The 57671-nt window shown below is 74.1% G+C and carries 4 protein-coding genes (1 of these 4 running past the window's edge); all 4 read right to left on the reverse strand.

What is annotated here, in order from left to right; translation table 11 throughout:
- Positions 1-107: 107 nt before the first annotated feature.
- Positions 108-11609, reverse strand: coding sequence for a type I polyketide synthase (locus ABD269_RS27370; protein WP_344122118.1), 11502 nt, complete (start codon positions 11607-11609; stop codon positions 108-110).
- Between the two features lie 81 nt (positions 11610-11690).
- Entirely contained in the window at positions 11691-28784 is a 17094-nt protein-coding gene (locus ABD269_RS27375; RefSeq protein ID WP_425572995.1) for an SDR family NAD(P)-dependent oxidoreductase, read from the reverse strand.
- A 55-nt stretch (positions 28785-28839) separates the two neighbouring features.
- Positions 28840-38439, reverse strand: a complete 9600-nt coding sequence (locus ABD269_RS27380) for a type I polyketide synthase (RefSeq protein ID WP_425572996.1) — start codon at positions 38437-38439, stop codon at positions 28840-28842.
- Between the two features lie 88 nt (positions 38440-38527).
- Positions 38528-57671: the 3' portion of a type I polyketide synthase gene (locus tag ABD269_RS27385; protein ID WP_344122124.1), read on the reverse strand. It continues 2258 nt past the right edge of the window; only the last 19144 of its 21402 coding nucleotides appear in the window; its start codon lies beyond the right edge, outside the window — the gene reads right to left on this strand; it ends in the stop codon at positions 38528-38530.

Below are 57671 nucleotides of genomic sequence, written 5' to 3' on the forward strand. Positions count from 1 at the left end.
TGCGGGGACCGGCCCTTCGGCGTTGCACCGCACCACGGACGAGGCCGCCGGCCCCGTACCGATTCCGGTACGGGGCCGGCGGCCCGCGCGCGGAGGCGTCCCTGCTGTCAGGCCGACAGCCAGCCCGCCACCGCCTGCGCCGTCGTCCCGGCGTGCTGCTCCATCATCGTGAAGTGGTTGCCGGGCACATCGAGCGCGGTGTGCTCGAGATCCCAGTAGGAGCGCCAGTCGCCGCCCTCGCCACGGGTCCAGTCGAACAGCCGCTCCCCGGCCCGTACCAGCAGCGTCGGGGTCTTGATCTCGCGCGGGCGCCACTCGCCGAAGAGGCGGAAGTAGGCGCCCATGGCAAGCAGCCGCGCGTCGTCGAGCGGCACATGGCTCTCGCTCCGCTCGCCCACGCTCGCGCTCAGGCCGGGCTGGATGCCGGTGGCCGCGTCCGTGTCGTGGGAGTAGATGTCGAGGAGGACGACCGCCTGCGGGAAGACGCCCGTGGCCTCCAGCCGCGCCGCGACCTCGTGCGCGAGCATGCCGCCCGAGGAGTGGCCCAGCAGGACGAAGGGTGAACCGTCCGTCCGCCGCAGCACCGCCTCGGCCTGCGCCTCGATCACCGCCTCCGGGGTCGCCGGGAGCTGCTCCCCCGCCACGAAGCCGGGGTTGGCCATCGCCCATACGTCCCGGTGGCCACGGAAGCCGGCGGCGAACCGGGCGTACTGGTGCGGGCCCGAGATCGGCAGGATGGAGGAGAAGCAGACCAGCGCCGGAGGCACCGGCTCCGCCCCGGCACCCGAGAGCCTCACCAGGGCGGGTGCCTTGGCCAGGTCCGCCGTGCCGTTGAAGGACGGGCGGAACCGGGAGACGTCCATCAGCATGCGCGTGAACTCCTCCTGCCTGCCCGTCTCCCCGGCCTCCCGCATCATCGCGCCGAAGACGCCCGTCTGCTGTTCGCCACCGGCCGGCTCGTCCCGTACGGCAGAACCGGCCACCGCGTCCACCAGCTGCGTCAGCATGTGCCCGGCGACGAGCGCGGGCGTGCCGTGGTCGAAGAGCAGCGTCGGGGACAGCCGCAGGCCGCTGGCCGCGTTGAGCCGGTTGCGCAGCTCGACGGCGGTGAGCGAGTCGAAGCCCATCTCCAGGAAGCCGCGGCCGACCCCGATGGCGTCGGCGTCCGCGAAGCCGAGGACTACCGCGGCCTGGGTGCGGACCAGTTCCAGGAGTACGGCCTCCCGCTCGGCCCCGGTCGCGAGCCCGGCGAGACGCTGCGCCAGCGAGGGGCCGGCGAGGTCCACCGGGGCGGCCTCGACGGTGCGCCGCCGGGAGCCGCGCACCAGGCCGCGGAAGACGGCCGGCAGCGCGCCCGCGTCGGCCTGGGCCCGCAGCGGGGCGGTGTCCAGGTGCAGGGGAATCAGGAGCGACTCGCCGGGGACCGTCCAGGCCACGTCGAAGAGCTCCAGGCCGTCCTCGGAGGTCAGCGGGGCCATGCCGGAGCGTGCCATCCGCTGCACGTCCGCGTCGGCCATGCCGCCGGTCATCGCCGAGCGCTGCTCCCACAGGCCCCAGGCCAGCGAGAGCGCGGGCAGGCCCGTGGCCCGCCGGTGCTGCGCGAGCGCGTCCAGGAAGACGTTGGCGGCCGCGTAGTTGCCCTGGCCCGGCGCGCCGAGCGTGCCGGCCGCGGACGAGAACAGCACGAACGCGGTCAGGTCGAGGCCGCGCGTCAGCTCGTGCAGGTTCCGCGCCGCGTCCACCTTCGGGCGGAAGACGGTGTCGACGCGGGCGGGGGTGAGGGCCGGGACCGGTCCGTCGTCCAGCACACCGGCGGTGTGGATAACCGCCCGCAGCGGGCGCTCCTCCGGCACCTCGGCGAGCAGCCGCGCCAGCGCCTCGCGGTCGGCGGCGTCGCAGGCCGCGACGGTCACCTCGGCGCCCAGCGCGGTGAGTTCGGCGACCAGCTCGGGCACGCCCTCCGCCCGGCCGCCGCGACGGCTGGTGAGCAGCAGGTGCCGCACCCCCCGCTCGGCGACCAGGTGGCGGGCCAGCAGCCCGCCGAGCACCCCGGTGGCACCCGTGATCAGGACCGTGCCCTCCGGGTCGAACCCGGGCACCTGCTCCGGCGCCGTGTCCTCCACCCCGGCGAGCCGGGGGGCCAGCAGGCCTCCCGTGCGGACGGCCAGTTGCGGCTCGGCCGAGGCCACCGCCGCAGGGAGCGCCCGTACGGACGCCTCGTCGCCGTCCACGTCCAGCAGCAGGAACCGGTCCGGGTTCTCCGTCTGGGCGGAGCGCACCAGACCCCATACCGGGGCGTGGGCGAGGCCGGGCACGTCCGCGTCCGGTCCGGTGGCCACCGAGCCGCGGGTGACGAAGGCCAGCCGCGCCCCGGCGAAGGCCTCTTCCGCGAGCCACGACTGGATGTCCGCCAGCGCGGCATGCGTGGCCCGCCTGGCGTCCTCGGCCACGTCTCCGGTGGTGCCGGAGCCGTACGGGAGGAGGACGAGCTCCGGCGCGGGCCTGCCGGAGGCCACCACGGCGGCGAGCTCCACCAGGTCCGCGTAGGACTCGCAGCCGATCCCCGCCGCCTCCAGCGCCGCGCCCAGGCCGAGGGCGTCGGCGCCGACCAGCGCCCAGGGTCCGGCCGGGGTCGCCGCCGGAACGGGAAGCGCGGTCCAGCGCAGCCGGAACAGCGAGTCGTGGTGGGCGACACGGGCCGCGCGCAGTTGCTCGGGCGCAACGCGCCGCAGGACCAGGGAGTCCACGGTCGCGACCGGGCCGCCGGCCTCGTCGGCCACCGTCAGGGCGATCGCGTCCGGCCCGGCCGGGGCGATGCGCACCCGCAGCGCCGCGGCGCCCGCGGCGTGCAGGGTGACGCCGCTCCAGGAGAACGGGAGCCGGATGCCGTCTTCCGTACCGAGGAAGTCGCCGAGCGCCACGCCGTGCAGGGCGGCGTCCAGCAGCGCCGGGTGCAGCCCGAACAGGGCGGCGTCCGAGCGCTGCTTCTCGGGCAGCCGCAGCTCGGCGAAGACCTCGCCGCCGCGCCGCCAGGCGGCCCGCAGCCCCTGGAACGCCGGTCCGTAGCCGAACCCGCCGGCCGTGAACCGCTCGTACAGATCCGAGACGTCGACCGGCACGGCGTCCGCCGGGGGCCAGACCGACAGTTCCTCGGCCGCCGCCCGGCCCGCCGCGAGCACGCCGGAGGCGTTGCGGCTCCACGGCTGGTCCGGCCGGTCCTCGCCCGCCGGCCGCTCCGGCCGCGAGTGGATCTCCAGCGTCCGGCGGCCGTCGGTGCCGGCCTCGCCGACGCTCAGCCGCAGCTGGACCCCGCCCCGCTCGGGCAGGATCAGCGGCTCCTCCAGGGTCAGCTCCTCCAGCAGGTCGCAGCCGACCTGGTCGCCGGAGCGCACCGCCAGCTCGACGAAGGCCGTGCCCGGCACCAGCACGGTGCCCGCGACGGCGTGGTCGGCCAGCCAGGGGTGGGTCTGGAGGGAAAGCCGCCCGGTGAGCAGGACGCCGTCCGAGTCCGGCAGTTCGACAGCCGCGCCCAGCAGCGGGTGCCCGGCGGCGCCGAGACCCGCGGAGGCGACGTCGCCCACCGAGGCCGGGACCTCGATCCAGAAGCGCTCGTGCTGGAAGGCGTAGGTCGGCAGCTCGACGCGCCTAGCGCCCGTCCCGGCGTACACCGCGTCCCAGTCGACGCTCACGCCACGCGTCCAGGCCTCGCCCAGCGAGGTGAAGAAGCGCTCCAGGCCGCCCTCGTCGCGGCGCAGCGAGCCGATGGCGGTGGCCTCGCGGCCGCTGCTCTCGGCGGTCTCCTGCACGCCCATGGCGAGCACTGGGTGCGCGCTGGACTCGATGAAGGTCGCGAAGCCCTCGTCGAGGAGGCGGCGGACAGCACCTTCGAGCTCGACCGTCTGCCGGAGGTTGGTGAACCAGTACTCCGCGTCCAGCTCGGGCCCCTTGACCCATTCACCGGTCACGGTGGACAGGAAGGGCACCTCGGCGGCCTTCGGCCGCACCGGGGCCAGGAGTTCGCACAGCTCGTCGCGGAGCAGCTCGACCTGGGCGGAGTGCGAGGCGTAGTCAACCGGGACCTTACGCGCCCGCACCTCATCCGCCTCACAGGAGGCGATCAGCTCGTCGAGCGCCTCGGGCTCACCGGAGACGACCACGGACGACGGCCCGTTGACCGCTGCCACCGAGATGCGGGATTCACCCCATGCGGCGATCCGCTCCCGTACCTCGGCCACGGGCAGCGCCACGGACACCATGCCGCCCTTGCCCGCCAGCACCCGGCCAATGGCCTGGCTGCGCAGCGCGACCACACGGGCAGCGTCCTGGAGCGAGAGAATCCCCGCCACACACGCGGCCGCGATCTCACCCTGCGAGTGACCGACAACGGCCGACGGCTGAACACCCAGCGAACGCCACAGCTCGGCGAGCGAGACCATCACGGCGAACAGCACCGGCTGGACCACGTCCACCCGCTCAAGCGAGGGGGCGCCTTCCACGCCGCGCAGGACGTCCACCAGCGACCAGTCGCAGAACTCCGCCAGTGCGGCGGCGCATTCGGCGATGCGGGCGGCGAACACCGGGGAGGCGTCGAGCAGTCCGACCGCCATGCCGGCCCACTGCGAGCCCTGGCCGGGGAAGACGAAGGCGGTCCTGCCCGCCGTGCCGGTCCCCTGGACGAGCTGCGGCAGCGCCTGCCCGGCGGCCAGGGCGGACAGGGCGCGTACGAAGGCGTCCCGGTCCTCCCCCACCAACAGCGCGCGCTCGTCGTGCACCGCGCGCGTGGTGGCCAGGGAGTAGCCGATGTCCGCCGGGCTCGGCTCCGGGTGGGTCTCCAGCGCCGTGAGCAGCTTCTGTGCCGCCGCCCGCAGCGCGGCCTCGGTCCTGCCCGAGAGCACCCAGGGCAGCACGCCCGGCTTCGCCGTCCGGTCCTCGGCGACGGCCGGCTTCTCGGCCGGGGCCTGCTCCAGGATGGTGTGGGCGTTGGTGCCGCTGATGCCGAAGGAGGACACCGCGGCGCGGCGCGGGCGGCCGCTCTCCGGCCAGGCCGTCTCCTCGGTCAGCAGCGAGACCGCGCCGGCCGACCAGTCGACGTGCGGCGAGGGCTCGTCGACGTGGAGGGTCCTGGGCAGCACGCCGTGCTCGAGGGCCTTGACCATCTTGATGATGCCCGCGACACCGGCGGCGGCCTGGGTGTGGCCGAAGTTGGACTTCACCGAGCCCAGCCACAGCGGGGTGTCCTCGGCGCGGTCCTGGCCGTAGGTGGCCAGCAGCGCCTGCGCCTCGATCGGGTCGCCCAGCGTCGTGCCGGTGCCGTGCGCCTCGACGACGTCGACATCGGCCGTGGTCAGCCGGGCGTTGGCCAGGGCCTGCCGGATGACGCGCTGCTGGGACGGGCCGTTGGGGGCCGTCAGGCCGTTGCTCGCGCCGTCCTGGTTGATGGCCGAACCACGGACGATCGCAAGGACCGGGTGGCCGTTCTTCCGTGCGTCGGAGAGCCGCTCGACGAGCAGCATGCCGACGCCCTCGCCCCAGGCGGTGCCGTCGGCGGCGGCCGCGAAGGGCTTGCAGCGGCCGTCGGTGGCCAGGCCGCGCTGCTTGCTGAAGGCCACGAAGGTGCCGGGGGTGGCCATCACGGTCACGCCGCCCGCGAGGGCGAGGGAGCACTCTCCGGAGCGCAGGGCCTGCACGGCCATGTGCAGGGTCACCAGCGAGGACGAGCAGGCCGTGTCGACGGTGACCGCCGGGCCCTCAAGGCCGAAGGTGTACGAGACGCGGCCGGAGGCGACGCTGCCGGAGCTGGCGGTGCCCATGTAACCCTCGAGGCCGTCGGGTGCGCGGTGCAGCAGCGTGCCGTAGTCGTTGTACATGACGCCGGTGTAGACGCCGGTCCGGCTGCCGCGCACCGTGGCCGGGTCGATCCCGGCCCGCTCGAACGCCTCCCAGGACGTCTCCAGCAGCAGTCGCTGCTGGGGGTCCATGGCGAGGGCCTCGCGCGGCGCGATCCCGAAGAACGCCGGGTCGAAGTGGTGGGCGTCGTGCAGGAAGCCGCCGTTGCGGGCGTAGCTCGCGCCCGGCTGGTCGGGGTCGTCGGCGTACAGCCCCTCGATGTCCCAGCCGCGGTCGGTGGGCATGTCGGAGATGGCGTCGCGCCCCTCGGTGACCAGCGTCCACAGGTCCTCGGGGGTCCGTACACCGCCGGGGTAGCGGCAGCTCATCGCGACGATGGCGATGGGCTCGTCGTCTCCCGCCGTGGCGGCGGCGGGCGCGGCGGACGCGGCTGCCTGGCCGCCCTGGGCCTCGCCGCGCAGGAAGTGCGCGAGCGCGACGGGCGTCGGGTAGTCGAAGATCAGCGTCGCGGGGAGGCGTACGCCGGTGGCCGCACCGAGCTGGTTGCGGAGCTCGACCGCGGTGAGCGAGTCGAAGCCGACCTCGCTGAACGAGCGCGCCGGGTCGACCGCTTCGGGCCCGGAGTGGCCGAGCACGGCCGCTATGTGGGTGCGGACCAGCTCCAGCACGACGCGTTCCGCCTCGGCCTCGGGGAGGCCGGCCAGCCGCTGTCCCAGCGTGCCGGAGGCGTTGGCCGCGGCGGCCTGGGCCGCGCGTCGCGGGGGCACCCGGACCAGGCCGCGGAAGAGCGGCGGCAGCATGCCGACGCTCGCCTGGGCGCGCAGCGCGGCCAGGTCCAGCGGCATGGGCACCAGCAGCGCCTCGTCCGTGCGGGCGGACGCGTCGAAGAGCTCAAGGCCCCGCTCGGCGGTGATGGCGACGATGCCACCGCGCCGCAGTCGGCCGGCCTCCGCCTCGTCCAGTCCCCCGGCCATGCCGCCGGACTCGGCCCACAGCCCCCACGCGAGGGAGGAGGCGGCCAGGCCGAGCGCCTTGCGGTGCTGGGCGAGGGCGTCCAGGAAGGCGTTGGCGGCGGCGTAGTTGCCCTGTCCGGCGCCGCCGAAGACACCGGCGGCGGAGGAGAACAGCACGAAGTCCGACAGGTCGAGGTCGCGCGTCAGCTCGTGCAGGTTCCACGCCGCGTCCACCTTCGGGCGCAGCACCTTCGCGAGGCGCTCCGGGGTGAGCGAGTCGAGCACGCCGTCGTCGAGCACACCGGCGGTGTGCACGACGCCGGTCAGCGGGTGTTCCGCCGGTATCGCGGCGATCACGGCGGCCAGTGCGTCCCGGTCGGCCACGTCGCACGCCGCCCATGTCACACCGGCGCCCGACTCGCCGAGTTCGGCGGCCAGTTCCGCGGCGCCGGGGGCGTTCCCGCCCCTGCGGCTCACCAGCAGCAGGTGACGTACGCCGTGCTCGGTCACCAGGTGCCGGGCCACGAGCCCGCCCAGTGAGCCGCTGGCACCGGTGACCAGGACCGTGCCGGCCGGGTCCCGGACGGCGTCCGCCGCACCGACGGCGGCCCGGCCGAGGCGCGGCGCCTTCAGGACGCCTTCGCGCACGGCGATCTCCTGCTCGTCGCAGTGCAGGGCGGCGGGCAGGGCGTGCAGCGAGTCGGGGTGGCCGTCGACGTCCACGAGCACGAGGCGCCCCGGGTTCTCCGACTGCGCGGAGCGGGCCAGACCGCGGACCGCGGCGCCGACCAGGTCGGACACCGGCTCGCCCGGGGCGACCGCCACCGCGCCCGAGGTCAGCACCACCAGCCGGGAGTCGGCGAACCGCTCGTCGGCCAGCCATTCCTGGAGCAGTGCCAGGAACGCGGCCGTGGCCCGGTGCGCCGTCCCGGCGACGTCCTCGACGCCGGTGGCGACCGACGGGACGAGGACGAACTCCGGGGTCCCGCCGGACTCCAGCGACTTCGCCAGCGCCGCCAGGTTCTCGTAGGCGGCGGTCCCGGCGACGGATCCCAGGCCGAGGACGTCCGTCCCCAGCAGCGCCCACCGGTCCGCCTCGGCCGCACCGGCCGGGACGTCCGTCCAGTCCACCCGGAACAGCGCGTCCTTGAGCCCGCCGCCCGCGCCACCGGCGGTCAGCTGCTCGGGGGCGACCGAGCGGAGCGCCAGGCGCGCCACGGAGGCGACCGGGGCGCCGGTGACATCGGCGAGCTCCAGTGCCACCGTGCCGTTCCCGGCGGCGGAGAGCCGGACGCGCACCGCGTCCGCGCCGACCGAGTGGACGGACACGCCGTTCCAGGAGAAGGGCAGTTGGCCCTGGCCGGTGCTCTCGACCAGGTCGCCGAGCCCGATGCCGTGCAGCACGGCGTCCAGCAGTGCCGGGTGCACGCCGAAGAGTCCGGCGCCGGGCTCGACGCCCTCCGGCAGTGCCACCTCGGCGAAGATCTCGCCGGCCCGCCGCCAGGCGGCCCGCAGCCCCTGGAAGGCGGGGCCGTAGCCGAAGCCGGCCCCGGCCAGGCCCTCGTACAGACCCGCGACCTCGACCGGTTCGGCGCCCGCGGGCGGCCACGCGCTCAGGTCGAACGCCGGCGGGTGGCCGTCGCCCGCCGCCAGGGCGCCGGTGGCGTGCCGCAGCCACGGCTCCTCGTCGGGAGCACCGTCGGCGCGGGAGTGGAAGGCCACCGGGCGGCGGCCGGTGGCGTCCTCCGCGCCCACGGCGATCTGCAGGGCCACCCCGCCCCGCTCGGGCAGGATCAGCGGGGCCTCGAGGGTGAGTTCCTCGACCAGGCCGCAGCCGGCCCGCTCACCGGCCCGGACGGCCAGCTCCACGAAGGCGGTGCCGGGCAGCAGGACCGAGCCCATGACGGCGTGGTCGGCAAGCCACGGGTGGGTCTCCAGCGACAGCCGCCCGGTGAACAGGAAGCCGTCGGAGTCGGCCAGTTCCACGGCCGCGCCCAGCAGCGGGTGGTCGGCGCCGCCGAGCCCGGCCGAGCTGATGTCCGCGTAGGCCGCACCGGCGTCCAGCCAGTAGTGCTCGCGCTGGAAGGCATAGGTGGGCAGCTCCACGAGCTCCGCGCCCGTGCCCGCGTAGTACGCCTCCCAGTCGACCGTCACGCCACCGACGTGCAGGGTGGCGAGGGCGGTGGTCACGGCCTCGGCCTCGGGGCGGTCGGCGCGCAGGGCGGAGACGAAGGACAGTCCGTCGCCGGTGACGCAGTCCTGCGCCATCGCGGTGAGGACACCGTCCGGGCCCAGCTCCACGAAGGTGGTGACGCCCTGCGCCTCCAACGTCCGCACGGCGTCGAGGAAGCGGACCGACTCCCGGACGTGGCGGACCCAGAAGTCCGGGCTCGTGATCTCGGCCGAGGGCACGACGGCGCCGGTGAGGCCGGAGACGACGGGGATCTTCGGGGTCTCGTACGTCAGCCGCTCCGCGACCTTGCGGAAGGCCTCCAGCATCGCGTCCATACGGGGCGAGTGGAAGGCGTGGCTGACGGTGAGGCGCTTGGTCTTGCGGCCCTGCGCCTCGAAAGCGGCGGCGATCGTGAGCGCCGCGTCCTCGTCGCCCGCGACGACGACCGACTGCGGACCGTTGAGGGCGGCGATGCTCACGCCCTCGGTCAGCAGCGGCAGCACCTCGTCCTCGGACGCCTGTACGGCGATCATGGCGCCGCCGGCCGGGAGCCGCTGCATCAGCCGGCCGCGCGCGGCCACGAGCAGGGCCGCGTCGTCGAGCGAGAGCACGCCCGCGGCGTGCGCGGCGGCCAGTTCGCCGATGGAGTGACCGGAGAGGAAGTCGGCCTTCAGGCCCCAGGACTCCACGAGGCGGAAGAGCGCCACCTCGACCGCGAAGAGGGCGGGCTGGGTGAAACCGGTCCGGTCGAGCTCGTCCTTGTCCGCGCCGAACAGCACGTCCTTCAGCGGGCGTTCCAGGCGCGGGTCCAGCGCGGCGCAGACCTCGTCCAGCGCCGCCGCGAAGACCGGGTACGTCCCGTACAGCTCACGGCCCATGCCCAGCCGCTGGCTGCCCTGGCCGGTGAACAGGAACGCCGTCTTGCCCCGGCCCCCGGTGCCCTGGACGAGCCCGGCTGCGGGCTCGCCCGCGGCCAGTGCGGCGAGCCGGTCCAGGAACTCCCGGCGGTCTGCGGCGATCACCGCCGCCCGGTTCTCCAGCGCGCTGCGGGTGGTGGCCAGGGAGCGGCCGACGGAGGGCGCGTCCAGCTCGGGGCGGTCGGTGAGATGGGCGTGCAGGCGGGCGGCCTGGGCGCGCAGCGCGTCCTCGCCCTTGCCCGACAGCACCCAGGGCAGCAGCGGCAGGACCGTGTGCGCCACGGCCGCCGCGGTCTCCGGGGCGTCGCCGTCGCCCTCGTCCACCGGCGCTTCCGCCGCCGGGGCCTGCTCGATGATCAGGTGGGCGTTGGTGCCGCTGATGCCGAAGGAGGACACGGCGGCGCGGCGCGGCCGGCCGGTCTCCGGCCACGGCCGGGACTCGGTCAGCAGCGAGACGGCGCCCGCGGCCCAGTCGATGTGCGGGCTGGGCTCGTCGATGTGCAGGGACTTGGGCACCGTGCCGTGCTCGATGGCCTTGACCAGCTTGATGATGCCCGCGACGCCGGCGGCGGCCTGGGTGTGGCCGATGTTGGACTTCACGGAGCCCAGCAGCAGCGGCTGGTCCTCCCCGCGCTCCTGGCCGTAGGTGGCCAGCAGCGCCTGCGCCTCGATCGGGTCGCCCAGCTTCGTACCCGTGCCGTGCGCCTCGACGACGTCGATCTGGTCGGACGTCAGCCGGGCGCTGGCCAGCGCCTGGCGGATGACGCGCTGCTGGGACGGGCCGTTGGGGGCGGTCAGGCCGTTGCTCGCGCCGTCCTGGTTGATCGCCGAACCGCGGACGACGGCGAGCACCTTGTGCCCGTTCCTGCGGGCGTCCGAGAGCTTCTCCACCAGCAGCATGCCGGCGCCCTCGGACCAGCCGGTGCCGTCGGCGGCCGCCGCGAACGACTTGCAGCGGCCGTCGAAGGACAGCCCCCGCTGCTTGCTGAACTCGGTGAAGGTGCCGGGGGTGGACATCACCGTGACACCGCCGGCCAGGGCCAGGGTGCACTCGCCGTTGCGCAGCGCCTGCATGGCCATGTGCAGGGTCACCAGCGAGGACGAGCAGGCCGTGTCGACGGTGACCGCCGGGCCCTCAAGGCCGAAGGTGTACGCCACCCGGCCGGAGGCGATGGAGCTGGAACCGCCGGTGCCGAGGTAGCCCTCGACACCCGGCGGCACCGCGCGCAGCCGTGAGGCGTAGTCGTGGTACATCACGCCGGCGAAGACACCGGTGCGGCTGCCGCGGACCGTCGTCGCGTCGATCCCGGCCCGCTCGAAGACCTCCCAGGTGGTCTCCAGCAGCAGTCGCTGCTGGGGGTCCATGGCGAGGGCCTCACGCGGGTTGATCCCGAAGAACGCCGGGTCGAAATAGTTGGCGTCGTGGAGGAATCCGCCCTCCCGGACATAGCTGGTGCCCGCCCCGTCCGGGTCGGCGTCGAAGAGCCCCTCGATGTCCCAGCCGCGGTCGGTGGGGAATTCGGAGATCCCGTCCCCGCCCTCGGACACCAGCCGCCACAGGTCCTCGGGCGACTGGATGCCGCCCGGATAGCGGCAGCTCATGCCGACGATCGCGATCGGCTCCTGGCTCTCCGACTCCACCTCCTGCAGGCGGCGCCGGGTCTCGTGCAGGTCGGCCGTCACCCGCTTCAGGAAGTAACGGAGCTTTTCCTCATTCATTTCGTGCGTTCCCCTTCGAGGAATCCAGAAGGTCGGGGCCGGTCAGGCCGTTCGCGGTCGCCGTATCGGTCACGGTCACAGTCAGGAGATCCCGAATTCCTTGCCGATGAACTCGAAGAGGTCGTCGTCCGTCGCCGATTCGATCTCGTCGGTGGCGTCGGCGCCGTCCTCCGGTGCTCGGTCGTCGCTCCACTTGGCCAGCAGGGCCTGGAGCCTGGCGGTGATCCTGGTCCGGCCCTCGTCGTCCGGGGCGGCCCCGCTGAGGGACGCGTCCAGCCGGTCGAGCTCGGCGAGCAGCGGGGTCACCGCGTTCGCGTCGTCCGGCACGAGCTCGCCGCTCAGGAACCGGACCAGGGCCTCGGGTGTCGGGTAGTCGAAGATCAGCGTGGCCGGGAGCCGTACGCCGGTGGCCGAGCCGAGCCGGTTGCGCAGCTCGACCGCGGTGAGCGAGTCGAAGCCGACCTCGCTGAACGAGCGCGCCGGGTCGACCGCTTCGGGGCCCGGGTAGCCGAGCACGGCCGCCACCTGCGTGCAGACCAGCTCCACCAGCGCCTCCTCCCGCTCCGGCCCGGTCAGCGCGGCGAGCCGCTGCAGCAGCGCCTCGGCCCCGCCGGCCGTGGCCGCCGCGGACTCGGCGGCGCGCCGCACCGGCGTCCGGACCAGGCCGCGGAAGAGCGGCGGCAGCATGTCGGCACCCGCCTGGGCGCGCAGCGCGGCCAGGTCCAGCGGCATGGGCACCAGCGACGCCTCGTCCGTACGGACGGACGCGTCGAAGAGCTCCAGGCCCCGCTCGGCGGTGATGGCGACGACGCCACCGCGCCGGATGCGGGCGATCTCCGTCTCGTCCAGCTCGCCGCCCATGCCGCCCTCGGCCCACAGGCCCCAGGCGAGCGAGGTGGCGGGCAGGCCGTTCTCCCTGCGCCACTGTGCCAGCGCGTCCAGGAAGGAGTTGGCCGCGGCGTAGTTGCCCTGGCCCGCGCCGCCGAAGACACCGGCGGCGGAGGAGAAGAGCACGAACGCCGAGAGGTCGAGACCGCGCGTGAGCTCGTGCAGGTTCCACGCCGCGTCCACCTTCGGACGGAAGACGTGCGCCAGGCGCTCCGGGGTGAGCGAACCGATCACGCCGTCGTCGAGCACACCGGCGGTGTGCACGACGCCGGTCAGCGGGCGGTCGGCCGGAACCGCGGCGAGCACGGCGGCCAGTGCCTCACGGTCGGCCACGTCGCAGGCCGCCCAGGTGACGGTCGCGCCCGACCGGGCCAGTTCGTCGCCGAGTCCGAGTGCGCCCGGGGCGTCCTGGCCGCGGCGGCTGACCAGCAGCAGGTGGCGTACGCCGTGTTCGGCCACCAGGTGCCTGGCCACCAGGCCGCCCAGCATGCCGCCGGCGCCGGTGACGAGCACCGTGCCGTCGGTGTCCCAGGCCGCGGCCTCTGTCCCGGATGCCTCGGGCGCCGTACGCGCCAGGCGCGGTGCCAGGACCGCTCCGTCGCGGACGGCCACCTGCGGCTCGCCCGCGGCCAGCGCGGCGGCCACGTTCGCCTGCAACTCGCCGCGCCCGTCGATGTCCACCAGGACGATGCGGTCCGGGTTCTCCTGCTGGGCCGTGCGTGCCAGGCCCAGGGCCGCGGCGCTCGACACGTGCATCATCGGGTCGCCTGCGGCGGCGATCACCGAGCGGGAGGTCAGGACGACCAGCCGGGCGGCGGCGAACCGCTCGTCGGCCAGCCAGCCCTGCACCACGTCCAGCAGGTCGGCGGAGATCCGATGCGTCATGGTGGGGGTGTCCGTGCCCTGCTCCCAGGGCCGTGCGCCCGGCACGAAGAACACATACTCCGGTGCCTCGTCGCCCGCCTCGATCGCGGCGGCCAGCGCTGCCAGGTCCGGGTGGGCGGTGAGCCCGAGCGCGTCGGAGCCCACGGCCGCCCACCGGGCGGCGGGGACCGCTTCGGTCTGCGCGGCGTGGACGGGCGTCCATTCGACCCGGAACAGCGCGTCCTTGACCGTGCTGCCCGCGCCGAGCTGCTCCGGCGCCACCGTGCGCAGCGCCAGGCCCCGCACCGAGGCCACCGGGGCGCCCGTCACGTCGGCGAGCTCCAGGGAGACGGAGCCGTTGCCGGCCGGGGAGATCCGCACCCGCAGCGCGGAGGCGCCCACGGCGTGCAGCGAGACCCCGGTCCAGGCGAACGGCACCCTGCCCTGCCCGCCGCCGGACTCGGCGGCGGCCAGCCCGAGGGCGTGCAGCGCGGCGTCGAGCAGGGCGGGGTGCAGCCCGAAGGCCTTGGCGTCGGCCCCGGCGTCCTCGGGCAGCCGCACCTCGGCGAAGACCTCTTCGCCGCGCTTCCAGGCGGCCGTGAGGCCCTGGAACACCGGCCCGTAGCCGAAGCCGGAGTCGGCCAGGCCCTCGTAGAGACCCTCGGTCGCGACCGGCTCCGCGTCCGCCGGCGGCCAGGCGCCCGGCTCGGACGCGGGCGGGTGTTCGCCGCCCGCGGCCAGCACGCCGGTGGCGTGCCGCAGCCACGGCTCGTCGGAGGCGGCGCTCTCCGCGCGGGAGTGCAGCGTCAGCGCGCGCCGTCCCGCCTCGTCGGGCGCGGCGAGCGACAACCGCAGCTGTACGCCGCCCTGTTCGGGCAGGATCAGCGGGGCTTCGAGGGTGAGCTCGTCGAGCAGGTCGCAGCCGACGTGCTCGCCCGCGCGGAGCGCCAGCTCCACGAACGCGGTGCCCGGCAGCAGGACCGCGCCCATGACGGCGTGGTCGGCCAGCCAGCCGTGCGTCGCCAGCGACAGGCGCCCGGTGAAGGCGACGCCGTCCGAGTCGGGCAGCTCCAGGGCCGCGCCGAGCAGCGGGTGGTCGGCCGCGTGCAGGCCGATCGAGGAGGCGTCGCCGCCGGCCGAACCGGCCTGCAGCCAGAAGGGCTGCCGCTGGAAGGCGTAGGTCGGCAGCTCGACCCGGCGGCCCGCGCCCGGGTGGACCGCGGCCCAGTCCAGGTCCGCGCCCCGGGCGTGGGAGCCGCCCAGTGCGGTGACGAAGGTCTCGGGCTCGGGGCGGCCGGAGCGCAGGACGGGGAGGAAGGACAGTCCGTCGCCGGTGACGCAGTCCTGCGCCATCGCGGTGAGGACACCGTCCGGGCCCAGCTCCACGAAGGTGGTGACGCCCTGCGCCTCCAACGTCCGTACGCCGTCGAGGAAGCGGACCGCCTCCCGGACGTGGCGGACCCAGAAGCCGGGGTCGGTGATCTCCTCGGCGGGGACCACCCCGCCGGTCAGGTTGGAGACGACCGGGATGCGCGGGGCCGCGTACGACAGCGACTTCGCCACCTCGGCGAACGCGTCCAGCATGGCGTCCATGTGCGGCGAGTGGAAGGCGTGGCTGACAGTGAGGCGCTTGGTCTTGCGGCCCTGCGCCTCGAACGCGGCGGTGATCTCCAGAGCCGCGTCCTCGTCACCCGCGATCACCACCGACGCCGGCCCGTTGACGGCGGCGATGCCGACCCGCTTGCCGGTCAGCGGCGCCACCTCGTCCTCGGACGCCTGCACGGCGATCATGGCGCCGCCCGCCGGGAGTTCCTGCATCAGCCGGCCGCGCGCGGCGACCAGCTTCGCCGCGTCCGGCAGGGACAGCACCCCGGCGGCGTGCGCGGCGGCCAGCTCGCCGATGGAGTGACCGGAGAGGAAGTCGGCCTTCAGGCCCCAGGACTCCACGAGGCGGAACAGCGCCACCTCGACCGCGAAGAGAGCGGGCTGGGTGTACTGCGTCCGGTTCAGCAGCTCGGCGTCGTCGCCGAAGACCACGGTCTTCAACGGCTGTTCCAGGTGCCGGTCCAGCTCGTCGCACACCGCGTCCAGCGCCTCCGCGAAGACCGGGTAGGCGGCGTACAGCTCACGGCCCATGCCCAGCCGCTGGCTGCCCTGGCCGGTGAACAGGAACGCGGTCCTGCCATCAGCGGCCTGGCCCAGCGTCACCGAGGCGGCGGTGCGGCCCTCGGCGAGGGCGTCCAGCCCGGACAGGAAGCCGTCACGGTCGCCCGCCACGAGCACTGCGCGGTGCTCGAAGGAGGCCCGGCCGGTGGCCAGCGCGTGCCCGATGTCGGCGACGGATACCGCGGGTTCGGCGGTGTCCAGATGCGCCCGCAGCCGGGCTCCCTGGGCGCGCAGCGCCTCGGGGGTCCTGGCGGAGAGCACCCACGGCAGCACGCCGGGCTTCGCCACCGGCGCCCCGGCGGGAGCGGGCTCCTCCACCGGTGCCTGCTCGATGATGGCGTGCGCGTTGGTGCCGCTCATGCCGAAGGAGGACACACCGGCCCGGCGGGCCCGCCCGGTCTCCGGCCACGGCCGGGACTCGGCGAGCAGTTCCACCGCGCCCGCCTCCCAGTCGACGTGCGGCGAGGGCTCGTCGATGTGCAGCGACTTCGGCAGCAGACCGTGCCGCATCGCCAGCACCATCTTGATGATGCCCGCGACACCGGCGGCGGCCTGCGTGTGACCGAAGTTGGACTTGATGGAGCCCAGGTAGAGCGGCTGCTCGGAGGCGTGCTCCTGGCCGTAGGTGGCCAGCAGCGCCTGCGCCTCGATCGGGTCGCCCAGGGTCGTGCCGGTGCCGTGCGCCTCGACCGCATCGACCTCGGCAGCCGACAGACCGGCGTTGGCCAGGGCCTGCCGGATCACGCGCTGCTGCGACGGGCCGTTGGGCGCCGTCAGACCGTTGCTCGCACCGTCCTGGTTGACGGCGGTGCCGCGCACGACCGCCAGCACCTGGTGGCCGTTCTTGCGGGCGTCGGAGAGCCGCTCGACGAGCAGCATGCCGACGCCCTCGCCCCAGGCGGTGCCGTCGGCAGCCGCCGCGAAGGGCTTGCAGCGGCCGTTGGCGGCGAGCCCGCGCTGGCGGCTGAACTCGGTGAACACGGTCGGCGTGGTGATGATCGTGACACCGCCGGCCAGCGCCAGCGAGCACTCGCCGTTGCGCAGCGCCTGCGCCGCCAGGTGCAGGGCGACCAGCGACGACGAGCACGCCGTGTCGATGGTGACCGCCGGGCCCTCCAGGCCGAAGGCGTAGCTGACCCGGCCGGAGGCGATGGAGCTGGAGCCGCCGGTGCCCAGGTAGCCCTCGACGCCCTCGGGGAAGGTCTGGAGCCGCGAGACGTAGTCGTTGTGCATCTGGCCGACGAACACGCCGACCTGCTTGCCGCGCAGCCCGACCGGGTCGATGCCGGCCCGCTCGAACGCCTCCCAGCCGGTCTCCAGCAGCAGCCGCTGCTGCGGGTCCATGGCGAGGGCCTCGCGCGGGTTGATCCCGAAGAACGACGGGTCGAAGTGGTGGGCGTCGTAGACGAAGCCGCCTTCGCGGGCGTACGAGGTGCCGGGCCGGTCCGGGTCCGGGTCGTAGAGGCCCTCGATGTCCCAGCCGCGCTCGGCCGGGAGGTGCGCGATACCGTCCCGGCCCTCGGCCAGCAGCTCCCACAGGTCCTCGGGCGTACGGACGTCACCGGGGAAGCGGCAGCTCATGGCGACGATCGCGATCGGGTCGTCGTCCGCACCGGCCCCGGCGGCGGTCTGCGCCGACAGGGCGACGGCCGCCTCGGAGCCGAGCAGCTCGTCACGCAGATAGCCGACGAGGGCCGTCGGTGACGGGTAGTCGAAGACCAGGGTGGCCGGAAGCCGCAGGCCGGCGGCCGAGCCGAGCCGGTTGCGGAACTCGACCGCGGTCAGCGAGTCGAAGCCGAGGTCCTTGAACGCCCGGCCCGCCTCGACGGCGTCGGGCGAGTCATGGCCGAGGACGACCGCGACCTGGGTGCGCACCAGCTCCAGCAGGGCCGCGTCGCGCTCCGATGCGTCCAGCCGGACCAGGCGCTCCACCAGCGAGGTGCCGTCCGAGGCGGCGCCCGTCCCGGCGGTGCGGCGGGCGGTGCCGCCGCGCACCAGGCCGCGCAGCAGCGCGGGCACCATGTCGACGGGCGCGCCCGTCAGCGGTGCCAGGTCGAGCTGCATGGGCACCAGGAGCGCCTCACCCACCTCGTGGGCGGTGTCGAAGAGCGCCAGGCCCTCCGCGGAGGACAGCCCCAGCACCCCGGAGCGGCTCAGCCGGGACTTGTCGGTCTCGTCGAGCTCGCCGGTCATGCCGCTGGCCTCGGCCCACAGGCCCCACGCCAGCGAGGTGGCGGCCAGGCCCCGGCCGCGCCGGTGCCGGGCCAGGGCGTCCAGGAAGGAGTTGGCGGCCGCGTAGTTGGCCTGGCCGGCGCCGCCGAAGGTGCCGGCGGAGGAGGAGAACAGCACGAAGTCGGCGAGGTCCAGGCCCTCGGTCAGCTCGTGCAGGTTCCACGCCGCGTCCACCTTCGGGCGCAGCACCTTCGTCAGCCGCTCCGGGGTGAGCGAGCCGAGGACGCCGTCGTCGAGCACACCGGCGGTGTGCACCACGGCGGTCAGCGGGTGTGCGGCCGGTACGGCGGACAGCGTCGCGGCCAGCGCCTCGCGGTCGGCGGCGTCGCAGGCGGCGATGGTCACCTCGGCGCCCAGCGCGCGCAGTTCCGCGGCGAGTTCGGCCGCACCCGCGGCCTGCTCGCCGCGACGGCTGGTGAGCAGCAGGTGCCGGGCGCCGCGCTCGGTCACCGCGTGCCGGGCGACCAGGCCGCCCAGGGTGCCGGTGCCGCCGGTGATCAGCACCGTGCCGTCCGGGTTCCAGGCGGCGGGCACGGTCAGGACGACCTTGCCGATGTGCCGGGCCTGGCTGAGGTGGCGGAACGCGTCGGGGGCCTGCCGTACGTCCCACGAGGTGACCGGCAGCGCCCGCAGCGCGCCGCTCTCGAACAGCGCGAGCAGCTCGCGGAGCATCTCCTGGATGCGGTCCAGGCCCGCCTCGGTCAGGTCGAAGGACTGGTAGGAGACGCCCGCGTACTCGGCGGCGACCTCCTCGGGCACCCGGACGTCGGTCTTGCCCATCTCGACGAACCGGCCGCCGCGCGGCAGCAGCCGCAGCGAGGCGTCCACGAACTCGCGTGCCAGCGAGTCCAGTACGACGTCGACGCCGCGCCCCTCGCTGACCTCGCGGAACTTCTCCTCGAAGGCCAGGTCGCGGGAGGAGGCGATGCGGTCGTCGGCGAGGCCGAGCGAGCGCAGCGTGTCCCACTTGCCGGGGCTGGCGGTGGCGAAGACGTCCACGCCCCAGTGCCGGGCCAGTTGCACCGCGGCCATGCCGACGCCGCCGGCCGCGGCGTGCACCAGCAGCGACTCGCCGCTCTCCAGGCCGGCCAGGTCGCGCAGCGCGTAGTAGGCCGTCATGAAGACGATCGGGACGGACGCGGCCTCGGCGAAGCTCCAGCCGGCCGGCATCGGGGCGATCATCCGGCGGTCGGCGACCACCAGCGGGCCGAAGCCACCGGGCAGCATGCCCATCACGCGGTCACCGGGGGCCAGGTCCGTGACACCGGGGCCGGTCTCCAGGACCACGCCGGCGCCTTCGCTGCCCATGAGTCCGGCGTCGCCGGGGTACATGCCCAGCGCGTTGAGTACGTCGCGGAAGTTCAGGCCGGCGGCCCGGACCGCGACCCGCACCTGTCCGGCCTCCAGCGGCGCGGTGGCCTCCGGGGCGGGCAGCAGGGTCAGGTTCTCCAGCGTGCCCTTGTCCAGGATGTCCAGGCGCCAGGCCGGCTCGTCGGCCGGCGGCACCATGGCGCCCGCCGCGGCGACGCGCGCCAGGCGCGGCGCGTGCGCGGTGCCGTGGCGCAGCGCGAACTGCGGTTCGCCGGAGGCGAGGGCGGCGGCCAGCGTCCCGTACGAGGCGGTGTCGCCGTCGAGGTCGGCCAGCACCAGCCGGTCCGGGTTCTCCGACTGCGCCGAGCGCACCAGGCCCCATACCGGCGCGTGCGCCAGGTCGTGCACCCCGGTGTCGCCCTGGGTGGCGATCGCGCCCTGGGTGACCAGGACCAGGCGGGAGGCGGCGAAACGCTCGTCCTCCAGCCACTCCTGCACCAGGGCGAGAGCGTCCTGAACGGCGGTGTGGGCGGCCGCCGTCGGGTCGTCGCCGGTCTGCCGCGGGGCGCGGTGGGCGATGACGTACGCGGGCGCCTCGGCCCCCGCCTCGACGGCCGCGCCGAGGGCGGCCAGGTCGGCGTGGACGGCCGCGCCGGACGTGAGCCCGGCCGGTGCGTCGGCGCCGAGTACCGCCCACGGCGTGGTGTCGGCGGCGGCGGTCGTGGGCACGGTGGCCCAGTCGAGGCGGAACAGTGCCTCGTGGTAGGCGGCGGAGCGTCCGCCGCCGAGCGTGCCGGTCCCGACCGGGCGCAGCGCCAGGTGCTCGACGGCGGCCACCGGCGCACCGGTGCCGTCGGCCAGCTCCAGGGTCATGCCGTCGTCGCCGACCGGGCTCAGCCGCACCCGCAGCGCGCCGGCGCCGACCGCGTACAGCGACACCCCGCTCCAGGAGAACGGCAGCCTGCCCTGCTCGTCGCCGTCGGGGCGGGCGAAGGTGGAGTGCAGCGCGGCGTCCAGCAGTGCCGGGTGCAGCCCGAACGCCGCGGCCTCCGAGCGGCGTTCCTCCGCCAGCTCGACCTCGGCGAACACCTCCTCGCCGCGCAGCCAGGCGGCCTTGAGCCCCTGGAAGACCGGGCCGTAGGCGAACCCGCCCTGTGCCAGGTGCTCGTAGAGGCCCTCGACCGGGACGGCCTCGACGCCCGGCGGCGGCCACTCGGCCAGGTCGAAGGAAGGCTGCGGGGCACCCGTGGTCAGCACACCGCTGGCGTGCCGGATCCACGGCTCCTCCAGGGTGGCGTCCTGTGCCCGCGAGTACAGCTCGACCGTGCGGTGGTTCGCGCCGTGCGCGGCGCCGACCACGATCTGCAGCTGGAGCGCGCCCCGCTCGGGGAGGATCAGCGGCGCCTCGATGGTGAGTTCGTCCAGCCGGTCGCAGCCGACCTGGTCACCGGCCCGGATCGCCAGCTCGACGAACGCGGTGCCGGGCAGCAGCACGGTGCCCATGACGGCGTGGTCGGCCAGCCACGGGTGGGTCTCCAGCGACAGCCGCCCGGTGAACAGGAAGCCGTCGGAGTCGGCCAGTTCCACGGCCGCGCCCAGCAGCGGGTGGTCGGCGCGGCCCAGGCCCGCCGATTCCACGTCGCCGACAGCGCCGGCGGGCGAGCGCAGCCAGAAGCGGCGGCGCTGGAAGGCGTACGTGGGCAGCGTGATCGGCTCGACGCGCGCGGCGCCGGTGCCGGCGAAGTACGCCTCCCAGTCCACCAGCAGGCCGCGGGCGTGCGCCCGGGCCGCGGCGTGCGTCAGCGACTCGGCCTCGGGCCGGCCCTTGCGCAGCGTGGCGAAGAGCGCCGTGTCCTCGCCGGTGACGCAGTCCTGCGCCATCGCGGTGAGGATGCCGTCGGGGCCCAGCTCGACGAAGGTGGTGACGCCCTGCGCCTCAAGGGCGCGGATGCCGTCGAGGAAGCGCACGGCCTCGCGGACGTGACGGACCCAGAACTCCGGGTCGGTGATCTCCTCGGCGGAGACCAGGGCGCCGGTCAGGTTGGAGACGATCGGGATCTTCGGGGCCGCGTACGAGAGCTCCTCGGCGACCGCGCGGAAGGCGTCCAGCATGCCGTCCATGCGCGGCGAGTGGAACGCGTGCGAGACCGTCAGCCGCTTGGTCTTGCGGCCCTGCGCCTCGAAGTGCTCGGCGATGGCGACAGCCGCAACCTCGTCACCGGCGACGACCACCGACGACGGGCCGTTGAGGGCGGCGATGCTCACGCGGTCGGTCAGCAGCGGGAGGACCTCGTCCTCCGAGGCCTGGACCGCGATCATCGCGCCGCCGGCCGGGAGTTCCTGCATCAGGCGGCCGCGTGCGGCCACCAGCTTGGAGGCGTCGGCGAGGGACAGCACGCCCGCCACATGCGCGGCGGCCAGCTCACCGATCGAGTGGCCGGACAGGTAGTCGGGCGTGATGCCCCACGCCTCGACGAGACGGAACAGTGCCACCTCGACCGCGAACAGCGCGGGCTGCGTGAAGCCCGTACGGTCCAGCGCCGCAGCGTCGTCCCCGAACAGCACACTCTTCAGCGGCAGTTCGAGGTGCGCGTCCAGCTCGGCGCAAACCGCGTCCAGCGCCTCCGCGAACACCGGGAACGCGTCGTACAGCTCACGCCCCATGCCCAGCCGCTGGCTGCCCTGGCCCGTGAACAGGAACGCCGTCCTGCCACCGGCCACCGAACCCTCGACCACGCTCGCCGCGGACTCACCGCGCGCCAGCGCCTCCAGGCCCGCGGTCAGGGCCGCGCGGTCCGTACCCACGACCACCGCACGGTGGTCGAGCGCCGCCCGCGTCACGGCCAGCGAGTAACCGAGGTCGGCCGGAGTGATCTCCGTGGCGTCGTCCAGGTGGGCGCGGAGCCGCGCGGCCTGGTCGCGCAGCGCGGGGACGCTCTTCGCCGACAGCATCCAGGGCACCGCACCGGCGGCGCGCGGGGGCGCGGCGGGGGTGGGCTCCGGTACGGCCTCCGGTTCCGGGGCCTGCTCGATGATGGTGTGCGCGTTGGTGCCGGACACGCCGAACGAGGAGATGCCCGCGCGGCGCGGACGGCCCGTCTCGGGCCACTCCACCGATTCGGTCAGCAGCGAGACCGCGCCCGCCGACCAGTCGACGTGCGGGGACGGCTCGTCGACGTGCAGGGTCTTGGGCAGTACGCCGTTGCGCATCGCCATGACCATCTTGATGATGCCGGCGACACCGGCGGCGGCCTGGGTGTGGCCGATGTTGGACTTGATGGAGCCCAGCAGCAGCGGCTGTCCCTCGGGCCGCTCCTGGCCGTAGGTGGCCAGGAGCGCCTGTGCCTCGATCGGGTCGCCCAGCGTCGTACCCGTGCCGTGCGCCTCGACGACGTCCACGTCGGCCGCGGACACGCCCGCTCCGGCCAGCGCCGCGCGGATGACGCGCTGCTGCGACGGGCCGTTGGGCGCCGTCAGGCCGTTGCTGGCGCCGTCCTGGTTGACCGCCGTGCCGCGCACGACGGCGAGGACGGGGTGGCCGTTCTTACGGGCGTCGGAGAGCCGCTCGACGAGCAGCATGCCCACGCCCTCGGACCAGCCGGTGCCGTCGGCCGCCGCCGCGAAGGACTTGCAGCGGCCGCTGGTGGACAGACCGCCCTGGCGGCTGAAGTCCACGAAGGTGTCGGGGGTGGCCATGACGGTCACACCACCGGCGAGCGCCATGGTGCATTCGCCGTTGCGCAGCGCCTGCGCGGCGAGGTGCAGGGCGACCAGCGACGAGGAGCACGCGGTGTCGATGGTGACCGCCGGGCCCTCCAGGCCGAAGGTGTAGGCGATGCGGCCGGAGGCGACGCTGCCCGCCGTGCCGGTGCCGAGGTAGCCCTCGAGGCCCTCGGGCAGCGCGGTCAGCCGGGACAGGTAGTCGTGGTACATCACACCGGCGAAGACGCCGGTCCGGCTGCCGCGCACGGTGGCCGGGTCGATGCCCGCGCGCTCGAAGACCTCCCAGGACGTCTCCAGCAGCAGCCGCTGGTGCGGGTCCATGGCGAGGGCCTCGCGCGGGTTGATCCCGAAGAAGTCGGGGTCGAACTCGCCCGCGTCGTAGAGGAAGCCGCCCTCGATGGTGGCGCTGGTGCCGGCCTCGCTCTGGTTGTCGCTCTGCAGCCCGTCCAGCTGCCAGCCGCGGTCGGTCGGGAAGCCGGAGATGGCGTCCCCGGCGCCCAGGACGAGCTGCCACAGCTCCTCGGGGCTGCTGACGCCGCCCGGGTAGCGGCAGCTCATGCCGACGATGGCGATCGGCTCGTCGTCGGCGATCGCGGTGGTGGTCACCTTGGCGGCGGCGCCGTCCGCGTCGGCGCCGAGGATCTCGGTGCGCAGGAAGCGGGCCAGCAGGGTGGGCGTCGGGTAGTCGAAGACCAGGGTGGCCGGGAGCCGGACGGAGGCCACGGCGCCGATGCGGTTGCGCAGCTCGACGGCGGTGAGCGAGTCGAAGCCCAGCTCCTTGAACGCCCGGGTGGCGTCGACGGCTTCGGGTCCCGCGTAGCCGAGGACCGCGGCGACCTGGGTACGGACCAGCTCCAGCAGCAGCTTGTCGCGCTCGGGCACGGACAGGCCGAGCAGCCGCTCGGCGAGCCCGCCGACGGGGGCGGCACCGCCCGCCTCCACGACCCGGCGGCCGGGCAGCCGCACCAGGCCGCGCAGCAGCGCGGGCACCTGGCTCGCGTCGGTGGCCCGGCGCAGCGGCGCCAGGTCCAGGTGCATCGGCACGAGGGCGGGGGCGCCGACGGCCAGCGCGGTGTCCATCAGGTGCAGGCCGTCCTCGGAGGACAGCGCGGCGACTCCGGCGCGGGTGATGCGCTGGATGTCGGTGTCGTCCAGGTCGCCGGTCATGCCGCTGCGCTCGGCCCACAGGCCCCAGGCCAGGGCGGTGGCGGGCAGGCCCTGGGCGCGGCGGCGCTGGGCGAGGGCGTCCAGGAAGGTGTTGGCGGCGGCGTAGTTGGCCTGGCCGGGGCCGCCGAGGGTACCGGCGGCGGCGGAGAACAGGACGAACGCGGCCAGGTCCACGCCCTGGGTCAGCTCGTGCAGGTGGAGCGCGGCGTCGACCTTGGCGGGCAGCACCCGGTCGACGCGCTCGGGGGTGAGCGAGCCGAGGATGCCGTCGTCGAGGACACCGGCGGTGTGCACCACGGCGGTCAGCGGGTGGGCTGCCGGGACGGCGGCCAGGACCGCGGCGAGCGCGTCCCGGTCGGCCACGTCGCAGGCGGCGAGGGTCACCTCGGCGCCGGCCGCGCGCAGTTCGGCGGCCAGCTCGTCGGCGCCTCGCGCCGCGGCGCCGCGGCGGCTGAGCAGCAGCAGGTTCCGTACGCCGTGCTCGGCGACCAGGTGCCGGGCGACCAGCCCGCCCAGGGTTCCGGTGGCGCCGGTGACCAGGGCGGTGCCCTCGGGGTCGAGGGCGGGGACGGTCTGCCCGGCCTCGGCGGCGACGCGGGCCAGCCGGGGTACGAGCACGGTCCCGGCGCGGACGGCCAGTTGGGGTTCGTCGGAGGCGAGCGCGGTCGGCAGGGCACGGTAGGACTCGTCCCGGCCGTCCACGTCCAGCAGCACGAAGCGGTCGGGGTTCTCCGACTGCGCGGAGCGCAGCAGGCCCCACAGCGGGGCGTGCGCCAGGTCGGCGACGTCCGCGTCGGCGGCCGTGGCGACCGCGCCACGGGTGGCGATCACCAGGCGCGAGTCGGCGAACCGGTCGTCGGTGAGCCAGTCCTGGGCCAGTTCGAGCGTGCGGTGCAGCGCGGCCCGGACGTCGGCGGTGAGCCGCTCGGCGTCGGGCCCGTCGGGGCCGAAGACCGGTACGACGACCGCCTGCGGCACGGGGGCGCCGGCCGCGACGGCCTCGGCGAGGGCCGCCAGGCCGGAGTACGCGGCGGCGGTGGGCAGGGCGGTGGTGAGCTCGGGGGCGGGGGCGTCCGCGAGCAGTGCCCACTGTCCGGCGGCGACGGTGGTGGCGGCCGGGACGGCCGCCGGGGTCCAGTCGACGCGGAAGAGGGAGTCGTGGAAGGTGGAGCGGGCGGCGTGCACCTGCTCCGGGGCGACGGGGCGCAGCAGCAGCGCGTCGACGGACGCGACCGGCACCCCGCTCTCGTCGGTCACGAGGACGGCCACGGTGTCCTGGCCGTTGGGCGAGAGCCGTACCCGCAGCGCGGCGGCGCCGACCGCGTGCAGGGCGACGCCGCTCCAGGAGAACGGGAGCCGGCCGTGCTCGGTCGGCTCCAGCAGGGAGCCCATGCCGACGCCGTGCAGGGCCGCGTCCAGCAGCGCCGGGTGCAGGCCGAACAGGCCGGCCTCCTCGACGGCGCTCTCCGGGAGGCGGACCTCGGCGTAGATGTCGTCGCCCTGCTGCCAGGCGGCCTTGAGGCCCTGGAAGACCGGGCCGTAGGCGAAGCCGCTCTCCGTCAGCCATTCGTAGAGGCCGTCGACGGGGACCTCGGTGGCGCCGGCCGGCGGCCAGGCGGCGAGGTCGGCGGCGGGAGCGGTGGCGCCGGTGGCGAGCACACCGGTGGCGTGCCGGGTCCACTCGCCCTCGCCCCAGCCGGTGCCGTCGGCGGACTCCTCCAGGCGCGAGTGGAGGGTCAGCGAGCGGCGGCCGGAGCCGTCCGGCGCGCCGACGGCCACCTGGAGCTGCACCCCGCCCTGCGCGGGCAGCGCCAGCGGCGCCTCCAGGGTGAGCTCTTCGAGCACGTCGCAGCCTGCGTGGTCGCCCGCGCGGACGGCGAGTTCGACGAAGGCGGTGCCGGGCAGCAGCACCGTGTCCATCACGGTGTGGTCGGCGAGCCAGGGGTGCGTCTGCAGGGAGAGGCGGCCGGTGAACAGGAAGCCCGCGGCGTCGGCCAGCGACACCGCGGCGCCCAGCAGCGGGTGGTCGGCCGAGCCGAGGCCGGCGGCGGTGACGTCACCGGTCCAGGGGCCGGCCGCCTCGGGCCAGTACAGCTCGCGCTGGAAGGCGTAGGTGGGCAGTTCGACGCGGCGGCCGCCGGAGCCGGCGAGGACCGCGGTCCAGTCGACGCGGACGCCGTGCACGTGCGCCTGTGCCAGCGCGCCGGTCAGCGCCCTGACCTCGGGGCGGTCGGCGCGCAGCAGCGGCACGAAGGCGGCGTCGTCGGTGGTGACGCAGTCCTGGGCCATGGCGGTCAGGACGCCGCCCGGGCCGAGCTCCACATAGGTGGAGACGCCGTACGCCTGGAGCCGGCCGATGCCGTCGGTGAAGCGGACCGCTTCCCGGACGTGCCGCACCCAGTAGTCGGGCGTGCAGATCTCGGCGGCGGAGACGGAGGCGCCGGTCAGGTTGGAGATGATCGGGACGACCGGCGGGTGGTAGGTGACACCCTGGGCGATCTCGCGGAAGGCGTCGAGCATGCCGTCCATGCGCGGCGAGTGGAACGCGTGGCTGACCGTCAGATGCTTGGTCTTGCGGCCCTGCGCCTCGAAGTGCTCGGCGATGACGACCGTCGCGTCCTCGTCACCGGCGACGACCACCGACTGCGGGCCGTTGAGGGCGGCGATGCTCACCCGCTCGGTGAGCAGCGGGAGCACCTCCTCCTCGGACGCCTGGACCGCGATCATGGCGCCGCCGGCCGGGAGTTCCTGCATCAGCCGGCCGCGGGCGGCCACCAGCTTCGCCGCGTCCGCGAGAGTCAGGACTCCGGACACATGGGCGGCCGCCAGCTCGCCGATGGAGTGGCCGACGAGGAAGTCGGGCTTGACGCCCCAGCCGTCCAGCAGCCGGAACAGCGCGACCTCGATGGCGAACAGCGCGGGCTGGGTGTAGCCGGTCCGGTCCAGCTCGGTGCTGTCGGCGTCGAACATGACGTCGCGCAGCGGCCGTTCGAGGTGCTGGTCCAGCTCGGCGCAGACCGCGTCCAGCGCCTCGGCGAAGGCCGGGACGGCCGCGTACAGCTCACGGCCCATGCCAGCCCGCTGGCTGCCCTGGCCGGTGAAGAGGAACGCCGTCTTGCCCTCGGTGGCCTGGCCCTGGACCAGGTCGGCGGACGTGCCGCCGTCGGCCAGCGCGCGCAGCAGTTCCTCCGCGCCGCCGACCGATGGGGCGATCAGCACGGCACGGTGGTCGAGGGTGGCGCGGGTGGTGGCCAGCGAGTGGCCGAGGTCGGTCAGGGACAGGCCCGGGCCGGCCGCGAGGTGGGCGGCGAGCCGCTCCGCCTGGGCGCGCAGCGCCTGCGGGCTCTGCCCGGAGACCAGCAGGGGTATCGAATCGCCGGGCGCGGCCTGGCCCGCCGGGTCCGGGCTCTCGGGGGCGTCCTCGGGGGTGCGGTCCTCGGCGGGTGCCTGCTCGATGACGGTGTGGGCGTTGGTGCCGCTGACGCCGAAGGAGGAGATGCCGACGCGGCGCGGCTGGCCGGTTCCCGGCCACGGCCGGGCCTCGGTGAGCAGCTCGACCGCGCCCGCCGTCCAGTCCACGTCCCGCGAGGGCGCGTCGACGTGCAGGGTCTGCGGCAGCACGCCGTGCTCGATGGCTTTGACCATCTTGATGATGCCGGCGACACCGGCGGCGGCCTGGGTGTGGCCGAAGTTGGACTTGATGGAGCCCAGCCACAGGGGCCGGCCGTCGGGCCGGTTCTGGCCGTAGGTGGCCAGCAGCGCCTGCGCCTCGATCGGGTCGCCGAGGCTGGTGCCGGTGCCGTGCGCCTCGACGGCGTCCACCTGGGCGGGGGTGAGCCGAGCGTCGGTGAGTGCCTGCCGGATGACGCGCTGCTGGGACGGCCCGTTGGGCGCCGTCAGACCGTTGCTCGCGCCGTCCTGGTTGATCGCCGAACCACGGACGATCGCGAGGACCGGGTGGCCGTTCTTACGGGCGTCGGAGAGCCGCTCCACGAGCAGCATGCCGACGCCCTCGCCCCAGCCGGTGCCGTCGGCGCCGTCGGCGAACGCCTTGCAGCGGCCGTCGGGGGCGAGGCCCCGCTGCCGGCTGAAGTTGATGAACGCCCGGGGGCTGTTCATCACGGTGACACCGCCGGTCAGCGCCAGCGAGCACTCGCCGTTGCGCAGCGCCTGGACGGCCAGGTGCAGCGCCACCAGCGACGAGGAGCACGCCGTGTCGACGGTGAGCGCCGGGCCCTCCAGGCCGAAGGTGTAGGAGATACGGCCGGAGATAACGCTGGCCGCGTTGCCGGTCAGCAGGTACTGCTCGGCGCCCTGCGGCAGCCGGTGCATCAGCTCCGGGTAGTCCTGGCCGTTGGTGCCGATGAACACCCCGGCCTTGGAGCCGCGCAGCGTGGCCGGGTCGACACCGGCCCGCTCGAACACCTCCCAGGCGGTCTCCAGCAGCAGCCGCTGCTGCGGGTCCATGGCGATGGCCTCGCGCGGCGAGATCCCGAAGAACGCCGCGTCGAACTCGCCCGCGCCGTCGAGGAACCCGCCCTTGTCGGTGTAGCTGGTGCCCTGCTGGTCGGGGTCGGCGTCGAAGAGCGAATCGACGTCCCAGCCACGGTCCGTGGGGAAGTCCACTATGGCGTCGTCGCCCGCGGCCACGAGCCGCCACAGCTCCTCCGGAGAAGTGACACCTCCGGGGAAGCGGCAGCTCATGCCGACGATCGCGATCGGCTCAGGCTCCTGCGCCTCGACCTCCCGAAGACGCTGCCGCGTCTGGTGCAGATCGGCAGTTACCCGCTTGAGGTAGTCGAGGATCTTGTCCTGATCCGACATTGGAGTCTCACCCATGCTTCTCGTCACAAACCTTGCGCCCGCGGACCTTAGATCCTTAGATTCCGAGTTCTTTCTCGATGAAGTCGAAGACCTCATCCGGCGTTGCCTCTTGCAGCTTTTCCGTCACCGTCCCGCCGGTGTTGGTGTCCGCCTTGCTCCCGCGCGGCTCGTCCCACCTGGCGAGGAGCGCCTGCAGCCGGGCGGCGATACCGGCCCGGGTCTCGCCGTCCTCACCGGCGGGGTCGAGCACGGAAAGCGCGGATTCCAGCTTCTCCAGCTCCGCGATTCCCGGTGCGGCCGCCGCCGCGCCGCCGTCCTGCGTGATCTCGGCGTGCAGGAATTCGGCCAGCACGCCCGGCGTCGGGTAGTCGAAGACCAGCGTGGCGGGGAGCTTCAGCCCGGTGGCGGCACCGAGCCGGTTGCGGAGTTCGAGCGCGATGAGCGAGTCGAAGCCCAGCTCCTTGAACGCCCGGCCCGCGCCCACCTCGTCGGTCGAGGGGTGCCCCAGCGCGGCGGCCGCGTTGCCGCGCACCAGGTCCAGGACGACCAGGGACTGCTCGGCCCGGGACATCCCGGCCAGCTGCTGCCGCAGTGCGTCCGCGGGGGCCGCGGCCTGACCGGCGTCGCCGCCGGCCGGACCGGTGTCCGCCAGCCGCCTGACGTCGGGCAGGTCGGCGATGAACGGGCTGCGCCGCACCGCCGTGTAGCCGTAGGCGAAGCGGTCCCACTGGATGTCGGCGACGGCCACGACCGTGTCGGCGTGGTCCAGGGCCTGCTGCAGCGCCCTGATCGCCGAGTCCGGTGCCATGGCGGGCACGCCGCCCCGGTCCAGCCGCTCGCCGATGGCCCCGCCGGCCGCGAGACCGGTGTCGCCCCAGCGGCCCCAGGCCACGGAGACCGCGGGCAGCCCGTCGGCCCGGCGCTGCTCGGCCAGCGCGTCGAGATACGCGTTGGCCGCCGCGTAGTTGCCCTGACCGGCGTCGCCGAGCGTGCCCGCGATGCCGGAGAAGAGCACGAACGCGGACAGCTCCAGGTCCCGGGTGAGCTCGTGCAGGTGGCGGGCGGCGTCGGCCTTGGGGCCGAGCACCGTCGCGAACCGGCCCGGCGTCAGCGCGTCCAGCACGCCGTCGTCGAGGACGCCCGCCGCGTGCACCACGGCGGTCAGCGGCTGCCCGTCCGGGATACCGGCGAGCAGCGACTCCACGGCCTTGCGGTCGGCCACGTCGCAGGCGGCGACGGTGACCCGCGCGCCGAGACCGACGAGCTCGTCCCGCAGCTCGGCCGCGCCCGGCGCGTCCACGCCACGGCGGCTGGTGAGCAGCAGGTGCTCGGCACCGTTGCGCGCCAGCCAACGGGCCACATGCGCACCCAGCGCACCCGTACCACCGGTCACCAGCGTCGTACCGGACGGCTGCCAGCTCCGCACCGGCACGGTGTCGGCCAGCGGGGCGCGGGAGAGCCGTCGGGCGAAGACACCGGCAGCGCGGATCGCGAGCTGGTCCTCGTCCTCGGACCCGGCCAGGATCGCCGTCAGCCGGGCCAGCGCCCGCTCGTCGGCGGTCTCGGGCAGGTCGACCAGACCGCCCCAGCGCTCCGGGTACTCCAGCGCCGCCGTACGGCCCAGGCCCCAGGCCAGCGCCTGTGCCGGGTTGTCCGGCCGGTCGGAGCGGCTGACGGAGACAGCGCCGCGGGTCGCGCACCACAGCGGCGCGTCGGTCCCGAGGTCGCCCAGCGCCTGGATCAGCGCTGCGGAACCGGTCAGTCCGGCGTCGACACCGTCCGTGCCCGGGGCGGGCTGCGCGTCGAAGGCGAGCAGCGACAGCACACCGGCCACCGGCGCGGCGCCGTCGAGCTCCTCGCGCACCCGGCGGGTGACCGACTCGCGGTCCAGTTCCCCGGCGCCCAGCGTGAGCTGGCGTACGTCGGCGCCGCGTTCGGCCAGCGCGGTCAGGGCGGAGAGTGCCCAGTCATCGGCGATCGCGGACTCGGGCACGACCAGCAGCCAGGTGCCGGAGAGCCGTGCGGACGGCCCCTCGGGCAGCGACTTCCAGGTCACGCGGTAGCGCCAGTCGTCCAGGGCGGACAGCTCGCGGGCCTGCTTGCGCCAGGCGGACAGGGCCGGCAGCACGGCGCTCAGCGAGCCCAGCGCCTCGGCGTCCTCGAACTCCAGCGTCCCGGCGAGCGATTCCAGGTCCTCGCGCTCGACGGCCTCCCAGAAGCGGGCGTCCGTCGCGTCCTTCGGGAGCACCTCGGTGCCCGCCTCCGGCTCGGCCGCTTCCGGCCAGTAGTGCTGGTGCTGGAAGGCGTAGGTGGGGAGTTCGACGCGTGCGGCGCCGGTGCCCTCGTAGACCGCGTCCCAGTCGACGTCGACCCCGCGCGTCCACGCATCGCCCAGCGAGGTGAAGAAGCGCTCCAGGCCACCCTCGTCACGGCGCAGCGATCCGATGACGGCGGCCTCACGGCCCGCGTCCTCGGCGGTCTCCTGCACACCCATCGTCAGCACGGGGTGCGCGCTGGACTCGATGAAGGCTCCGAAGCCCTCGTCGAGCAGACGGCGGACAGCACCTTCGAGTTCGACGGTCTGGCGGAGGTTGGTGAACCAGTAGTCCGCGTCCAGCTCGGGGCCCTTGACCCACTCCCCCGTCACCGTGGACAGGAACGGCACCTCGGCCGCCTTCGGCTGCACCGGGGCCAGAAGTTCACGCAGCTCGTCACGGAGCAGCTCGACCTGGGCGGAGTGCGAGGCGTAATCCACCGGGACCTTACGCGCCCGAACCTCATCCGCCTCACACGAAGCGATCAGCTCATCGAGAGCCTCGGGCTCACCGGAAACGACCACGGAAGAGGGGCCGTTGACGGCCGCCACCGAGATGCGGGATTCACCCCATGCGGCGATCCGATCCCGGACCTCACTGACGGGCAGCGCCACGGACACCATGCCGCCCTTGCCCGCCAGCACCCGGCCAATAGCCTGACTGCGCAGCGTGACGACGCGAGCAGCGTCCTGAAGCGACAGGATTCCCGCCACACACGCGGCCGCGATCTCGCCCTGCGAGTGGCCGACCACCGCGTCCGCACGCACACCGAACGAGCGCCACAGCTCCGCGAGCGACACCATCACGGAGAACAGCACCGGCTGGACGACATCCACCCGCTCCAGCGACGGCGCACCCTCGACACCGCGCAGGACGTCCACCAACGACCAGTCGGCGAACTCCGCCAGCGCGGCAGCGCACTCCTCAATCCGGGCAGCGAACACTGGCGAAGCATCCAACAGCTCGATGGCCATGCCTACCCATTGCGACCCCTGTCCTGGGAACAGGAATGCGGCCTTACCCCCGATTCCGGCTCCCTGGACCAGCTGGGGCAGGGCCTGGCCACGGGCCAGGGCGTCCAGTGCGCGGACGAAATCGTCACGGTCGGTGCCCACCAGCACGGCTCGCTCGTCGAGAGCGGAGCGGGTGACAGCGAGCGAGTAGCCGATGTCCGCCGGGCTCAGGTCCGCGTCGGCAGCCAGGTGCGAGAGCAGCTTCTCGGCCTGCGCGGGCAGCGCGGCCCGGGTCCTGCCGGAGAGCACCCACGGCAGCACGCCCGGCTGCCGGGTCGGCTCCTCGGCCGAGGCCGCGGCCGGCTCCTCGGCCGGGGCCTGCTCGACGATGACGTGCGCGTTGGTGCCGCTGAAGCCGAAGGAGGAGATGCCCGCGCGGCGCGGGGCCTCCGTCGTGGGCCACGGAGTGGCCTCCGTCACCAGGGAGACCGCGCCCGCCGACCAGTCCACGTGCGGGGTGGGCTCGGCGATGTGCAGCGACTCCGGTATGACGCCGTGCCGCATGGCCAGCACCATCTTCATCACGCCCGCCACACCGGCGGCCGCCTGGGCGTGGCCGATGTTGGACTTCACCGAGCCCAGCAGCAGCGGCTGGTCGGCCGGGCGGTCCTGGCCGTAGGTGGCCAGGAGCGCCTGCGCCTCGATCGGGTCGCCCAGCGTCGTGCCCGTGCCGTGCGCCTCGATCACGTCCACGTCGGCCGCGGACAGCCGGGCGTTGGCGAGCGCCTGCCGGATGACGCGCTGCTGGGACGGGCCGTTGGGCGCCGTCAGGCCGTTGCTCGCGCCGTCCTGGTTGATCGCGCTGCCCCGGACGACCGCCAGGACCGGGTGGCCGTTCTTCCGCGCGTCGGAGAGCCGCTCGACCAGCAGCATGCCGACGCCCTCGGCGGGGCTGAAGCCGTCGGCGTCCGAGGAGAACGCCTTGCTGCGGCCGTCGGAGGACAGACCGCGCTGCCTGCTGAACTCGATGAAGGTGCCGGGGGTGGCCATCACGGTCACACCGCCCGCGAGGGCGAGGGAGCACTCGCCGGTCCGCAGCGCCTGCACGGCCAGGTGCAGCGCCACCAGGGACGCCGAGCAGGCCGTGTCGACGGTGACCGCCGGGCCCTCCAGGCCGAAGACGTAGCTGACGCGGCCGGAGACCACACTGGCGGCGCTGCCGGTGGCCAGGTGGCCCTCGTAGCCGTCGGTGGTGTTCCGCATGAGGATGGAGTAGTCGGAGCCGTTGGTGCCGGCGAAGACGCCGGTCTGGCTGCCGCGCAGGGCGGCCGGGTCGATGCCCGCCCGCTCGAACGCCTCCCAGGACGTCTCCAGCAGCAGCCGCTGCTGCGGGTCCATGGCCATCGCCTCGCGCGGCGATATGCCGAAGAAGGCGGGGTCGAACTCGGCGGCGCCGGTGAGGAATCCGCCCTCGCGGGTGTAGCTGGTGCCCTGCGCGTCCGGGTCCGGGTTGTAGAGGGACTCCACGTCCCAGCCGCGGTCGGCCGGGAACTCCGACAGCGCGTCACCACCGGTGGCCAGGAGCTGCCACAGCTCCTCGGGGGTCCGTACGCCACCGGGGAAGCGGCAGCTCATCGCGACGATCGCGATCGGCTCGTCGTCGGCGAGCGCGGCCGCCGTGGGCAGCGGTGCCGCGGTGGCGAGCTGCCCGCCTGCGAGCTCGGCGCGCAGGTGCCTGGCGAGCACGGCGGGGGTCGGGTAGTCGAAGATCAGCGTCGGCGGCAGCTTGAGCCCGCTGGCGGCGCCGAGCCGGTTGCGCAGCTCGACCGCGGTGAGCGAGTCGAAGCCCAGCTCCTTGAAGGCGCGCGTGGCCTCGACGGCCTCGGTGTAGCCCAGGACGGCCGCGACGGCGGTCCGTACGAGCTCCAGCAGCAGTCGCTCCTGCTCCGCCTCGGGCAGCCCGTGGAGCTGCTGGGCGAGGGCGGCGGCGCCGGAGTCCTCCGCCTCGGCGCCCGCCATGTCCTTGATGACGTCGCGTGCCTCGGGCAGGTCGTGCAGCAGCGGCCGGGAGCGGCCGGAGGTGAAGGCGAGGACGAAGCGCTTCCACTCCATGTCGGCGAGGGTCAGCACCGGCTCGTCCCGGTCCAGTGCGTGCTGGAGCGCGGTGACGGCCAGTTCGGGCGACATCTCGATGACGCCGTGCCGGCGCATCCGGTCGCCGACCCCGCCCTCGGCCATGCCGCCCTCGCCCCACGGGCCCCAGGCCAGTGAGGTCGCGGGCAGCCCGGCGGCGCGGCGCCACTCGGCGAAGGCGTCCAGGAAGGCGTTGCCCGGCGCGTAGTTGCCCTGGCCGGGCGCGCCGAAGGTGGCGGCGAAGGAGGAGAACAGCACGAACGCCGAGAGGTCCAGCTCGCGCGTGAGCTCGTGCAGGTGGAGCGTGGCGTCGACCTTGACCTTGAGCACCCGGTCGACCTGCTCGGGCGTCAGGCTCTCGATCACGCCGTCGTCGAGCACCGCGGCGGTGTGCACCACGGCGGTCAGCGGCTGTTCGGCCGGGATGCCGGCGAGCAGCGACTCGACGGCCTCGCGGTCGGCCACGTCGCAGGCGGCGATGGTGACCTCGGCGCCCAGCGCGGTGAGCTCCTCGCGCAGTTCGGCCGCGCCCGGCGCGTCCGCGCCACGGCGGCTGGTGAGCAGCAGGTGCTCGGCACCGTTGCGTGCAAGCCAGCGGGCCACATGCGCACCCAGCGCACCCGTACCACCGGTCACCAGCGTCGTACCGGACGGCTGCCAGCTCCGCACCGGTGCGGTCTCGGCCAGCGGGGCACGAACCAGGCGGCGTACGAACAGACCGGTGGTACGGATCGCGACCTGGTCCTCGTCCTCGGCACCGGCCAGGACGGTCACCAGCCGGGCCAGCGCCCGGTCGTCGGCGGTCTCCGGGAGGTCGACGAGGCCGCCGTAGCGCTCGCCGTGCTCCAGGGCGGCCACCCGGCCGAGGCCCCAGACCAGCGCCTGCGCGGGCGACTCCAGCCGGTCCGCGCCGCCGACCGACACCGCACCGCGGGTGGCGGACCACAGCGGCGCGGTGATCTCCGCGTCGCCCAGCGCCTGGACCAGCGCCAGCTGCGCCGCGGCGCCGGCGGGGACGGAGGTGTGGACGGGGTGCGGCCGGTCGGTCAGCGCCAGCAGTGAGAGCACACCGGTGAAGGGGGCTTCCGCGGCCGCCTGCCGGAGCAGCGCGGTGAGGGACTCCCGGCCGTCCGTGCCTGTGTCCATGACGAGCTGTCGTACGTCGGCGCCGCGCTCGGTGAGGAGGCGGGTCGCGCCGGCGGCCCAGTCGTCGGCCGCGGACTCGGGCACGACCAGCAGCCAGGAGCCGGACAGCCGTGCGGCGGTGCCCTCGGACAGCGGCTTCCAGGTCACGCGGTAGCGCCAGCCGTCCACGGTGGACTGCTTGCGGCTCTGCTTGCGCCAGTTCGCCAGGGCGGGCAGCAGCGCGCTGGCCCGCTCGTCGCCGTCGACCGCGAGCTCGGCGGCGAGCGCCTGCCAGTCCTCGCGCTCCACGGCCTCCCAGAAGCGGGCCTCGACCGGGTCCACGGCCACGGCGGGGGCACCCGCCTCCAGCCAGTAGTGCTGGTGCTGGAAGGCGTACGTCGGCAGCTCGACGCGCTCGGCGCCCGTACCCCCGTAGACCGCGTCCCAGTCGACATTCACGCCGCGCGTCCACGCCTCGCCCAGCGAGGTGAAGAAGCGCTCCAGGCCGCCCTCGTCACGGCGCAGCGACCCGATGACGGCGGCCTCGCGGCCAGCGTCCTCGGCGGTCTCCTGCACGCCCATGGCGAGCACCGGGTGCGCGCTGGACTCGATGAAAGCTCCGAAGCCCTCGTCGAGCAGACGGCGGACGGCGCCTTCGAGTTCGACGGTCTGGCGAAGGTTGGTGAACCAGTACTCGGCATCCAGCTCGGGGCCCTCGACCCATTCACCGGTCACGGTGGACAGGAACGGCACCTCGGCGGCCTTTGGCCGCACCGGGGCGAGGAGTTGGCGCAGCTCGTCACGGAGCAGCTCGACCTGGGCGGAGTGCGAGGCGTAGTCCACCGGGACCTTACGGGCCCGCACCTCGTCCGCCTCACAGGAAGCGATCAGCTCATCGAGCGCCGTGGGCTCGCCGGAAACGACCACGGAGGAGGGGCCGTTGACGGCCGCCACGGAAATACGGGATTCACCCCACGCGGCGATCCGCTCACGTACCTCACTGACGGGCAGCGCCACGGACACCATGCCGCCCTTGCCCGCCAGCACCCGGCCGATCGCCTGACTGCGCAGCGCGACAACACGCGCCGCGTCCTGAAGCGACAGGATTCCCGCCACACACGCAGCGGCGATCTCACCCTGCGAATGACCGACCACAGCCGACGGCTCAACACCCAGCGAACGCCACAGCTCCGCCAGCGACACCATCACCGCGAACAGCACCGGCTGGACCACGTCGACGCGCTCCAGGGACGGCGCACCCTCGACACCGCGCAGGACGTCCACCAGCGACCAGTCGCAGAACTCCGCCAGCGCGGCAGCGCACTCCTCGATCCGGGCGGCGAACACCGGGGAGGCGTCCAACAACCCGGTGGCCATGCCCACCCACTGCGAGCCCTGGCCGGGGAAGACGAAGGCGACCTGCCCGCCGACCGCCGAACCCTGCACCACGCCCGGGGCCATGCCGCCCTCGGCGAGAGTCGCGAGGCCGGCCAGCAGCTCGTCGCGGTCCTTGCCCCGCACCACGGCACGGTGGTCCAGGGCGGCCCGCGCGGTCGCCAGCGTCAGACCCACGTCCAGCGGGCGCGCCGCCGTCCCGGACTCCAGGTGCGCCAGCAGCCGTTCGGCCTGGGCGCGCAGCGCGGCCCGGCTCTTGCCGGAGACCGGCCACGGCATCACGTCCAGTGCCTTGGGCTCGGCCGGCGGCTGGGCCTGCTCGGCCGTCGCCTCGTCGGACTCCTCAGGGACGGGGGCCTGTTCGAGGATGGTGTGGGCGTTGGTGCCGCTGAAGCCGAAGGAGGAGACGGCGGCGCGGCGCGGCCGGCCGGTCTCGGGCCACGGGGTGGTCTCGGTCAGCAGCGATACGGCGCCGACCGACCAGTCCACGTGCGGGGTCGGCTCGTCGACGTGCAGGGTCTTGGGCAGCACGCCGTGCTCGATGGCCTTGACCATCTTGATGATGCCGGCGACACCGGCGGCGGCCTGCGTGTGGCCGATGTTGGACTTGATGGAGCCCAGCAGCAGCGGCTGGTCGGCCGGGCGGTCCTGGCCGTACGTCGCGAGCAGCGCCTGCGCCTCGATCGGGTCGCCCAGCGTCGTGCCCGTGCCGTGCGCCTCGACCGCGTCGACCTCGGCCGTGGTCAGCCGGGCGCCGGCGAGTGCCTGGTGGATGACGCGCTGCTGGGACGGGCCGTTGGGCGCGGTCAGGCCGTTGCTCGCGCCGTCCTGGTTGATGGCCGAGCCCCGGACGACCGCCAGCACCTTGTGGCCGTTCTTCTGCGCGTCGGAGAGCCGCTCGACGAGCAGCATCCCGACGCCCTCGCCCCAGCCCGTGCCGTCGGCGGCGGCCGCGAAGGGCTTGCAGCGGCCGTCGGCGGCGAGCCCGCGCTGGCGGCTGAACTCGGTGAACGTCGAGGGGGTGGCCATCACGGTCACGCCGCCCGCGAGGGCGAGGGAGCACTCGCCTGCGCGCAGCGCCTGCACGGCCATGTGCAGGGTCACCAGCGAGGACGAGCAGGCCGTGTCGACGGTGACCGCCGGGCCCTCAAGGCCGAAGACGTAACTGACGCGGCCGGAGGCGATGGAGCCGGAGCTGCCGGTCCCCAGGAAGCCTTCGACGCCCTCGGGCACGGAGTCGAGGCGCGAGGTGTAGTCGTGGTACATCACACCGGCGAAGACACCGGTGCGGCTGCCGCGCAGGGCGGTCGGGTCGATCCCGGCCCGCTCGAACGCCTCCCAGGACGTCTCCAGCAGCAGGCGCTGCTGCGGGTCCATGGCGAGGGCCTCGCGCGGGGAGATCCCGAACACCGCCGGGTCGAAGCCGCCTGCGTCGTAGAGGAATCCGCCCTCGCTGACGTAACTGGAGCCGGCCTGCTCGGGGTCGGCGTCGTAGAGGGTCTCGATGTCCCAGCCGCGGTCGGTCGGGAAGCCGGAGATCGCGTCCTCGCCGCCCGCGACGAGCCGCCACAGGTCCTCGGGGGTCCGTACGCCCCCGGGGTAGCGGCAGCTCATCGCGACGATGGCGATGGGCTCCTGGTGCCGGTCCTCGACCTCGCGGAGCCTGCGGCGCGCCTGGCGCAGGTCGGCGGTCGCCCGCTTGAGGTAGTCGCGGAGCTTGTCCTCGTTGTTCACGGCTGTGCCCTTGTTCCCGGCTGCGTCGTTGTTCATTGCCGTCGGCTCCTTGCGGGGGGAGGTATTCATCGGTTCAGTACGCTCCCGTTCAGGAGGAGCCGAGTTCGTCGTCGAGCAGGTCGAAGAGCTCGTCGTCGGTTGCCGATTCGAGGTCGTGGTCACCGGAGTCACCGTCGGTCGTCATGTCTAGGGCGTCGTTCCACTTGGCCATCAGCGCCTGCAGGCGCATCGTGATCCGCGAGCGGGTGACGCTGTCGTCCGTGGCGTCGGCCAGGGCGGCCTCCAGCCGGTCGAGTTCACCGAACACGGACGGGCCGCCGTCGCCCTGCGGCAGTGCCGCGCGCAGGTGGTCGGCGAGGGCCCCGGGGGTCGGGTAGTCGAAGATCAGCGTGGCGGGGAGCCGCAGGCCGGTGGCCGCGCCGAGCCGGTTGCGGAGCTCCACGGCGGTGAGCGAGTCGAAGCCCAGCTCCTTGAAGGCCGCGCCGGGTTCGATCGCGCCCGCACCGCTGTGGCCAAGCACCGTGGCCACCTGGCCGCAGACCAGGTTGAGCAGGAAGCGGTCCCGCTCGGCCGGGGACATGCCCGCGAGCCGGTCGACGGCGCTCGTGGCCGCCTCCGCCGTGCCGCCGGCGGCGGCGCGCCGTACGGGGGTGCGGATCAGTCCGCGCAGCAGCGGTGCCACGCCGGTCGTGGACTGGGCGCGCAGCGCCGCGATGTCCAGCGCCGCGGGGATGAGCAGGGCGTGCTCGGCGAGGCAGGCCACGTCGAACAGGGCCAGGCCCTCCGCGTTGCGGAGCGCCCCCATGCTGCCGCGGTTCATCCGCTTCCGGTCGGCCTCGGCGAGGGTGGCGGCCATGCCGCCCTCGTCCTCCCACAGGCCCCAGGCCAGTGAGACGGCCGGGCGGTGCCGGGCGCGCCGGTGCTGGGCGAGGGCGTCCAGGAAGGCGTTGGCGGCCGCGTAGTTGCCCTGGCCCGGGTTGCCGAACACACCGGCGGCCGAGGAGAACAGCACGAAGTCCGACAGGTCCAGGTCCTGGGTCAGCTCGTGCAGGTTCCACGCCGCGTCCACCTTCGGGCGCAGCACCTTCGCGAGGCGCTCCGGGGTGAGCGACTCGATGATGCCGTCGTCCAGCACACCGGCGGCGTGGATGACCGCGGTCAGCGGGTGTTCGGCCGGGACGGCGGCGAGCAGCGCGGCCAGGGCCTCGCGGTCGGCCGCGTCGCACGCCGCCCAGGTGACCTGTGCGCCGGACTCGGCAAGTTCCGCGGCGAGTTCGGTAGCACCCTCCGCCTCCGCTCCCCGGCGGCTGGTCAACAGCAGGTGTCGTACGCCGCGCTCGGCCACCAGGTGCCGGGCCAGCAGCCCACCCAGGGTGCCACTGGCGCCGGTGACCAGCACGGTGCCCGCCGCGTCGAAGTCCGGAACGGTCTCCTCCACGAGCGGGGCCACCCGCGCCAGGCGCGGGGCGTGCCAGCCGTCGGCGCGCAGCGCGAGCTGCGGCTCGTCCGTCGCCAGCAGGGCGGGCAGCTCCTTGAGCAGGCCGTTCGCGGCGTCGCTGTCGGCCTCCACGTCGACCAGGACGAACCGGCCCGGGTGCTCGGCCTGCGCCGAGCGGACCAGGCCCCAGGCGGCGGAGTGCGCCAGGTCCTCGACCGGCTCGGCCTCGGTGCCGTCGTCCGCCACCGCGTCGCGTACGGCCACGGCGCCGCGGGTCAGCAGCACCAGGCGGGAGTCGGCGAACCGCTCGTCGGCGATCCACTCCCGTACGAGGGCCAGCACCCGGCCGGTGACGGCGTGCGCCGCGGCCGCGGCGTCCCCGGCGGTGCCCAGGTCGGGCAGGCACGGCAGCAGCACCACGTCCGGCGCCGCGCCGTCCGCGTCCACCGCCGCCGCGAGGGCCGCCGTGTTCTCGTACGTCTCGGCACGCACGCCCGCCGCCTCGAGCGCGGCGGCCGCCTTCAGCTCACCGCCGCCGAGGATCGCGTAGGAACGCGTCTCCCCGGCCTGCGGTGCGGCCGGCGTGGGCAGGAGGGCCCAGTCGATGCGGAACAGCGCGTCGTGGTGGGCGCCGCCGGCGGATGTGAACTGGTCGGCGTCGAGCGGCCGCAGCGCGAGCGAGTCGACCGAACCGACCGGCGCGCCCGCCTCGTCGGCGATCGCCAGCGCGACCGCGCCCGTCCCGGCCGGGGACACCCGGACCCGGAGCGCCGCCGCACCGACGGCGTGCAGCCGGACACCGTCCCAAGCGAACGGCAGCCGGGCCCGCCCCGCGTCCTCTTCCGCGTCGAAGAAGCCACCGAGGCCCACCGCGTGCAGCGCGGCGTCCAGCAGGGCCGGGTGCAGCCCGTACGCACGGGCCTCGTCCCGCTGTGCCTCGCCCAGCGCGACCTCGGCGAACACCTCGTCGCCGCGGCGCCAGGCGGCGCGCAGCCCCTGGAACACGGGACCGTAGCCGAGGCCGAGGGCGGCGAAGGCGGCGTAGAAGTCGTCGATCCCGACGGCTTCGGCATCGGCCGGCGGCCACTCCTCCGATACGGCCACCGGAGCGGCGTCGGCAGCGGCGGTCGCGAGCGCACCGGCCGCGTGCCGGGTCCACGGCTCGTCGACCGCGCCCTCCGGGCGGGAGTAGACGTGCAGTTCGCGCCGCCCGGCCGCCCCGTCGGGCTCGCCGACGGTGACCCGCAGCTGGACGGCGCCGTCCGCCGGGAGCACCAGCGGCGCCTCCAGCGTCAGCTCCTCCAGCAGGTCGCAGCCGGCCTCGTCGCCCGCGCGCACGGCCAGTTCCACCAGCGCCGTGCCGGGGAGCAGCACCGTGTCCATGACCGTGTGGTCGGCCAGCCAGGGGTGGCTGCGCAGCGAGAGCCGTCCGGTGAAGAGGCGGCCGTCGGAGTCGGGCAGGTCGACCGCCGCGCCCAGCAGCGGGTGATCGGCCGAACCCAGACCGGCCGAGGCCACGTCGCCGACGGTGCCGGCCGGGGCCTCCAGCCAGTAACGGCGGCGCTGGAACGGGTAGGTGGGCAGGTCGTCGATCCGGCGGGCGCCGGTGTTCGCGTAGAACGCCTCCCAGTCCACCGGTACGCCCCGGACCTGTGCCCGGGCGACGGCGGCGGCGAGCGCCTCCGGCTCGGGGCGTCCGGTGCGCAGGGCGGCGGCGAACGCCGCCCCGTCGGGGTCGGTGGCGCAGTCCTGTGCCATGGCGGTGAGTACTCCGTCGGGGCCGAGCTCGATGAAGGTGGTGACGCCCCGGTCCTCCAGGGCGCGGATGCCGTCGAGGAAGCGGACGGCCTCGCGGACGTGGCGGACCCAGAAGCCGGGGTCGGTGATCTCCTCGGCGGAGACCAGGGCTCCGGTCAGGTTGGAGACGACCGGGATGCGCGGGGACTCGTAGGTGAGGGTCTCCGCCACGGCCCGGAAGGCGTCCAGCATGGCGTCCATGTGCGGCGAGTGGAAGGCGTGGCTGACGGTGAGGCGCTTGGTCTTGCGGCCCTGCGCCTCGAAGGCGGCGGCGATCTCCAGTGCCGCGTCCTCGTCACCCGCGATCACGACCGACTGCGGGCCGTTGAGGGCGGCGATGCTCACCCGCTCGGTCAGCAGCGGGAGCACCTCCTCCTCGGACGCCTGGATGGCCACCATGGCGCCGCCGGCGGGGAGTTCCTGCATAAGGCGACCACGAGCGGCCACCAGCTTCGCCGCGTCCGCCAGCGACAGCACACCGGCGACGTGCGCGGCGGCCAGCTCGCCGATGGAGTGCCCGGAGAGGTAGTCGGGGGTGAGACCCCAGCCCTCCACCAGGCGGTACAGCGCGACCTCGACGGCGAACAGCGCGGGCTGGGTGTACCGCGTCTGGTTCAGCAGCTCGGCGTCGTCGCCGAAGACCACGGTCTTCAGCGGCTGTTCCAGGTGCCGGTCCAGCTCGTCGCAGACCTCGTCGAGCGCCTCCGCGAAGACCGGGTAGGCGGCGTACAGCTCACGGCCCATGCCCAGCCGCTGGCTGCCCTGGCCCGTGAACAGGAACGCGATCTTGCCGTCGGCCACGGACCCGTCCACCAGGCCGGGGGCCGACTCGCCGCGCGCCAGCGCCTCCAGACCCGCTACGAGGGCCTGACGGTCCGCACCCACGACCACGGCGCGGTGGTCGAGGGTGGCGCGGGTGGTCGCCAGGGAGTAGCCGAGGTCGGCGGGGGCGACGTCCGTACGGTCCGCGAGGTGGCCGCGGAGCCGGTCGGCCTGGGCGCGCAGCGCGTCGGCCGTCTTCGCCGACAGCGGCAGCGCCACGACGGGCGGCGCCACGGTGGCGCGCGCCACGGTCTGTTCCTCGGTGACCGGGGCCTGCTCGATGATGGTGTGCGCGTTGGTGCCGCTGAAGCCGAAGGACGACACCGCGGCCCGGCGCGGACGGCCGGTCTCCGGCCACTCCACCGCGTCCGCGAGCAACGAGACCTCGCCCGCCGACCAGTCGATGTGGGGCGACGGCTCGTCGACGTGCAGCGTCTTCGGCAGCACACCGTGACGCATCGCCATGACCATCTTGATGATGCCGCCGACACCGGCGGCGGCCTGGGTGTGACCCACGTTCGACTTGAAGGAGCCCAGGTAGAGCGGCTGTTCGGGGGCGTGCTCCTGGCCGTAGGTGGCCAGGAGGGCCTGCGCCTCGATCGGGTCGCCCAGGGTGGTGCCGGTGCCGTGCGCCTCGACCGCGTCGACCTCGGCGGCCGACAGACCGGCGTTGGCCAGGGCCTGCCGGATGACGCGCTGCTGCGACGGACCGTTGGGGGCTGTCAAGCCGTTGCTCGCACCGTCCTGGTTGATCGCGCTGCCGCGCACCACGGCGAGGACCGGGTGGCCGTGTCGCTGGGCGTCGGAGAGCCGCTCGACGAGGAGCATGCCCGCACCCTCGGACCAACCCGTGCCGTCCGCGTCGGCAGAGAACGCCTTGCACCGACCATCGGCCGCCAAGCCGCGCTGGCGGCTGAACTCGACGAACGGCGCCGGAGTCGCCATCACGGTCACACCACCGGCAAGCGCCAGCTCACACTCACCATTGCGCAACGCCTGAACAGCCAGGTGCAGCGCGACCAGCGACGAAGAGCACGCCGTGTCGATGGTGACCGCCGGACCCTCCAGCCCGAACGTATAAGCCAGCCGACCCGAGATCACACTCGCCGCGTTACCGGTGCCGACGAAGCCCTCGACGCCCTCCGGCAGGACCGAGACCGAGGAAGCGTAGTCGTGGTACATGACGCCGGCGAAGACACCGGTACGGCTGCCACGCAGCACACCCGGGTCGATACCCGCACGCTCAAAAGCCTCCCAGGACGTCTCCAGCAGCAGACGCTGCTGCGGGTCCATGGCGAGGGCCTCACGCGGCGAGATGCCGAAGAACGCCGGGTCGAAGTAGCCCGCCTCGTCGACGAAGCCGCCTTCGCGGGTGTACGAGGTGCCGGGGTGGTCGGGGTCCGCGTGGTAGAGGGCGCCGAGGTCCCAGCCACGGTCGGCCGGGAACTCCGAGATCGCGTCCCGGCCCTCCATCACCAACCGCCACAAGTCCTCCGGCGACTCCACACCACCCGGATAACGGCAACCCAGACCCACGATCGCAATCGGCTCGTCATCGACAGCCGCCACGACCACCGGACCGACAACATCCGCCACCGCACCCACCAACTCGGCACGCAAGAACTCCGCAAGCACCACCGGCGTCGGATAGTCGAAGACCAACGTCGCCGGCAAACGCAGCTCCGTCACCCCACCCAGCAGATTCCGCAGCTCCACCGCCGTCAGCGAGTCGAAGCCCAACTCGCGGAAGGAGTGGTGCGGTTCCACGGCGTCCGTGGAGCTGTGGCCGAGTACGGCGGCCACCTGGGAGCGGACCAGCTCCAGCAGGACGCCCTGCTGCTCGGCCTCGCCCAGACCGGCCAGCCGCTGGGCCAGCGCGCCGGACGCCGCGGCGCCCTCGGCGGCACGGCGGCCCGGGATGCGGACCAGGGAGCGCAGCAGCGGCGCGACCGTACCGGAGGAGGCTGCCCGGGCGCGCAGCGCGGGCACGTCGAGCCGCATGGGGATCAGTACGGCGTCGGTGTTGCGCCCGGCCGCGTCGAGGAGCTCCAGGCCCTCGGCGGCCGTCAGCGCGTCCACACCGCCCCGGCTCATCCGCGACACATCGGCCTCGGCCAGCTCGCCCGCCATGCCGGCCTCGTCCGCCCACAGACCCCACGCGAGGGAAGAGGCAGCCAGGCCCAGCGACTTGCGGTGCTGAGCGAGAGCGTCCAGGAAGGCGTTGGCGGCGGCGTAGTTGCCCTGCCCGGCATTGCCGAACACGCCGGCAGCCGAAGAGAACAGCACAAAAGCGGAGAGGTCCAGCTCGCGGGTGAGCTCGTGCAGGTTCCAGGCGGCGTCCACCTTGGGCCGGAAGACGTGTGCCAGCCGCTCGGCGGTGAGCGAGCCGATCGTGCCGTCGTCCAGCACACCGGCCGTGTGCACCACACCGGTCAGCGGGTGCTCCACCGGGATCGCCGCGAGGACACCGGCGAGGGCGTCCTGGTCGGCGACGTCGCAGGCCGCCCACGTCACCTCGGCGCCCAGGGCGCCCAGTTCGGCCGTGAGCTCCTCGGCACCGGGAGCGGACCCGCCTCGGCGGCTCACCAGCAGCAGGTGCCGTACGCCGTGCTCGGTGACGAAGTGCCGGGCCACCAGACCGCCCAGCGTCCCGCTCGCGCCCGTGACCAGCACCGTGCCGTCCGCCGCGAACTCCCGCACCGGATCGGCGGCTTCGGGAAGCGCTCGGGTCAGGCGCGGGGCGCGCGGCGCGCCGTCGCGCAGGGCGAGCTGCGGCTCGTCGGAGGCCAGCGCCGCCGGGAGGGCGCGCAGCGAGTCGTTCGTACCGTCGAGGTCGACGAGGACGAAACGCCCGGGGTTCTCGGACTGGGCGGAGCGCACCAGGCCCCAGACCGCCGCGCCCGGGAGATCCGCCACCGGCTCGTCGGTGCCGGTGGCGACGGCTCCCCGGGTCAGCAGGACCAGCCGGGAGTCGGCGAACCGCTCGTCGGCCAGCCACTCCTGCACCAGGGCGAGCGCCTCGGCGGCGGCCCGGTGCACGGCGGCGGCGCCGCTGTCGGCGTCGGCCGTGCAGGTGAACAGCACCTCGCGTGGTGCCGCCGCGCCTGTCTCAGTCAGCGCCGTCAGCGCCGGGTGGACCGGAATCGCCGGGTAGGCGGTGGTCACCCCGAAGACGTCGGTGCCGAGTACCGCCCAACGGTCGTCCACGGAAACGGAGGTGGTGACGGTGGCGGACACCTCGGCCCAGTCGAGCCGGAAGAGCGAGTCCTGTCGTCCGCCGCGCGCCGCGCCGTCGATCTGGTCGGCGGAGACGGGGCGGAGCACCAGGGAGTCCACGGTCAGTACGGCACGGCCCGCGCCGTCGGCGACAGCGAGCGACACGCCTTCCGCGCCGGTGGCGGAGAGCCGGACGCGCAGCACCGAGGCGCCCACTGCGTGCAGTGAGACACCCGACCACGCGAACGGCAGCCGCGCCCCGTCCCCACCATCGATCAGACCGCCGAGGCCCACCGCGTGGAGCGCCGAGTCCAACAGCGCCGGATGCAGCCCGAACAGACCCGCGTCGCCGCGCGCCTCCTCCGCCAGCTCCAGCTCGGCGAACACCTCGTCGCCCAGCCGCCAGGCCGACCTCAGCCCGCGGAACACCGGACCGTAGGCCAGACCGGTCTCCGCCAGGCCGTCGTAGAGCCCCTCGGCCTCGACCCGCTCCGCACCGGCGGGCGGCCATACGCCCAGGTCGAAGGCGGGCGCGGGCGCACCATCCGCCAGCAGGCCGGAGGCGTGCCGCAGCCACGGCACGTCGGAGGCCGCGTCCTCGTCACGGGAGTACACCGCGAGCGAGCGGCGGCCGGAAGAGTCCGGCGCACCCACGGACAGCTGGAGCTGAACCCCGCCGTCCTCCGGAAGCACCAGCGGCGCCTCCAGCGTCAGTTCCTCCAACAGGTCGCAGCCGACCTGGTCACCGGCACGGATCGCCAGCTCCACAAAAGCCGTACCCGGCAGGAGTACCGAGCCCATGACCGCGTGGTCGGCGAGCCACGGGTGGGTGTCCAGACCGACCCGGCCGGTCAGCAGCAGCTCTTCGCCACCGGCCAGCTGCACCACGGCACCCACCAGCGGGTGTTCGACCGAGCCGAGACCCAGGCCGGCCGTGCCGCCGACGCGGGACGTCGGGACCTCCGGCCAGTAGCACTTCCGCTGGAAGGCGTACGTCGGCAGGTCGACCCGTGCGGCACCGGCCCCGGCGAAGTACGCCGCCCAGTCCACCGCGAGGCCACGGACGTACGCCCGGGCCACGGCCGCCACCAACGACTCCGCCTCCGGGCGACCGGCCCGCAGCACCGCCGCGAAGGCTGCCTCGTCGCCGGTGACGCACTCCTGCGCCATGGCGGTGAGGACCCCGTCGGGACCCAGCTCCACGAAGGTGGTGACGCCGTGCTCCTCCAGGGCGCGGATGCCGTCGAGGAAGCGGACGGCCTCACGGACGTGCCGCACCCAGAAGTCGGGGCTGGTGATCTCCTCGGCGGAGACCAGTGCGCCAGTGAGGTTGGAGACGATCGGGATGCGCGGGGCCTCGTACGTCAGGCCCTCGGCGACCGTTCGGAAGTCCTCCAACATGCCGTCCATACGCGGCGAGTGGAAGGCGTGGCTGACGGTGAGGCGCTTGGTCTTGCGACCCTGCGCTTCGAAACCGGCCGCGATCTCCAGCGCCGCGTCCTCGTCACCCGCGATCACCACGGACCGCGGGCCGTTGAGGGCCGCGATGCTCACCCGCTCGGTCAGCAGCGGCAGAACCTCGTCCTCCGACGCCTCGACCGCGATCATCGCGCCACCGGCCGGAAGCTCCTGCATCAGGCGACCGCGCGCGGCCACCAGCTTGGAAGCATCAGCAAGGGACAGCACCCCCGCCACATGCGCAGCGGCCAGCTCGCCGATCGAGTGACCGGAGAGGAAGTCCGCCTTCACACCCCACGACTCGACCAGACGGAACAGCGCCACCTCGACGGCGAACAGCGCGGGCTGGGTGCAGCCGGTCTGGTTCAGCAGCTCGGCATCGTCACCGAAGGCCACAGTCTTCAGCGGCTGCTCCAGGTGCTGATCCAGCTCGTCGCAGACCGCGTCCAGCGCCTCCGCGAACACCGGGAACGCGGCGTACAACTCACGCCCCATGCCCAGCCGCTGGCTGCCCTGGCCGGTAAACAGGAACGCCGTCTTTCCGCCGTTCGCGGAGCCCGTCACCAGGCCCGGGGCCGCGTTGCGGCCCTCGGCGAGGGCGTCCAGGGCGGTCAGGAATCCGGCGTGGTCCCGGGCCACCAGCACGGCGCGGTGGTCCAGGGCGGCGCGGGTGGTCGCCAGGGAGTAGCCGAGGTCGGCGGGGGCGACGTCCGTACGGTCCGTGAGGTGACCGCGGAGCCGGTCGGCCTGGGCGCGCAGCGCGTCGGCCGTCTTCGCCGAGAGGGTCCAGGGCAGCACGCCCGTGTCGGCCACCGGAGCGGCCTCGGTCCCGGCCGGGACCGACTCGTCCACCGGGGCCTGCTCGATGATGGTGTGCGCGTTGGTGCCGCTGAAGCCGAAGGACGACACCGCGGCCCGACGCGGACGGCCGGTCTCCGGCCACTCCACCGCGTCCGCGAGCAACGAGACCTCGCCCGCCGACCAGTCGATGTGCGGGGACGGCTCATCCACATGCAGCGTCTTCGGCAGCACACCGTGACGCATCGCCATGACCATCTTGATGATGCCGCCGACACCGGCGGCGGCCTGGGTGTGACCCACGTTCGACTTGAAAGAGCCCAGGTAGAGCGGCTGTTCAGGGGCGTGCTCCTGGCCGTAGGTGGCCAGGAGGGCCTGCGCCTCGATCGGGTCGCCCAGGGTGGTGCCGGTGCCGTGCGCCTCGACCGCGTCGACCTCGGCGGCCGACAGACCGGCGTTGGCCAGGGCCTGCCGGATGACGCGCTGCTGGGACGGGCCGTTGGGGGCGGTCAGGCCGTTGCTCGCGCCGTCCTGGTTGATCGCGCTGCCGCGCACGACCGCCAGCACCTGGTGGCCGTTCTTACGGGCGTCGGAGAGCCGCTCCACGAGCAGCATGCCCGCGCCCTCGGACCAACCCGTGCCGTCCGCGTCGGCGGAGAACGCCTTGCACCGACCATCCGCCGCCAGACCACGCTGGCGGCTGAACTCCACGAACGCCGCCGGAGTCGCCATCACGGTCACACCACCGGCAAGCGCCAGCTCACACTCACCATTGCGCAACGCCTGAACAGCCAGGTGCAGGGCGACCAGAGACGAAGAGCACGCCGTGTCGATGGTGACCGCCGGACCCTCCAGCCCGAACGTATAAGCCAGCCGACCCGAGATCACACTCGCCGCGTTGCCAGTGCCGAGGAAGCCTTCGACACCCTCGGGCACCCGCTCCAGCAGCGAGGCGTAGTCGTGGTACATGACGCCGGCGAAGACACCGGTACGGCTGCCACGCAGCACACCCGGGTCGATACCCGCACGCTCAAAAGCCTCCCACGACGTCTCCAGCAGCAACCGCTGCTGCGGGTCCATCGCAAGCGCCTCGCGCGGCGAAATCCCGAAGAAACCGGGGTCGAAGTAACCCGCCTCGGTGACGAAACCACCCTCACGGGCATAGCTCGTACCCGCGTGATCAGGATCCTCGTGATAAAGCGCGTCCAAGTCCCAGCCACGGTCGGCAGGGAACTCCGAGATCGCGTCCCGGCCCTCCATCACCAACCGCCACAAGTCCTCCGGCGACTCCACACCACCCGGATAACGGCAACCCAGACCCACGATCGCAATCGGCTCGTCATCAACAGCCGCCACCACCACCGGACCGGCAACAGCCGCCACCGCACCCACCAGCTCGGCACGCAAGAACTCCGCAAGCACCACCGGCGTCGGATAGTCGAAGACCAACGTCGCCGGCAACCGCAGCTCCGTCACCCCACCCAACAGATTCCGCAGCTCCACCGCCGTCAGCGAATCAAAGCCCAGCTCGCGGAAGGAACGCTCGGCCTCGACCGACGCCGCGCCCGCGTATCCGAGCACGGTGGCCACCTGCGTACGCACCAGCTCCAGCAGCATGCCGAGCTGCTCGGCCTCCCCCAGCCCGATCAGTCGCCGTGCGAGGGCGCCGGACGCCGTCGCACCCTCGGCGGCACGCCGCGCGGGCACCCGAACGAGTCCGCTGAGCAGAACGGGCAGCGCTCCGTTGGCCGCCTGGGCGCGCAGCGCGGCCAGGTCGAGCCGCATCGGGACCAGCACGGCCTCGGCGTCGCGGCCGGACGCGTCGAAGAGCTCCAGGCCCTCCGCAGCCGTCAGCGCATCCACACCACCACGGCTCATCCGCGACACATCGGCCTCGGCCAGCTCACCCGCCATGCCGGCCTCGTCCGCCCACAGACCCCACGCGAGGGAAGAGGCAGCCAGACCAGCAGCCCTGCGGTACTGAGCCAGAGCATCCAAGAAGGCGTTGGCAGCGGCGTAGTTGCCCTGCCCGGCATTGCCGAACACACCAGCCGCCGAAGAGAACAGCACAAAAGCCGAGAGATCCAGGTCCTGGGTCAGCTCGTGCAGGTTCCACGCCGCATCCACCTTCGGACGCAGCGCCTTCGCCAACCGCTCCGGCGTCAGCGAGCCGATCGTGCCGTCGTCCAGCACACCGGCCGTGTGCACCACACCGGTCAGCGGACGCTCCGCCGGGATCGTCCCGATGACATCGGCGAGCGCATCCCGGTCGGCCACGTCACACGCGGCCCATGTCACCTCGGCGCCCATAGCGCCGAGTTCGGCCGCGAGCTCCTCCGCACCCGGAGCGGCACCACCACGACGGCTCACCAGCAACAGGTGACGCACACCGCGCTCCGCCACCAGATGCCGGGCCACCAGACCGCCCAGCGAACCACTCGCACCCGTCACCAGCACCGTGCCGTCGGCCACGAACTCCCGCACCGGCTCGGCGGCGGCGACGGACCGGGCCAGACGGGGCATGCGCACCGCGCCCGTACGGAGGGCGAGCTGCGACTCACCGGAGGTCAGCGCAGTGGGCAGGATCCGGACCGATTCGTCGCGGTCGTCGATGTCGACGAGGACGAAACGCCCGGGGTTCTCCGACTCTGCGGAGCGCACCAGACCCCACACCGCCGCACCCGAAAGATCCGTCACCGGCTCACCCGGGCCGGTGGCCACCGCTCCCGAAGTGAGCACCACCAGGCGGGAGTCGGCGAAGCGCTCGTCGGCCAGCCACTCCTGGACCAGGGCGAGCGTGTCGGCCGTCGCGGTGTGCGTGGCGGCCGCGACCCCCTCGCCGACAGCGGCGGGCGGTGCCACGAAGACGAACTCCGGGGCCTCGCCGGGCTCCACGGACGCCGTCAGCCCGGCCAGATCCGCGTAGGCCGCGACCTGGTCACCGACCACGCGACGCAGCAGCTCGGTAGAGCCCAGGGCCGCCCAACGGCTCTGCGGCACGGGGGCGGAGGAGACAGTCGCGAGGACCTCCACCCAGTCCAGTCGGAAGAGCGAGTCCTGCCGTGCGCCACGCGCCGCGCCGCTGATCTGCTCGACGGAAACGGGGCGGAGCACCAGCGAGTCCACCGTCAGTACGGCACGACCCGCGCCGTCGGCGACCGCCAGCGACACACCCTCCGCACCGGCGGAGGCCAGCCGAACGCGCAGCACCGAGGCACCCACGGCATGCAGCGAGACACCCGACCACGCGAACGGCAACCGCGCCCCGTCCCCACCATCGATCAGACCGCCGAGACCCACCGCGTGGAGCGCCGAGTCCAACAGCGCCGGATGCAGCCCGAACAGACCCGCATCCGCCGCCTCCTCGGGCAGCTCCAGCTCCGCGAACACCTCATCGCCCAAGCGCCAGGCCGACCTCAGGCCCTGGAACACCGGACCGTAGACAAGCCCGACCTCGGCCAGACCCTCGTACAGACCCTCGACGGACAGCGGGTTCGCCCCCGCCGGCGGCCACGCCGACAGGTCGTAGGACGGCGTCGCGGCGCCCGAGGCCAGGACACCCGAAGCGTGCCGCAGCCACGGCTCGCCCGCCTCGGCCTGCTCGTCGCGGGAGTAGACCGCCAGCGTGCGGCGGCCGGAGGCGTCCGGCGCGCCCACGGACAGCTGAAGCTGCACCCCGCTGCTCTCCGGAAGCACCAACGGCGCCTCCAGCGTCAACTCCTCCAACAGATCGCAACCGACCTGGTCACCGGCCCGGATCGCCAGCTCCACAAAAGCCGTACCCGGCAACAGCACCGAACCCGCCACCGCGTGATCGGCCAGCCATGAGTGCGTGTCCAGACCGATCCGGCCGGTCAGCAACAGCTCTTCGCCACCGGCCAGCTGCACCGAGGCACCCACCAGCGGGTGCTCGACCGTCGCCAGACCGAGACCGGCCGTGCCACCGGCACGGGACGTCGGGACCTCCGGCCAGTAGCGCTCGCGCTGGAAGGCGTACGTCGGCAGGTCGACCCGCGCGGCACCCGTCCCCGCGAAGAACGCCGCCCAGTCCACCTTCACACCACGGACGTGCGCCCGGGCCACGGCCGCCACCACCGACCCGGCCTCGCCACGGTCCTTGCGCAGCGCGGAGACGAACGCGACGTTCTCGCCCTGGGCGCACTCCTGCGCCATGGCGGTGAGCACACCGTCGGGGCCCAGCTCCACGAAGGTGGTGACGTTCTGGGCCTCCAGGGCGCGGATGCCGTCGAGGAAGCGGACGGCCTCGCGGACGTGGCGGACCCAGAACTCCGGGTCGGTGATCTCCTCGGCGGAGACCAGCGCGCCGGTGAGGTTGGAGACGATCGGGATGCGCGGGGCTTCGTACGACAGGCCCTCGGCGACCGTGCGGAAGTCCTCCAACATGCCGTCCATGCGCGGCGAGTGGAAGGCGTGCGAGACCGTCAGACGCTTGGTCTTACGACCCTGCGCCTCGAAAGCCGAAGCGATCTCAAGCGCCGCGTCCTCGTCACCCGCGATCACCACGGATGCAGGGCCGTTGAGAGCGGCAATGCTGACACCTTCGGTCAGCAGCGGCAGCACCTCGTCTTCCGACGCCTGCACCGCGATCATCGCGCCACCGGCCGGAAGCTCCTGCATCAGGCGACCGCGTGCGGCCACCAGCTTGGAAGCATCAGCAAGGGACAGCACCCCAGCCACATGCGCGGCGGCCAGCTCACCGATCGAATGACCGGAGAGGAAGTCCGCCTTGACGCCCCACGCCTCGACGAGACGGAACAACGCCACCTCGACCGCGAACAACGCAGGCTGAGTGAAAGCCGTCCGATCCAGCACCGAAGCGTCGCCCCCGAACAGCACGTCCTTCAGCGGCCGTTCGAGATGCGCGTCCAGCTCGGCACAGACCGCGTCCAGCGCCGCCGCGAACACCGGGAACGCGTCGTACAACTCACGCCCCATACCCAGCCGCTGGCTGCCCTGACCCGTGAAAAGGAACGCCGTCTTTCCGCTCGTCACCGAGCCCGTCACCAGGCCCGGGGCCGCGTTGCGGCCCTCGGCGAGGGCTTCGAGACCGGAGAGCAGCTCTGCGCGGTCGTCGGCGAAGACGACGGCGCGGTGGTCGAAGGCGGTCCGGCCGGTGGCGAGGGAGTGCCCGAGGGCATGGGGGCTGAGCTCGGCGTGGCCGGTGACGTGGGCGAGGAGGCGCTCGGCCTGGGCGCGCAGTGCGTCCGCGCTGCGGCCGGAGAGGGTCCAGGGGATCACGCCGACACCGGTGGCCGGGGTCTCGTCGGTCACCGCCGGGGCGGTGGCGTCGACGGCTTCGGCCGGGGCCTGCTCGATGATCGTGTGCGCGTTGGTGCCACTGATGCCGAAGGACGAGACCGCGGCCCGACGCGGGCGGCCGGTCTCCGGCCACTCCACCGACTCGGTCAACAGCGAGACCGCGCCCGCCGTCCAGTCGACGTGCGGGGAGGGCTGGTCCACGTGCAGGGTCTGCGGCAGCACGCCGTGCTGCATGGCCAGCACCATCTTGATGACGCCGGCGACACCGGCGGCGGCCTGCGTGTGGCCCAGGTTGGACTTGATGGAGCCCAGCCACAGCGGCCGGTCCCCGTCCCGCTCCTGGCCGTAGGTGGCCAGCAGCGCCTGCGCCTCGATCGGGTCGCCCAGAGTGGTGCCCGTACCGTGCGCCTCGACCACGTCGACCTCGGCGGCCGAGATACCCGCACTGGCCAGAGCCTGCCGGATGACGCGCTGCTGCGACGGACCGTTCGGCGCCGTCAGACCATTGCTCGCACCGTCCTGGTTGATCGCGCTGCCACGCACGATCGCGAGGACCGGGTGACCGTTCTTCTGCGCGTCGGAGAGCCGCTCGACGAGCAGCATGCCCACGCCCTCGCCCCAGCCCGTACCGTCGGCGTCGGCGGAGAAGGCGCGGCAGCGGCCGTCGGCGGACAGGCCGCCCTGGCGGCTGAAGCCCACGAAGGTGCCGGGGGTGGCCATCACGGTCACGCCGCCGGCCAGGGCGAGTTCGCATTCACCGGTGCGCAGCGCCTGGATGGCCCAGTGCAGGGCGACCAGCGACGAGGAGCAGGCCGTGTCGATGGTGACGGCGGGGCCTTCGAGGCCGAAGGTGTAGGCCACCCGGCCGGAGGCGATGGAGCCGGTGCTGCCGGAGCCGAGGGCGCCTTCGCCGCCACCGTCCGGGGCCTGCTCCACCAGCGTGGCGTAGTCGTGGTACATGACACCGGCGAAGACGCCGGTGCGGCTGCCGCGCAGCGTCACCGGGTCGATGCCCGCGCGCTCGAACGCCTCCCAGGACGTCTCCAGCAGCAGTCGCTGCTGCGGGTCGGTGGCGAGCGCTTCGCGCGGCGATATGCCGAAGAAGGTGGGGTCGAAGTCGGCGGCGTCGTGCAGGAAGCCGCCCTCGCGGGTGTAGCTGGTCCCGGGGTGCTCCGGGTCGGGGTGGTAGAGGGCGTCCAGTTCCCAGCCGCGGTCGGCCGGGAACCCGGAGATGGCGTCCTGGCCGTCGACGAGGAGCTGCCACAGCTCCTCGGGCGTACGGACGTCACCGGGGTAGCGGCAGCTCATGGCGACGATGGCGATCGGCTCGTCGTCGGCCGCGGCGGTGCGCGTCACGGCGCCCGCCCGGTCGGCGGAGCCGGTCAGCTCGTCGCGCAGGTGGCGGGCGAGCACCTCGGAGGTCGGGTAGTCGAAGACCAGGGTGGCGGGCAGCCGCATGCCGGTGACGGCGTTCATGCGGTTGCGCAGCTCGACGGCGGTCAGCGAGTCGAAGCCCAGGTCGCGGAAGGCGCTCTCGGGGTCCACCGCGTCGCCGGAGCCGTGGCCCAGCACGGCGGCGACCTGGGTGCGGACCAGCTCCAGCAGTACGTCGAGGCGCTCGGCCTCGCCCAGCCCGGCCAGCCGCTGTGCCAGCGCGCCCGAGGGGGCCGCGCCCTGCGCCGTACGGCGGTTCTGCACCCGCACCAGGCCGCGCAGCAGCGGGGCGACGGCACCCGAGGAGGCGGCCTGGGCGCGTACGGCCGCGAGGTCCAGCCGCACCGGCACCAGCAGGGCTTCTCCCGTACGGGCGGAGGCGTCGAAGAGCTCCCGTCCTTCGGCCGAGGACAGGGCGGCGACGCCGGCCCTGTTCATCCGGGAGACGTCGGCCTCGTCCAGTTCCCCGGCCATGCCGCCGGCCTCGGCGGCCCACAGGCCCCAGGCGAGCGAGCTCGCGGGCAGGCCGGCGGCGCGGCGGTGCGCGGCGAGTGCGTCCAGGAAGGCGTTGGCGGCCGCGTAGTTGGCCTGGCCCGCGCCACCGAACACGCCGGCTGCGGAGGAGAACAGCACGAACGCGGACAGGTCCAGGCCCTGGGTCAGCTCGTGCAGGTTCCACGCCGCGTCCACCTTCGGACGCAGCACCGCGTCGAGCCGCTCGCCGGTCAGCGAGCCGATCACACCGTCGTCCAGCACACCGGCCGTGTGCACCACACCGGTCAGCGGACGCTCCGCCGGGATCGTCCCGATGACATCGGCCAGCGCCTCGCGGTCGGCCACATCACACGCCGCCCACGTCACCTCGGCACCCAGAGCGCCGAGTTCGGCCGCGAGCTCCTCCGCACCCGGAGCGGCCACACCGCGCCGGCTCACCAGCAACAGATGGCGCACGCCGCGCTCGGTGACCAGGTGGCGGGCGAACAGGCCGCCGAGAGTGCCGCTCGCGCCGGTGACCAGCACCGTGCCGTCGGCGTCGAAGCGCTCGGCGTCCGCGTCGGCCGCCGGCACCGTCGCGCGGGCCAGGCGCGGCGCGCGCAGCGTGCCTTCGCGCACTGCGAGTTGCGGTTCGCCGGAGGCGAGTGCGGCGGGGAGGGCGCGCGTCGCGTCCTCGCCTTCGAGGTCGATCAGGACGAAGCGCCCGGGGTTCTCCGACTCGGCGGAGCGCACCAGGCCCCAGACGGCGGAGTTCGCCAGGTCGGACACGGACCCGTCCGCGTCGGCGGCCACCGCGCCGGAGGTCAGCACCACCAGCCGGGAGTCCGCGAGGCGCTCGTCGGCCAGGTATGCCTGGACCAGGGCCAGCGCCCGTCGCGCGGCGGCGTGCACCGCCATGGGGTCGGTTTCGGTGCCGGGTGCGAAGGTGACCAGCACCTCGTCCGGTGCGGGCGTACCCGCGGCGATCGCCTCGGTCAGCGCGGTCAGGTCGGCGTGGGCGTCGAGGCGCTCACCGGCGGTCGCCGCCAGGTTCAGCTCGTCGGAGCCCAGCAGTGCCCAACGGCCGCCGCCCGCAGGGGCGGTGGCGGACACCTCGGCCCAGTCGAGCCGGAAGAGCGAGTCCTGTCGTGCGCCGCGCGCCGCGCCGTCGATCTGCTCGACGGAAACGGGGCGGAGCACCAGGGAGTCCACGGTCAGTACGGCACGGCCCGCGCCGTCGGCGACCGCCAGCGACACACCTTCCGCACCGGCGGAGGCCAGCCGCACGCGCAGCACCGAGGCACCCACAGCGTGCAGCGAGACACCCGACCACGCGAACGGCAGCCGCGCCCCGTCCTCACCGTTGGTCAGACCACCGAGGCCCACCGCGTGCAGCGCCGAGTCCAACAGCGCCGGATGCAGCCCGAACAGACCCGCGTCCGCCGCCGCCTCCTCTGGCAGCTCTAGCTCCGCGAACACCTCGTCGCCCAGGCGCCAGGCCGACTTCAGGCCCTGGAACACGGGACCGTAGACGAGCCCGGCCTCCGCCAGACCCTCGTACAGACCTTCAACGGGGAGCGGGACCGCCCCTGTCGGCGGCCATACGGACAGGTCGTGCGAGGGCGCCACAACGGCCATGGCCAGCACGCCCGAAGCGTGTCGCAGCCACGGCTCGTCGGCGGCCGCGTCCTCGTCGCGGGAGTACACCGCGAGCGTGCGGCGGCCGGAGGCGTCCGGCGCACCCACGGACAGCTGAAGCTGAACCCCGCCGTCCTCCGGAAGCACCAACGGCGCCTCCAGCGTCAACTCCTCCAACAGGTCACAGCCGACCTGGTCACCGGCACGGATCGCCAGCTCCACAAAAGCCGTACCCGGCAACAGCACCGAACCCGCCACCGCGTGATCGGCCAGCCACGGGTGCGTGTCGAGGGCGAGGCGCCCGGTGTAGAGGAAGCCGTCGGTGTCGGCGAGGGAGACGGCCGCGCCGAGCAGCGGGTGGTCCGCCGCGCCGAGGCCGGCGGAGGCCATGTCGCCGGTGAGGTAGCCGGTGTCCAGCCAGTAGGTCTCGCGCTGGAAGGCGTACAGCGGAAGGTCGACGCGGGCGGCGCCGGTGCCGGCGAAGACCGCGTGCCAGTCCGGGGAGACGCCATGGACGTGGGCGCCCGCCAGGGCGGTGGCCAGGCTGTGCGGCTCCGGGCGGCCGGCGCGCAGCGCCGACACAAGGGTGGCGTCCTCGCGGGACAGGCAGTCCTGTGCCATGGCGGTGAGCACACCGTCGGGGCCGAGCTCCACGAAGGTGGTGACGTTCTGGGCCTCCAGGGCGCGGACGCCGTCGAGGAAGCGCACGGCCTCCCGGACGTGGCGGACCCAGAAGTCCGGCAGCCGGATCTCGTCGGCCGCGACCAGGGCGCCGGTCAGGTTGGAGACGATCGGGATCTGCGGGGCCGCGTAGGTCAGGCCTGCGGCGACGCGCCGGAAGTCGGCGAGCATGCCGTCCATGTGCGGCGAGTGGAAC

Origin of the sequence: Streptomyces blastmyceticus, assembly GCF_039521185.1 — a bacterium.
GTDB classification, from domain to species: domain Bacteria; phylum Actinomycetota; class Actinomycetes; order Streptomycetales; family Streptomycetaceae; genus Streptomyces; species Streptomyces blastmyceticus.

What these genes read in the sequence shown, in the direction of transcription:
- ABD269_RS27370 (WP_344122118.1), bottom strand. Translation starts at nt 11,609, where the DNA reads ATGAATGAGGAAAAGCTCCGTTACTTCCTGAAGCGGGTGACGGCCGAC.
- ABD269_RS27375 (WP_425572995.1), bottom strand. Translation starts at nt 28,784, where the DNA reads ATGTCGGATCAGGACAAGATCCTCGACTACCTCAAGCGGGTAACTGCC.